General features: G+C 59.9%; 55 protein-coding genes (2 of these 55 running past the window's edge). 18 read left to right on the top strand and 37 right to left on the bottom strand.

The genetic code is table 11. The annotated features are described in order from the left end of the window. The 4 genes in view from nuoK to nuoN are tightly spaced (at most 40 nt apart) and all read left to right on the top strand, a layout consistent with a single transcriptional unit that may run on beyond the window. Positions 1 to 296, top strand: partial view of an NADH-quinone oxidoreductase subunit NuoK gene (gene nuoK / locus J7E41_RS21725; protein ID WP_003219560.1) — the 3' portion only. Its footprint begins 13 nt before the window's first position; only the last 296 of its 309 coding nucleotides appear in the window; its start codon lies beyond the left edge, outside the window; its stop codon occupies positions 294 to 296. Continuing rightward, positions 293 to 2,146, top strand: a complete 1,854-nt coding sequence (nuoL, locus tag J7E41_RS21730; RefSeq protein ID WP_214996099.1) for an NADH-quinone oxidoreductase subunit L — start codon at positions 293 to 295, stop codon at positions 2,144 to 2,146. The genes nuoK and nuoL overlap by 4 nt, the downstream gene beginning before the upstream one ends. Before the next feature lie 40 nt (positions 2,147 to 2,186). Then, positions 2,187 to 3,719 carry an NADH-quinone oxidoreductase subunit M gene (gene nuoM / locus J7E41_RS21735; protein ID WP_214996100.1) on the top strand — a complete coding sequence of 511 codons (1,533 nt, stop codon included), beginning with the start codon at positions 2,187 to 2,189 and terminating at the stop codon, positions 3,717 to 3,719. A 7-nt stretch (positions 3,720 to 3,726) separates the two neighbouring features. Then, positions 3,727 to 5,190, top strand: a complete 1,464-nt coding sequence (nuoN, locus tag J7E41_RS21740; RefSeq protein ID WP_214996101.1) for an NADH-quinone oxidoreductase subunit NuoN — start codon at positions 3,727 to 3,729, stop codon at positions 5,188 to 5,190. A gap of 364 nt (positions 5,191 to 5,554) precedes the next feature. On the opposite strand, the gene J7E41_RS21745 is transcribed toward nuoN, so the two are convergent. Genes J7E41_RS21745 through J7E41_RS21770 form a run of 6 tightly spaced genes read right to left on the bottom strand, consistent with a single transcriptional unit; the run spans position 5,555 to position 11,491 of the window. Continuing rightward, positions 5,555 to 7,297 (bottom strand): ABC transporter substrate-binding protein, encoded by a 1,743-nt coding sequence (locus J7E41_RS21745; RefSeq protein ID WP_214996102.1) that lies wholly within the window; start codon positions 7,295 to 7,297, stop codon positions 5,555 to 5,557. Positions 7,298 to 7,342: 45 nt separating this feature from the next. Further along, positions 7,343 to 7,615, bottom strand: a complete 273-nt coding sequence (locus tag J7E41_RS21750) for a DUF2160 domain-containing protein (protein WP_214996103.1) — start codon at positions 7,613 to 7,615, stop codon at positions 7,343 to 7,345. Between the two features lie 10 nt (positions 7,616 to 7,625). Further along, a complete protein-coding gene (locus J7E41_RS21755) occupies positions 7,626 to 8,426 on the bottom strand; it encodes a carbohydrate ABC transporter permease (RefSeq protein ID WP_169354111.1) in 801 nt (266 codons plus the stop codon). A 10-nt stretch (positions 8,427 to 8,436) separates the two neighbouring features. Further along, complete coding sequence (locus J7E41_RS21760; RefSeq protein WP_169354110.1) at positions 8,437 to 9,303, bottom strand: carbohydrate ABC transporter permease; 867 nt, start codon at positions 9,301 to 9,303, stop codon at positions 8,437 to 8,439. Continuing rightward, entirely contained in the window at positions 9,300 to 10,397 is a 1,098-nt protein-coding gene (locus tag J7E41_RS21765) for an ABC transporter ATP-binding protein (RefSeq protein WP_214996104.1), read from the bottom strand. The genes J7E41_RS21760 and J7E41_RS21765 overlap by 4 nt, the downstream gene beginning before the upstream one ends. Then, complete coding sequence (locus J7E41_RS21770; RefSeq protein WP_214996105.1) at positions 10,397 to 11,491, bottom strand: ABC transporter ATP-binding protein; 1,095 nt, start codon at positions 11,489 to 11,491, stop codon at positions 10,397 to 10,399. Before J7E41_RS21770 ends, J7E41_RS21765 begins: the two co-directional genes overlap by 1 nt. Before the next feature lie 393 nt (positions 11,492 to 11,884). Here J7E41_RS21770 and J7E41_RS21775 point away from each other — a divergent pair, with 393 nt between their 5' ends. Then, positions 11,885 to 13,717 (top strand): sigma-54-dependent Fis family transcriptional regulator, encoded by a 1,833-nt coding sequence (locus J7E41_RS21775; protein WP_214996107.1) that lies wholly within the window; start codon positions 11,885 to 11,887, stop codon positions 13,715 to 13,717. Here J7E41_RS21775 and J7E41_RS21780 read toward each other — a convergent pair. Next, positions 13,714 to 14,151, bottom strand: coding sequence for a DUF3995 domain-containing protein (locus J7E41_RS21780; RefSeq protein WP_214996114.1), 438 nt, complete (start codon positions 14,149 to 14,151; stop codon positions 13,714 to 13,716). The two genes, J7E41_RS21775 and J7E41_RS21780, sit on opposite strands and share 4 nt — an antisense overlap. A gap of 93 nt (positions 14,152 to 14,244) precedes the next feature. On the opposite strand from J7E41_RS21780, the gene J7E41_RS21785 reads away from it, so the two are divergent. Further along, positions 14,245 to 14,631 carry a DUF2946 domain-containing protein gene (locus tag J7E41_RS21785; protein ID WP_214996116.1) on the top strand — a complete coding sequence of 129 codons (387 nt, stop codon included), beginning with the start codon at positions 14,245 to 14,247 and terminating at the stop codon, positions 14,629 to 14,631. Between the two features lie 94 nt (positions 14,632 to 14,725). After that, a complete protein-coding gene (locus J7E41_RS21790; protein ID WP_214996117.1) occupies positions 14,726 to 16,852 on the top strand; it encodes a TonB-dependent receptor in 2,127 nt (708 codons plus the stop codon). Between the two features lie 189 nt (positions 16,853 to 17,041). On the opposite strand, the gene J7E41_RS21795 is transcribed toward J7E41_RS21790, so the two are convergent. From J7E41_RS21795 to J7E41_RS21805, 3 genes are all read right to left on the bottom strand, one after another. Continuing rightward, positions 17,042 to 18,058 carry an ABC transporter substrate-binding protein gene (locus tag J7E41_RS21795; protein WP_214996119.1) on the bottom strand — a complete coding sequence of 339 codons (1,017 nt, stop codon included), beginning with the start codon at positions 18,056 to 18,058 and terminating at the stop codon, positions 17,042 to 17,044. A 125-nt stretch (positions 18,059 to 18,183) separates the two neighbouring features. Beyond that, complete coding sequence (locus J7E41_RS21800) at positions 18,184 to 18,381, bottom strand: hypothetical protein (protein WP_214996121.1); 198 nt, start codon at positions 18,379 to 18,381, stop codon at positions 18,184 to 18,186. Continuing rightward, positions 18,381 to 18,830 carry a hypothetical protein gene (locus tag J7E41_RS21805; RefSeq protein WP_214996209.1) on the bottom strand — a complete coding sequence of 150 codons (450 nt, stop codon included), beginning with the start codon at positions 18,828 to 18,830 and terminating at the stop codon, positions 18,381 to 18,383. The genes J7E41_RS21800 and J7E41_RS21805 overlap by 1 nt, the downstream gene beginning before the upstream one ends. 417 nt (positions 18,831 to 19,247) lie before the next feature. Here J7E41_RS21805 and J7E41_RS21810 point away from each other — a divergent pair, with 417 nt between their 5' ends. Then, on the top strand, positions 19,248 to 19,532 hold the full coding sequence (locus tag J7E41_RS21810; RefSeq protein ID WP_251029616.1) for a hypothetical protein: 285 nt from the start codon (positions 19,248 to 19,250) through the stop codon (positions 19,530 to 19,532). 110 nt (positions 19,533 to 19,642) lie between these two features. Continuing rightward, a complete protein-coding gene (locus J7E41_RS21815) occupies positions 19,643 to 19,873 on the top strand; it encodes a hypothetical protein (RefSeq protein ID WP_178123635.1) in 231 nt (76 codons plus the stop codon). Between the two features lie 62 nt (positions 19,874 to 19,935). On the opposite strand, the gene J7E41_RS21820 is transcribed toward J7E41_RS21815, so the two are convergent. The 15 genes from J7E41_RS21820 to J7E41_RS21890 form a co-directional block, all read right to left on the bottom strand. After that, on the bottom strand, positions 19,936 to 20,139 hold the full coding sequence (locus J7E41_RS21820) for a hypothetical protein (protein WP_155586307.1): 204 nt from the start codon (positions 20,137 to 20,139) through the stop codon (positions 19,936 to 19,938). Between the two features lie 300 nt (positions 20,140 to 20,439). After that, complete coding sequence (locus J7E41_RS21825) at positions 20,440 to 20,844, bottom strand: TraR/DksA family transcriptional regulator (RefSeq protein ID WP_010173153.1); 405 nt, start codon at positions 20,842 to 20,844, stop codon at positions 20,440 to 20,442. 402 nt (positions 20,845 to 21,246) lie between these two features. Next, positions 21,247 to 22,299: an ABC transporter permease gene (locus J7E41_RS21830; protein ID WP_214996123.1), complete on the bottom strand. Its 1,053-nt coding sequence runs from the start codon at positions 22,297 to 22,299 to the stop codon at positions 21,247 to 21,249. A gap of 62 nt (positions 22,300 to 22,361) precedes the next feature. After that, complete coding sequence (locus J7E41_RS21835) at positions 22,362 to 23,915, bottom strand: sugar ABC transporter ATP-binding protein (RefSeq protein WP_214996125.1); 1,554 nt, start codon at positions 23,913 to 23,915, stop codon at positions 22,362 to 22,364. Between the two features lie 63 nt (positions 23,916 to 23,978). Further along, positions 23,979 to 24,908 carry a sugar ABC transporter substrate-binding protein gene (locus J7E41_RS21840; protein ID WP_214996127.1) on the bottom strand — a complete coding sequence of 310 codons (930 nt, stop codon included), beginning with the start codon at positions 24,906 to 24,908 and terminating at the stop codon, positions 23,979 to 23,981. Between the two features lie 49 nt (positions 24,909 to 24,957). After that, entirely contained in the window at positions 24,958 to 25,143 is a 186-nt protein-coding gene (locus J7E41_RS21845; protein WP_155586303.1) for a hypothetical protein, read from the bottom strand. Positions 25,144 to 25,282: 139 nt separating this feature from the next. After that, positions 25,283 to 26,335: a Gfo/Idh/MocA family protein gene (locus tag J7E41_RS21850; RefSeq protein ID WP_214996129.1), complete on the bottom strand. Its 1,053-nt coding sequence runs from the start codon at positions 26,333 to 26,335 to the stop codon at positions 25,283 to 25,285. Between the two features lie 167 nt (positions 26,336 to 26,502). After that, entirely contained in the window at positions 26,503 to 27,363 is an 861-nt protein-coding gene (locus J7E41_RS21855; protein ID WP_214996131.1) for a sugar phosphate isomerase/epimerase family protein, read from the bottom strand. A 160-nt stretch (positions 27,364 to 27,523) separates the two neighbouring features. Continuing rightward, on the bottom strand, positions 27,524 to 28,534 hold the full coding sequence (locus tag J7E41_RS21860) for a Gfo/Idh/MocA family protein (protein WP_214996133.1): 1,011 nt from the start codon (positions 28,532 to 28,534) through the stop codon (positions 27,524 to 27,526). A 19-nt stretch (positions 28,535 to 28,553) separates the two neighbouring features. Further along, positions 28,554 to 30,485 (bottom strand): 3D-(3,5/4)-trihydroxycyclohexane-1,2-dione acylhydrolase (decyclizing), encoded by a 1,932-nt coding sequence (gene iolD, locus J7E41_RS21865; RefSeq protein WP_214996135.1) that lies wholly within the window; start codon positions 30,483 to 30,485, stop codon positions 28,554 to 28,556. 10 nt (positions 30,486 to 30,495) lie between these two features. Then, positions 30,496 to 31,311 (bottom strand): TIM barrel protein, encoded by an 816-nt coding sequence (locus J7E41_RS21870; RefSeq protein ID WP_214996136.1) that lies wholly within the window; start codon positions 31,309 to 31,311, stop codon positions 30,496 to 30,498. A 27-nt stretch (positions 31,312 to 31,338) separates the two neighbouring features. Further along, complete coding sequence (locus tag J7E41_RS21875; RefSeq protein ID WP_214996138.1) at positions 31,339 to 32,841, bottom strand: CoA-acylating methylmalonate-semialdehyde dehydrogenase; 1,503 nt, start codon at positions 32,839 to 32,841, stop codon at positions 31,339 to 31,341. A gap of 24 nt (positions 32,842 to 32,865) precedes the next feature. Further along, positions 32,866 to 33,660, bottom strand: coding sequence for a 5-deoxy-glucuronate isomerase (gene iolB / locus J7E41_RS21880; protein ID WP_214996140.1), 795 nt, complete (start codon positions 33,658 to 33,660; stop codon positions 32,866 to 32,868). Continuing rightward, positions 33,657 to 34,550 carry a myo-inosose-2 dehydratase gene (gene iolE, locus J7E41_RS21885; RefSeq protein ID WP_214996142.1) on the bottom strand — a complete coding sequence of 298 codons (894 nt, stop codon included), beginning with the start codon at positions 34,548 to 34,550 and terminating at the stop codon, positions 33,657 to 33,659. Before iolE ends, iolB begins: the two co-directional genes overlap by 4 nt. A gap of 123 nt (positions 34,551 to 34,673) precedes the next feature. Beyond that, positions 34,674 to 36,611: a bifunctional 5-dehydro-2-deoxygluconokinase/5-dehydro-2-deoxyphosphogluconate aldolase gene (locus tag J7E41_RS21890; protein WP_214996145.1), complete on the bottom strand. Its 1,938-nt coding sequence runs from the start codon at positions 36,609 to 36,611 to the stop codon at positions 34,674 to 34,676. A gap of 303 nt (positions 36,612 to 36,914) precedes the next feature. Here J7E41_RS21890 and J7E41_RS21895 point away from each other — a divergent pair, with 303 nt between their 5' ends. From J7E41_RS21895 to J7E41_RS21905, 3 genes are all read left to right on the top strand, one after another. Then, positions 36,915 to 37,811 carry a MurR/RpiR family transcriptional regulator gene (locus tag J7E41_RS21895; protein ID WP_214996147.1) on the top strand — a complete coding sequence of 299 codons (897 nt, stop codon included), beginning with the start codon at positions 36,915 to 36,917 and terminating at the stop codon, positions 37,809 to 37,811. 178 nt (positions 37,812 to 37,989) lie between these two features. Beyond that, positions 37,990 to 38,673 carry a response regulator transcription factor gene (locus tag J7E41_RS21900; protein ID WP_010564812.1) on the top strand — a complete coding sequence of 228 codons (684 nt, stop codon included), beginning with the start codon at positions 37,990 to 37,992 and terminating at the stop codon, positions 38,671 to 38,673. Next, complete coding sequence (locus J7E41_RS21905) at positions 38,651 to 40,045, top strand: sensor histidine kinase (RefSeq protein ID WP_214996148.1); 1,395 nt, start codon at positions 38,651 to 38,653, stop codon at positions 40,043 to 40,045. Before J7E41_RS21900 ends, J7E41_RS21905 begins: the two co-directional genes overlap by 23 nt. A 133-nt stretch (positions 40,046 to 40,178) precedes the next feature. On the opposite strand, the gene J7E41_RS21910 is transcribed toward J7E41_RS21905, so the two are convergent. The 3 genes from J7E41_RS21910 to J7E41_RS21920 are packed head-to-tail and all read right to left on the bottom strand — an operon-like array spanning position 40,179 to position 42,434. Continuing rightward, on the bottom strand, positions 40,179 to 40,595 hold the full coding sequence (locus J7E41_RS21910) for an SRPBCC family protein (RefSeq protein ID WP_214996150.1): 417 nt from the start codon (positions 40,593 to 40,595) through the stop codon (positions 40,179 to 40,181). Between the two features lie 20 nt (positions 40,596 to 40,615). Next, positions 40,616 to 41,413, bottom strand: coding sequence for an SDR family NAD(P)-dependent oxidoreductase (locus J7E41_RS21915; RefSeq protein ID WP_214996152.1), 798 nt, complete (start codon positions 41,411 to 41,413; stop codon positions 40,616 to 40,618). A 16-nt stretch (positions 41,414 to 41,429) separates the two neighbouring features. Then, positions 41,430 to 42,434: an aldo/keto reductase gene (locus J7E41_RS21920; RefSeq protein WP_214996154.1), complete on the bottom strand. Its 1,005-nt coding sequence runs from the start codon at positions 42,432 to 42,434 to the stop codon at positions 41,430 to 41,432. Positions 42,435 to 42,562: 128 nt separating this feature from the next. On the opposite strand from J7E41_RS21920, the gene J7E41_RS21925 reads away from it, so the two are divergent. Then, positions 42,563 to 43,456 (top strand): LysR substrate-binding domain-containing protein, encoded by an 894-nt coding sequence (locus tag J7E41_RS21925; RefSeq protein WP_214996156.1) that lies wholly within the window; start codon positions 42,563 to 42,565, stop codon positions 43,454 to 43,456. 256 nt (positions 43,457 to 43,712) lie between these two features. Here J7E41_RS21925 and nadE read toward each other — a convergent pair whose 3' ends face one another. The 3 genes from nadE to J7E41_RS21940 are packed head-to-tail and all read right to left on the bottom strand — an operon-like array spanning position 43,713 to position 46,417. Next, positions 43,713 to 44,528: an ammonia-dependent NAD(+) synthetase gene (nadE, locus tag J7E41_RS21930; protein ID WP_214996164.1), complete on the bottom strand. Its 816-nt coding sequence runs from the start codon at positions 44,526 to 44,528 to the stop codon at positions 43,713 to 43,715. A gap of 1 nt (position 44,529) precedes the next feature. Next, positions 44,530 to 45,759 (bottom strand): nicotinate phosphoribosyltransferase, encoded by a 1,230-nt coding sequence (gene pncB / locus J7E41_RS21935; protein WP_214996166.1) that lies wholly within the window; start codon positions 45,757 to 45,759, stop codon positions 44,530 to 44,532. 10 nt (positions 45,760 to 45,769) lie between these two features. After that, entirely contained in the window at positions 45,770 to 46,417 is a 648-nt protein-coding gene (locus tag J7E41_RS21940) for a nicotinamidase (RefSeq protein WP_214996168.1), read from the bottom strand. Between the two features lie 147 nt (positions 46,418 to 46,564). Here J7E41_RS21940 and J7E41_RS21945 point away from each other — a divergent pair, with 147 nt between their 5' ends. Continuing rightward, on the top strand, positions 46,565 to 47,257 hold the full coding sequence (locus tag J7E41_RS21945; protein ID WP_214996170.1) for an NUDIX hydrolase: 693 nt from the start codon (positions 46,565 to 46,567) through the stop codon (positions 47,255 to 47,257). 12 nt (positions 47,258 to 47,269) lie between these two features. Here J7E41_RS21945 and J7E41_RS21950 read toward each other — a convergent pair whose 3' ends face one another. Together J7E41_RS21950 and J7E41_RS21955 are read right to left on the bottom strand one after the other, a co-directional pair. Further along, a complete protein-coding gene (locus tag J7E41_RS21950; protein ID WP_214996172.1) occupies positions 47,270 to 48,043 on the bottom strand; it encodes an L-iditol 2-dehydrogenase in 774 nt (257 codons plus the stop codon). A 26-nt stretch (positions 48,044 to 48,069) separates the two neighbouring features. Continuing rightward, on the bottom strand, positions 48,070 to 49,380 hold the full coding sequence (locus J7E41_RS21955) for an ABC transporter substrate-binding protein (protein ID WP_214996175.1): 1,311 nt from the start codon (positions 49,378 to 49,380) through the stop codon (positions 48,070 to 48,072). Here J7E41_RS21955 and J7E41_RS28365 point away from each other — a divergent pair. Beyond that, complete coding sequence (locus tag J7E41_RS28365; protein WP_285229517.1) at positions 49,379 to 49,504, top strand: hypothetical protein; 126 nt, start codon at positions 49,379 to 49,381, stop codon at positions 49,502 to 49,504. The two genes, J7E41_RS21955 and J7E41_RS28365, sit on opposite strands and share 2 nt — an antisense overlap. Before the next feature lie 112 nt (positions 49,505 to 49,616). Then, the gene (locus tag J7E41_RS21960; RefSeq protein ID WP_214996177.1) at positions 49,617 to 50,564 is read left to right on the top strand and encodes an AraC family transcriptional regulator; all 948 of its coding nucleotides are present in this window, start codon (positions 49,617 to 49,619) and stop codon (positions 50,562 to 50,564) included. On the opposite strand, the gene J7E41_RS21965 is transcribed toward J7E41_RS21960, so the two are convergent. Continuing rightward, positions 50,534 to 51,343 carry an aminoglycoside phosphotransferase family protein gene (locus J7E41_RS21965; RefSeq protein WP_214996179.1) on the bottom strand — a complete coding sequence of 270 codons (810 nt, stop codon included), beginning with the start codon at positions 51,341 to 51,343 and terminating at the stop codon, positions 50,534 to 50,536. The two genes, J7E41_RS21960 and J7E41_RS21965, sit on opposite strands and share 31 nt — an antisense overlap. A 224-nt stretch (positions 51,344 to 51,567) precedes the next feature. Between J7E41_RS21965 and J7E41_RS21970 the strand changes: the two genes are divergently transcribed. Both J7E41_RS21970 and J7E41_RS21975 read left to right on the top strand, forming a co-directional pair. Beyond that, a complete protein-coding gene (locus J7E41_RS21970; protein WP_214996182.1) occupies positions 51,568 to 52,524 on the top strand; it encodes a nucleoside-specific channel-forming protein Tsx in 957 nt (318 codons plus the stop codon). 30 nt (positions 52,525 to 52,554) lie between these two features. Further along, positions 52,555 to 53,592: a purine-nucleoside phosphorylase gene (locus tag J7E41_RS21975; protein WP_169354058.1), complete on the top strand. Its 1,038-nt coding sequence runs from the start codon at positions 52,555 to 52,557 to the stop codon at positions 53,590 to 53,592. A 150-nt stretch (positions 53,593 to 53,742) separates the two neighbouring features. Here J7E41_RS21975 and J7E41_RS21980 read toward each other — a convergent pair whose 3' ends face one another. The 3 genes from J7E41_RS21980 to J7E41_RS21990 form a co-directional block, all read right to left on the bottom strand. Further along, a complete protein-coding gene (locus J7E41_RS21980; RefSeq protein WP_214996184.1) occupies positions 53,743 to 54,699 on the bottom strand; it encodes a quinone oxidoreductase family protein in 957 nt (318 codons plus the stop codon). A gap of 30 nt (positions 54,700 to 54,729) precedes the next feature. Then, a complete protein-coding gene (locus tag J7E41_RS21985) occupies positions 54,730 to 54,903 on the bottom strand; it encodes a DUF1427 family protein (protein WP_214996186.1) in 174 nt (57 codons plus the stop codon). Positions 54,904 to 55,219: 316 nt separating this feature from the next. Then, positions 55,220 to 55,416, bottom strand: the 3' end of a protein-coding gene (locus tag J7E41_RS21990) for an AraC family transcriptional regulator (protein ID WP_214996211.1). 565 nt of this gene lie beyond the right edge of the window; the window shows 197 of its 762 coding nt (coding positions 566-762); its start codon lies beyond the right edge, outside the window — the gene reads right to left on this strand; it ends in the stop codon at positions 55,220 to 55,222.

Below are 55,416 nucleotides of genomic sequence, written 5' to 3' on the forward strand. Positions count from 1 at the left end.
CTTTGGAGCATGGTCTGGCGGTCGCCGGCATCCTGTTCTGCCTTGGCCTGGTCGGCCTGATGGTTCGCCGTAACATTCTGTTCGTGTTGATGAGCCTGGAAATCATGATGAACGCTGCTGCACTGGCGTTCATTGTGGCGGGTAGCCGTTGGGGCCAGCCGGATGGACAAGTCATGTTCATCCTGGTGATCAGCCTGGCAGCCGCCGAGGCCAGTATTGGCCTGGCGATCCTGCTGCAACTGTATCGTCGCTTCCACACGCTTGATATCGACGCTGCCAGTGAGATGCGCGGATGAACATGATCTTTCTGACTTTCGTATTTCCCCTGATCGGTTTCCTGTTGCTGTCGTTCTCCCGTGGACGCTGGTCGGAAAACCTCTCGGCCCTGGTCGGCGTCGGTTCCATCGGCTTGTCGGCGATTGTCGCGGCTTATGTGATCTGGCAATTCAACGTCGCACCGCCCGAAGGTGGTCACTACACCCTGGTGCTGTGGCAATGGATGTCGGTGGAGGGCTTCAAGCCCAACTTCGCCCTATACGTCGACGGCCTGTCGATCACCATGCTCGGCGTGGTCGTCGGCGTGGGCTTCCTGATCCACCTGTTCGCGTCCTGGTACATGCGCGGTGAAGCCGGTTACTCGCGCTTCTTCGCCTACACCAACCTGTTTATCGCCAGCATGCTGTTCCTGGTGCTGGGCGATAACCTGTTGTTCCTGTACTTCGGCTGGGAAGGCGTGGGCCTGTGCTCGTACCTGTTGATCGGTTTCTACTACAGCAACCGCAACAACGGTAACGCGGCACTCAAGGCCTTTATCGTCACCCGTATCGGCGACGTGTTCATGGCCATCGGTCTGTTCATCCTGTTCCAACAGGTGGGCACGCTGAACATCCAGGAACTGCTGGTGCTGGCACCGCAGAAATTCCAGGTCGGCGACTTCTGGATCACCCTGGCGACCCTAATGCTGCTGGGTGGCGCTGTCGGTAAATCCGCGCAACTGCCGCTGCAAACCTGGCTGGCAGATGCCATGGCCGGCCCTACCCCGGTTTCGGCACTGATCCACGCCGCAACCATGGTGACCGCTGGTGTCTACCTGATCGCCCGTACCCACGGCCTGTTCACCCTGGCACCGGAGATTCTGCATCTGGTTGGCCTGGTAGGTGGCGTGACCCTGGTACTGGCGGGCTTCGCGGCCCTGGTTCAGACCGACATCAAGCGCATCCTCGCCTACTCGACCATGAGCCAGATCGGCTACATGTTCCTGGCCCTGGGCGTTGGCGCCTGGGACGGCGCAATCTTCCACCTGATGACCCACGCCTTCTTCAAGGCCCTGTTGTTCCTTGCGTCCGGTGCGGTGATTGTTGCCTGCCACCACGAGCAGAACATCTTCAAGATGGGTGGCCTGTGGAAGAAACTGCCGTTGGCCTACGCCAGCTTCATCGTCGGCGGTGCGGCACTGTCTGCCTTGCCACTGGTGACCGCAGGTTTCTACTCCAAGGACGAGATCCTCTGGGAAGCCTTTGCCAGCGGCAACCAGGGTCTGCTGTACGCGGGTCTGGTAGGTGCATTCATGACCTCGCTGTACACCTTCCGCCTGATCTTCATCACGTTCCACGGTGAAGCCAAGACCGAAGCCCATGCAGGCCACGGCATTTCCCACTGGCTGCCACTGTCGGTGCTGATCATCCTGTCGACCTTTGTCGGCGCCCTGATCACCCCGCCACTGGCCGGTGTACTGCCACAAAGCGTCGGCCATGCCGGCGGCGACGCCAAGCACAGCCTGGAAATCGCCTCGGGCGCCATCGCCATCGCGGGCATCCTGCTGGCGGCCCTGCTGTTCCTCGGCAAGCGCCGCTTCGTCACCGCCATTGCCAACAGTGGCATTGGCCGCTTCCTTTCGGCCTGGTGGTTCGCTGCCTGGGGCTTCGACTGGATCTACGACAAACTGTTCGTCAAGCCTTACCTTGCGATCAGCCACGTTCTGCGCAAAGACCCGCTCGACCAGACCATCGGTTTGATCCCGCGTGCCGCCAAGGCCGGTCACACCGCCCTGAGCCGCAGCGAGACTGGCCAATTGCGTTGGTATGCGGCTTCCATGGCGGCCGGTGCCGTGCTGGTGATCGGCGCCATCGTCGTGGTAGCGGTCTGACTATGTACATTGCGAACTTGCGAAAGGAAACGAGCCCGTCATGATTCTGCCCTGGCTAATCCTGATCCCTTTTATCGGCGGCCTGCTCTGCTGGATGGGCGAGCGCTTCGGCGCTACCCTGCCCCGCTGGATTGCGTTGCTGACCATGTCCCTGGAACTCGCACTCGGCCTCTGGCTGTGGGCCCATGGCGACTATTCATTTGCTCCGGCACCGGGTGCCGATCCAACCTTCGCGCTTGAATTCAAGCACGTCTGGATCCAGCGCTTCGGCATCAACGTGCACCTGGCCCTCGACGGCCTGTCACTGTTGATGATCCTGCTGACCGGCTTGCTGGGTATCCTCTCGGTACTCTGCTCCTGGAAAGAGATTCAGCGTCACGTGGGCTTCTTCCACCTGAACCTGATGTGGATCCTGGGCGGTGTTGTCGGCGTGTTCCTTGCGCTGGACCTGTTCATGTTCTTCTTCTTCTGGGAAATGATGCTGGTGCCGATGTACTTCCTCATCGCGCTCTGGGGTCACAGTTCTTCGGACGGCAAGAAAACCCGGATCTACGCGGCGACCAAGTTCTTCATCTTCACCCAGGCTTCCGGCCTGATCATGTTGGTGGCGATCCTGGGTCTGGTACTGGTCAACTTCAACAGCACGGGCGTGATTACGTTCAACTACGCCGACCTGTTGAAAACCAAGATGTCCCTGACCACCGAGTACATCCTGATGCTGGGCTTCTTCATCGCGTTCGCGGTGAAGCTGCCGGTGGTGCCGTTTCACTCCTGGCTGCCTGATGCTCACGCCCAGGCGCCGACTGCGGGCTCCGTGGACCTGGCGGGTATCCTGCTGAAGACCGCTGCATATGGTCTGCTGCGTTTCGCCCTGCCGCTGTTCCCGAATGCCTCGGCCGAGTTTGCGCCGATCGCCATGACCCTCGGTCTGATCGGGATCTTCTACGGTGCGTTCCTGGCGTTCGCCCAGACCGACATCAAGCGTCTGATTGCCTTCTCGTCCGTTTCCCACATGGGCTTCGTACTGATCGGCATCTATTCCGGCAGCCAACTGGCGCTGCAAGGCGCAGTGATCCAGATGTTGGCTCACGGTGTTTCGGCAGCCGCACTGTTTATCCTCAGTGGTCAGTTGTACGAACGTCTGCACACCCGTGACATGCGTGAGATGGGTGGCGTGTGGTCGCGTATCGCTTACCTGCCGGCCATCAGCCTGTTCTTCGCCGCCGCATCCCTGGGCTTGCCGGGTACCGGTAACTTCATCGGCGAGTTCCTGATCCTGATGGGAGCCTTCGTACAGACGCCTTGGATCAGCGCAATTGCTACCTCTGGCCTGGTGTTCGGCTCGGTCTACTCGCTGATCATGATTCACCGTGCCTACTTCGGTCCGGCCAAGTCGGACACCGTGCTGCACGGCATGGATGCTCGCGAACTGATCATGGTGCTCGGCCTTGCGGTGTTGCTGATCTACATCGGCGTTTACCCGCAACCGTTCCTGGATACTTCTGCCGCAACGATGCATGGCGTGCAGCAATGGTTCAGCACCGCCTTCACTCAACTCGCTTCGGCCCGGTAAGAGCGCTATGGAATTCACGATCCAACACTTTATCGCGCTTGCGCCGCTGCTGATCTCCAGCCTCACCGTTGTGGTGGTGATGCTGGCGATCGCATGGCGCCGCAACCACTCACAGACCTTCCTGATTTCCGTGGCAGGCCTGAACCTGGCCTTGCTGTCGATTATCCCGGCACTCAAGGTCGCACCGCTGGCGGTCACTCCGCTGTTGATGGTCGATGATTTCGCGCTGCTGTATATCGCGCTGATCCTCGTCGCCACCCTCGCCTGTGTCACCCTCGCCCACGCCTACCTCGGCGAAGGCGGCACCGGTTACCCCGGCAACAAGGAAGAGCTGTACCTGTTGATCCTGCTGGCGGCTACCGGCGGTATCGTATTGGTCAGCGCGCAGCACCTGGCCGGCTTGTTCATCGGCCTGGAACTGCTGTCGATCCCGGTCTACGGCCTGGTGGCTTATGCCTTCTTCAACAAGCGCTCCCTGGAAGCCGGCATCAAGTACATGGTGCTGTCGGCGGCCGGTTCCGCGTTCCTGTTGTTCGGTATGGCCCTGCTGTACGCAGAAGCCGGCAGCCTTAGCTTCAGCGGTATCGGTCACGCCCTGACAGCTTCCGGCAGCCCTGCGCCACTCGCCCAACTGGGCCTGGCCATGATGCTGATCGGCCTGGCGTTCAAGCTGTCGCTGGTGCCGTTCCACCTGTGGACCCCGGACGTGTACGAAGGCGCCCCGGCGCCGGTGGCCGCGTTCCTGGCTACCGCTTCGAAAGTCGCCGTGTTTGCCGTCATGGTGCGTCTGTTCCAGATCTCCCCTGCGGCCAACACCGGTGTACTCAGCAACGTACTGACCATCATCGCCATCGCCTCGATCCTGTTCGGTAACCTGCTGGCGCTGACCCAGAACAACCTCAAGCGTCTGCTGGGTTATTCATCCATCGCCCACTTCGGTTACCTGTTGATCGCCCTGGTGGCGAGCAAAGGTCTGGCGATGGAAGCCATCGGCGTGTACTTGGTCACTTACGTGATCACCAGCCTTGGCGCGTTCGGCGTGATCACGCTGATGTCCTCGCCTTACAAAGGCCGTGACGCCGATGCCTTGTACGAATACCGCGGCCTGTTCTGGCGTCGTCCGTACCTGACCGCCGTGCTGACCGTGATGATGCTGTCCCTGGCCGGTATCCCGCTGACCGCCGGCTTCATCGGCAAGTTCTACATTGTGGCTACCGGCGTTGAAGCTCACGAATGGTGGCTCGTCGCGTCCCTGGTGTTGGGTAGCGCCATTGGCGTCTTCTACTACCTGCGCGTGATGGTGACCCTGTACCTGATCGAGCCAAACCTGCGCCGTGTGGACGCCGAGCTGCACTGGGAACAGAAAGCGGGCGGCGTGATGCTGCTGGCAATCGCCCTGCTGGCGTTCTTCCTGGGCGTCTACCCACAACCGTTGCTCACCCTGGTGCAGCATGCGGTGATGGCGGGTTGATCGCTTAGCAGCAAGCAGTAAATAAAACGGCACCTTCGGGTGCCGTTTTGTGTTTCTGGGGAAGAGATGTGTGGTGCCACTTCTACCGCCATCGCGGCATGGGTATCTACACATTTCTTGCTCCCCTGAAACCCTGTAGCCGCTGCCGAGGCACGAGGCTGCGATGCGGTCCGCAGGACCGCCCCGGGGGCCGCTTCGCTGCCCATCGCAGCCTCGTGCCTCGGCAGCGGCTACAGGTTTTTCGCAGGACTCAAAAGATGTGTAGATACCTATGACCATCGCGGGCTTTCCCGCGATGGCGATAATCTAAACACCACAAAAAACGGCACCTTCACGGAGCCGTTTTTTATCACGGCCCTACTCCTTACTTACGCGCCGCCTCCCACGACTTGAGCAAGTCGTTGTAGCTGACCGTTTCGCCCTTGGGCTTCTCGTTCGCCAACTTCGGCTTCGGTGCCCCTGGCTGATCAAACCAGTATTGTGCATCCCGCTCCGGATTCATCTTCGGACCGCAAACAGGCTGCACCTTGGAGCGCTCCAGGCGCGTCATGATGGCATCCTGATCCTTGGCCAAACCGTCCAGCGCCTGCTGCGGAGTCTTCTCGCCGCTGGCGGCTTCCGAGATGTGGCTCCACCACAGTTGCGCCAGGCGTGGATAGTCCGGCACGTTGGTCCCGGTCGGCGTCCATTGCACCCGCGCCGGGCTGCGATAGAACTCCACCAACCCGCCGAGTTTCGGTGCCAGGTCGGTCATGGCCTGGGAGTTGATGTCGGATTCGCGGATCGGTGTCAGGCCAACAATGGTTTTCTTCAGCGATACGGTTTTCGAGGTCACGAACTGCGCATAGAGCCAGGCCGCGAGTTTTTGCTTCTCCGGCGTGGATTTGAGGAACGTCCAGGAACCCACGTCCTGATACCCCAGTTTCATGCCCTCCTCCCAGTACGGCCCACGCGGCGACGGCGCCATGCGCCATTTCGGTGTGCCGTCGGCATTCATCACTGGCAGGCCGGGTTTGGTCATGTCAGCAGTAAAGGCGGTGTACCAGAAGATCTGCTGGGCGATATTGCCCTGGGACGGCACCGGGCCGGATTCGGAGAAGGTCATGCCCGCCGCTTCCGGTGGCGCATAGGCCCGCAGCCAGTCGACATACTTCTGCGTGGCAAACACTGCCGCCGGGCCGTTGGTGTCGCCACCACGGGTCACGCTGGAGCCCACCGGGTGGCAATCCTCGACGCGAATGCCCCACTCGTCCACCGGCAAGCCATTAGGTAGGCCCTTGTCGCCACCACCGGCCATGGAGAACCAGGCATCGGTGAAACGCCAACCCAGGGACGGGTCTTTCTTGCCGTAGTCCATGTGCCCGTAGACGCGCTTGCCGTCGATCTCCTTGACGTCTTCGCTGAAGAACTTGGCAATGTCTTCATAGGCCGACCAGTTCACCGGCACGCCCAGGTCGTAGCCGTACTTTTCCTTGAACTTGGCTTTCAGGTCCGGCCGTTCGAACCAGTCGGCGCGGAACCAGTACAGATTGGCGAACTGCTGGTCGGGCAATTGATAGATCTTGCCGTCTGGCGCTGTCGTGAACGAGATACCAATGAAATCCTTGATATCCAGAGTCGGCGACGTGAAGTCTTTACCTTCATTGGCCATCAGGTCGGTGATGGATGCGGTCTTGCCATAGCGAAAGTGCGTGCCGATCAGGTCCGAGTCGTTGACCCAGCCGTCATAGATATTCTTGTCGGATTGCATCTGGGTCTGCAGTTTTTCCACCACGTCGCCTTCCTGCAGCAGGTCGTGGGTCAGCTTGATCCCGGTGATTTCACTGAAGGCCTTGGCCAGCACCTTGGACTCGTACTCGTGGGTGGTGAGGGTTTCCGACACCACGTTGATCTTCATCCCACGAAACGGCTCGGACGCCTTGATAAACCACTTCAACTCGTCGAGTTGCTGGGCTTGGGTAAGGGTCGACGGCTTGAACTCGCTGCCGATCCATTTTTTCGCGGCGTCCTCGTAAGCATCGGCCCAGGCCGTGGCGCTCAGGCCGCTGAGGGCCAGTACGGCGGCCAATGAAATGCTATGTCGCAGCTTATTGTTTTTATCGAACATAGAGACCTCCTGGTTAAGTTCAGATGGGGATGCCAGACCCGGCCACTAGCCCCAACGCATCACAGACAACAGCCACACCACAGACAGCGCGGACGCCACCCAGATGCTCCAGCCAGTCACGCCAATCACCAGTAAATGCAGGTAGGCGCTTCCGAGAAGACCGATAAACAAGCGATCACCACGAGTGGTGCTGATCGGTAAAAAACCGCGCCGGGGAATACTCGGTGAACGCAGTTCCCAAGTGGTCATGCCCGTGAGCAACAGGGCAATGGCAACAAAAAACAGCGCAGTCGGGGTGGTCCAGGCCATCCATTCCATCATCGACTCCTCAGACCCGGCCCAGGGCAAAGCCCTTGGCCACGTGGTTGCGAACAAACCAGATCACCAGCATGCCCGGCAGGATAGTCAGCACCCCGGCGGCGGCCAGCACTCCCCAGTCAATCCCGGAGGCCGAGACCGTACGGGTCATCACTGCCGCGATGGGCTTGGCGTTCACCGAGGTCAGTGTTCGCGCCAGCAGCAGTTCGACCCAGGAAAACATGAAGCAGAAAAACGCCGTCACGCCGATCCCAGAGCCAATCAACGGGATGAAAATCTTCACGAAGAACTTGGGAAAGCTATAGCCATCAATGTAGGCGGTTTCGTCGATTTCCTTGGGCACCCCAGACATGAAGCCTTCGAGGATCCACACCGCCAGCGGCACGTTAAACAAGCAGTGGGCCAGGGCCACGGCAATGTGGGTGTCGAACAGTCCAATGGACGAATACAGCTGGAAGAATGGCAGCAGAAACACCGCAGGCGGCGCCATGCGGTTGGTCAGCAGCCAGAAAAACAGGTGCTTGTCTCCCAAAAAACGATAGCGGGAAAACGCGTAGGCCGCCGGCAGCGCCACACTCAGGGAAATCACCGTGTTCAGGCTGACGTAGTACAACGAGTTGAGATAACCGGTGTACCAACTGGGGTCGGTGAAAATCACCTTGTAGTTGGCGAACGTGAAGTCCTGGGGAAACAGTGTCAGCCCGCCGAGGATTTCGGTGTTGCTCTTGAAGGACATGTTCAGCAGCCAGTAGATCGGCACCAGCAGGAACAGGATGTAAATCAGCAGCGGCACCAGCTTGCGTTTAGTCATGATGGTGGCCTCAGCGGTTGGCGTCGGAATGGGTCATGGCGGTGTAGAACAGCCAGGACACCAACAGGATGATCAGGAAATACACCAGGGAAAACGCCGCCGCCGGGCCCAGATCGAATTGCCCTACGGCCATTTGGGTCAAGGTCTGACTCAGAAAGGTGGTGGCATTCCCCGGTCCGCCACCAGTCAGTACAAACGGTTCGGTGTAGATCATGAAGCTGTCCATGAACCGCAGCATCACCGCGATCAGCAGCACGCTCTTCAACTTCGGCAACTGGATATGTCGGAATACCGCCCAACTGGATGCCCGATCAATCCGTGCTGCCTGGTAGTACACATCCGGAATCGCCCGCAGCCCCGAGAAACACAGCAGCGCCACCAGCGACGTCCAGTGCCAGACATCCATCACCAGCACCGTGACCCAGGCATCCATAGTGTTGGCCGCGTAGTTGTAGCTGATGCCCATGGCGTTGAGTGTGGAACCGAGCAAGCCGATATCGGCCCGGCCGAAGATCTGCCAGATGGTGCCCACCACGTTCCACGGGATCAGTAGCGGAATCGCCATCACGATCAGCACCAGCGACGACCAGCGGCCCTTGGTGGGCATGGTCAGAGCGATGGCGATCCCCAGGGGAATCTCGATGATCAGCACACAGGCGGAGTAAATGAACTGGCGCAACAGCGAGTCATGCAGCCGCGGGTCCAGCAGCACCTGTTTGTACCAGTCGGCACCGACGAAATAGCGGCTGGACTGGTCGAAGATGTCCTGCACCGAATAGTTGACCACGGTCATCATCGGAATCACCGCGCTGAAGGCCACCAGCAGGAACACCGGCAGCACCAACCACCAGGCCTTGTTGTTCTGCACCTTGTTCATGGCAGGACCTCCAGCAGGTAGTCGTCGGCATACACCATCAACCATTGCGCCGGAAAGCTGATGGACGCCTGGATTTCGGGCACCGGCTTGTCTTCGGCCAGGCGCACTTTCAAGGGCGCACCGTCCAGGTCCAGGGTCATGATTTTGTAGGTGCCCAGGTCTTCGACATGTACCACCGCCGCTTGCAGCGCGTCGGCATAGGGCTCGTCCCACACATGGACGAACTCCGGACGGATGCCAACCTGCAGCTTCGTGTAGTCCGTTTCTGCGATCCGCTGCTGCAATGCCTCGGACAGTGCCAGATGAGTACCGGCAAACTTCACACCGCCGGCTTCTGCCTGCACTTCAATCAGATTCATCCCGGGGCTGCCGATGAAGTAACCGACAAAGGTATGACTCGGTCGCTCGAACAGCTCCCGGGGCGTGCCGAACTGCACGATCTGCCCGCCGTACATCACCGCGATCTTGTCGGCGAAGGTCGAAGCCTCCAACTGGTCGTGGGTGACGTAGACCATGGTGATGTTGAACTGCTCGTGGATCTGCTTGAGCTTGCGCCGCAGTTTCCACTTCAGATGCGGGTCGATCACCGTCAGCGGTTCGTCAAACAGGATCGCCGAGACGTCGTCGCGTACCAGCCCGCGGCCCATGGAGACTTTCTGCTTCTCGTCAGCGGTGAGGTTGCGGGCTTTTTTGCTCAACAGGCTTTGCAGGTCGAGGACTTCGGCGATTTCCTGCACCTTGCTGTGGACTTTCACCTCGGCCAGCCCCTGATTTCTCAAGGGAAATGCCAGGTTATCGAACACCGTCATCGTGTCGTACACCACCGGAAACTGGAACACCTGGGCAATATTGCGCTTCTCCGGGGTCAGGTCATTGACCACCTTGCTGTCGAACAGCACCTGGCCTTCGGATGGGCTGAGCAGGCCGGAGATGATATTGAGCAGGGTCGACTTGCCACAGCCTGAGGGGCCGAGCAAGGCGTAGGCGCCACCCTGCTCCCAGACGTGGTTCATTTCACGAATGGCGTAGTCCTCAGGACCTGCTGGCACAGGGTTGTAGCTATGGGCCAGGTTCTGCAAATGGATCTCGGCCATCAGGCAACCCTCGCGACACGTCGTCCGGGCGCCTGGACCAAACGCCCCAGCCCATCGAACACAAACAGTTTATGGGTGGGGATATAGATGCGGATCGGCGCATCGACATCGTACTCATGGACCCCAGACAAATGCAGCACCAGCAGGAAATGCTCGCTGCGCACATGCAGGAACGTTTCCGAACCACTGATTTCCGCAACCTCCACAGTCACCGCCAACTCCAGATCGTCATCGTTACTCGGCACCAGGCTGATATGGCTGGGGCGCACGCCAAAACGAAACTCGCCGTCACCGACGGGTCGCAGATCAACGTTCAGTGGGAAGTGCACAAAGTTGGCGAAGCTCACCTCGTTGCCACTGATTCTCCCCGGCATCAGGTTGATCGGCGGCTCGGAAAACAGCTCGGCGGCCAACACAGTTTGCGGCTGGTGATAGACCTCGGCGGCCTTGCCGCTCTGGATCACGCGGCCTTCGTGGAGAATCGTGGTGGTGCCCCCCAGGGCCAGGGCTTCGTTGGGCTCGGTGGTGGCGTAGATCGCGATGGTATGGCGCGCCTTGAACAGCTCGCGCATTTCCTGGCGCAGCTCTTCGCGCAGTTTGTAGTCCAGGTTCACCAGCGGCTCGTCAAACAGAATCAGCTCCGCGTCCTTGACCAGCGCCCGGGCCATGGCGGTGCGTTGCTGCTGGCCGCCGGACAACTCCAGGGGATGGCGCTGCAAAAACTTCTCGATACGCAGCATCTTTGCGGTTTCCAGCACCTTGCTCTGGATCTGCTCCGCCGAGACCCCGGCCTGGCGCAACGGCGAGGCGATGTTCTCGAACACGGTCATCGTCGGGTAGTTAATGAATTGCTGGTAGACCATCGACACATTGCGCAGACGCACCGGCTGCTGGGTGACGTCGACACCATTCATCAGGATGCGGCCGCTGTCGGGCTTGTCCAGGCCGGCCATCAGGCGCATCAAACTGGTCTTGCCAGAGAGAGTGCGGCCCAGCAAGACGTTGAAGGAACCGGCTTCGAAACGCAGATTGGCATCGTCGATCCAGGTCTGACCTTCGACGACGCGGGTGACATGTTCCAGGGTCAATGACATGACACGCCCTTTTTTATTATTGGAAGAGTGCTGGCGAAACGGCAGAGCGAGTTTCGTGCCAAAAGCTGAAAACCCAAGCGGATCAATGGATTGAGCAAAAAGCTGGATTCACTCCTGAACAGAAATGAACATACCGCGCTGAACAATTGAACAACTCCCGGGTTGACAATGAACAGTTCTGAACAACACTGAATAAACTTTTTTGGGTTCAACAGCCTGTACGCCGCCTTGGGGCTGCTGCGTCGCAATACTGCACAATCTCATAGCAGCCTCGTGCCTCGGCAGCGGCTACAACGGGCCAAATGTATGACCTGACAGGGCTCTTGCCTGATGACGCGCAAGACGGTATCTACAGCCTCATAACAACAAACAATAAAATCGAGGGTGACCGCCATGGCAGCACCTGCCCCACCGCTGGCTCACGACACCATCATCCAGGACTCCTGGCGCCGCTGCCGCGCCTTCGGCCTGGATCACCAGAGCCCACCGAGCTTCGATCAACTGCCTGCCGAAGGCATCAGCCAACTGCTGGAAAGCCAGCACTCCCTGGTACAGACCACCCATCAGGAAGTCCTGCCTTACTACGAAAATATCCTCAGCAACTCCAACTGCTTGATCATGCTGGCTGACAATCAAGGCCATGTCCTCACGTCCTGGGGCACCCAACGTTTTATCGAGCCAAAACTGGCCCGTGGTTTCAGCGCCGGCGCCAGTTGGCAGGAACGCGCAAGCGGCACCAATGCCATCGGCACCGCGCTGGCCTGTGCCCAGGCGGTGCATATCGAGCATGACGAGCACTTCCTCAAGGCCAACCGCTTTATGACGGGCTCGGCGGCGCCGATCTTCGACGCCCAGCGCGAGATCATTGCGGTGCTGGATGTGTCCAGCGACAGCTACCTGCCGCCGTCCCACACCCTGGGCATGGTCAAGATGATGAGCCAGACGGTAGAGAACCGGCTGATCCTCAATCTGTTTCGGGGCGAGCACTTCCAGCTGACCTTCAACACAGGTCTGAGCAACCTCGACAGCCAGTGGGCCGGCCTGCTGATTTTCGATGAGAGCGGCCAGGTGCTGTCAGCCAACCGCCGTGCCGACAACCTGCTGGGCATCAGCCTGTCGCGGGTGATGATCGACAGCCTGTTCAAGGTCTCGCTGCTGGAACTGCTCAATCAGCCTGAAGGTCTGCCTTTTTCGTTGCAAGCCGCCGGCCGCAACCGGTTCCAATGCCTGTTGAAGCGCCCCAAGCAGGCGGCGGTCCAGGCCCGGGTGTTTCTCGAACCGAAAAAAGTCGAACCAACGCCTGCGGCGATCAGCCTCAAAACCTTGCACTTCGGTGACAGCCGCGTGGAAAAAGCCGTACGCCAGGCCGAACGCCTGCTGGAGAAGGACATCCCGCTGCTGATCCATGGCGAAACCGGCGTCGGCAAAGAAGTGTTCGTCAAAGCTTTGCACCAGGCCAGTTCCCGCAGCCAACGAACGTTTATCGCCGTCAACTGCGCGGCGATTCCCGCTGAGCTGGTGGAGTCAGAGTTGTTTGGCTACGAAAAAGGCGCGTTCACCGGGGCCAACCAGAAAGGCAGCATCGGCCTGATCCGCAAGGCCGATAAAGGCACGTTGTTTCTCGACGAGATCGGCGACATGCCACTGCCCACTCAGGCTCGTTTGCTGCGAGTGCTCCAGGAACGCTGCGTACAACCGGTGGGCAGCAGCGAGGTATTCCCGGTGGACTTGCGGATCATCTCCGCCACCAACCGTTCTCTGCGTGAGCAGGTACAGATCGGCCGGTTTCGCGAAGACCTGTATTACCGCATCGGCGGCCTGACCCTGGAACTGCCGCCGCTACGCGAGCGCAGTGACAAACAGGCACTCTTCAAGCAGTTGTGGGCGCAACACCGCGAGCCGAGCCAGTGGGCCGGGCTCAGTCAGGAGGTGTTGGCGTTGTTCGAGCAGCATCCGTGGCCGGGAAACTTGCGCCAGGTCAGCAGCGTGATGCAGGTGGCACTGGCCATGGCCGAGGACCAGCCAGTGCGGCTGGAGCATTTACCCGATGATTTTTTTGTCGACCTCAACCTGTCCGCCCCATCGTCACCCAACGAGTTGCTGGATGACAGCCTGGATCTCAACCAGCGATTGAAAGCGGTGGGCGGCAACATCTCCCACCTCGCCCGGGAACTGGGTGTCAGCCGCAACACCCTGTACAAACGCCTGCGCCAGAACGATGCTTAACCCCAGGCCACCACCAACAACCCCGCGCCCAACACCAGACACAGCGGCGAGTAGAACAACGTATCCAGCCGCGCAAACCGCGACCCACCTACCTTCTTGAAAAACCCCACCAGCTCCGAATCGCCGATCGCCCTGGCAAACATCACCACGGCAACCGCACTGATTCCCCACTGCAACGCGCCGTTGGAAACCGGCTCGAAGTACAACCCCGCCCGCAAACATACCAACAGCGCAATCAGCACCAGCCCAACGGCAACCAGAAACGTGCCCAGCGTCGAGGGTTTGAATGCAGGGCGTGGCCCTCTGGCGAACTCGCCGGGCAGTTGCGGAATGGCCGCCGTGCTCCCCAGTTTGCCACCCGCCGCCCAGTACAAATGCACCATGCTGATGAAAGCAAACGCTACGACGATCCACCGCGCAATAACAAAGCTCATGGCTGGATATCCTTGAAAAAGTGGGAAAGAGGATAGTCCTCCTGAGATTTTTTGCAGGCCATTCGTCGGTGACTGATGGTAAAGTGCCGCCCCATGAAACTCGCCCGGACCGACCGCTCGCTCATTGCCTGGATGCTCTACTGCTGCGTCCTGTTCAATGTGTTCGCCTGCAGCATTGGTCACGGGCAAATGGTCGGGATGCAGCTCAATGGCATCGGCGGCCAGTTCTGTACGGTGGACCCGCGCACCCAGGCGCCGGCACCGACCAACTCCACCGATGAGTCCCTGCCGACACTGTCCAAGGCCTTCGGCTGCCCGCTGTGCTCCAGTGGCGGCATGGGCCCGGCGCTCAACTCCAGCCTCAACGTGGCGGTCTTGCCACAACCCCACGCGCCGCCGGCCATCGTTGCCAGTGCTGACATTCCTGCCCGCTTCACCTGGCCTGCGGCCAACCCGCGCGCGCCACCCGCCTACGCCTGATACCTGCGCTTTCTGATCTGCACGGAACACCGCCTCCTTCGGGAGTACGGCTGGCTGTGCGTTGCTTTCAAGCCACGTTTTTCAGGATGTACCGATGAAACATTTACCTTTGTTGGCGGGCCTCTTCGGCTGCCTGCCTGTCAGCGCCTGGGCCATTGAACTGGCACCCACCACCATTGATGGCGAGCAAGCCGCCGAGCCGGGCCTGGCACTGGACCAGTCCAGCGGCATGGCCTCTCGGTTGGGATTGAGCGTGCGGGAAACCCCGGCGTCCATCAGCATCGCCAACCGCAACGATATCGAACGCCATGGCGCCAGGACTTTCCGCGAAGCGGCCAACACGCTGCCCGGTGTCAACGCCAGTGCGCCGCCGGGGTTTGGCGGGTTTGTCTCCTATCGCGGCTTCACCAGCAGCCAGATCACCCAGATGTTCAACGGCGTCGCCGTATCCGGAGGTCTGGCACGACCGGTGGACTCCTGGATCTATGACCGGGTGGAACTGGTGGGCGGCCCCTCCTCCCTGATCAACGGCGCCGGTTCCGTCGGCGGCTCGTTGAACTATGTGACCAAACTGGCCACTCGAGAAGAACAAGCGGCCGAGGGCCAACTCACCTATGGCAGCTACGACACCGCCGGCATCGCCTTCGGCCTCAACCATGCCCTGACCGAGCCTGACGCCGAGGTCCAGCATTACGCGCGCCTGGATGTGAGCCGCAACACCAACCACACCTACATCGACCGCCAGCAACGCGATGCCTGGAGCGTGGCTTTTTCGCTGCTCAGCGATTTCACACCCGACCTGTCCCACACCCTGGCCCTGGAGTACCAGGACGAACACGAAGACAGCCCCTATTGGGGCACGCCAGTGCTCAATCCCAAGGCCGGCGAGTTGAAGATCGACAAACACAACCGCTTCAATAACTACAACGTCGCCGACGGTCGCTACGAACAGCGCACGATCTGGGTGCGGTCGATCATCGACTACCGGATCAACGACAACACCCGCCTGCGCAACACCCTCTATCACCTAGACAGCCAACGCGACTATCGCAACCTGGAGACGTATCAGTACAACGCCGACAACAGCGCAGTGAATCGCTCGACCGCGTATCAAGTCCGTCATCAAGGCCAGCAGAACGGCAACCAGTTCGAGCTGAGCCACGAAGACACGTTCTTCGGCCTGGCCACCACGTGGTCCGGAGGTTTCGAGTACAAGGTCAACAGCACCACCAACCACCCGCTGAACGTGCCGGGCAACAGCACCGTGAACCCGAACAGCTATGATCCGGGGCATTTCTATGACCTTCCCGGCACCACGCCCGGGTTTATCAAGGACAAGACCAACGAAGTGACCACTAAGGCGCTGTTCGTGGAAAACCGCCTGGGGTTGACCGACAAGCTCTCTTTGCTCACGGGCCTGCGCTACGACGCCATTGACCTGGACGTGACCAACCACCGCGAGGTGACAGCCAGCAACCCTCGGCACCTCAAGCGCAGTTGGGAACCCGTTACAGGGCGGATAGGCCTGACGTATCAATTCATTCCGTCAGCCAATGTCTACGTGCAATACAGCACCGCCGCCGAGCAGCCTTCGAGCACCACCCAGGTATTCGATGTGTCCACTGGCAAGCAGTGGGAAGTGGGCAGCAAGTTCGACTACCTGGACGGCAGAGGTTCGGCCACCGTCGCGGCCTACAAGATCGAACGCAAGGACTTCGCCGTGACCGACCCGTTGGATCCTACCCGTAGCATTCCGGTGGGCGCGCAAACGTCCAAGGGTATCGAGCTGGCCAGTTCGTTGCGGATCACACCCAGGCTGCTGGCCGAAGGCAACTTCGCCTGGGTCGATGCCGAGTACGATGACTTCAATGAGAAGATCGCCAGCGGCGCGGTGGTGTCGCGCAAGGGCAACACACCAACCAACGTGCCAAAACGGGTGGGCAATCTGTGGCTGACCTATGACTTCTCGCCGCACTGGCAAGGCGGTGTGGATGCGCGGTATGTGGCGGCGGTGTATGCCGACAATGCCAACACGATGACGGTGCCGGCCTATACCTTGTTTGGGACGTTTCTGACGTACAAGGTGGATCAGCACACCTCAGTGACCGGCCGCGTGCGCAACCTGACCAATGAGGTGTATGCCGAGTTTGCCCATGTGTCGCCGGCGTACTACCTCGGATCACCCAGGACCTTTGAGGTGGCGGTGCAGACCAAGTTCTAATGCTGGATGTGGGAGCGGCGGTGCGACTTGCTCGCGAAGGCGTTTGTAGCCGCTGCCGAGGCACGAGGCTGCGATGGGCTGCGTAGCGGCCCCTAGGGCGGTCCTGCGGACACGCATCGCAGCCTCGTGCCTCGGCAGCGGCTACAGGCTTTCCCACATTTGATCGGTATCCGACCCTAGGATCGGGTGTTATTTCAGGCTCGCTTCAACCTTCTGTGCCACATCGTCCGTCAGCCAGGCTTTCCAGACTTCAGGATGAGCCTTGAGAAACGCCTGCGCCACCTCGCGCGGCGCCGTGTGCTTTTCGCTCATATCAGCCAGGGCCTGGTTCAGGGGTTCGATCGGGAAATCAACCTTGGTAAAGAATGCGGTGATCTGTGGATGCTCTTTCTGGAACGGCGCTGACACCCCGATGCTCAACTTGGACGCCAGGGAACGGGTCGGTTTCGGGTTGGGGTTGTCGGCGTCGGTCAGGGTTTTCCAGGCTTCGGCGTCGAAGGCTGGCTCTTCCAGCTGGATCAGCTTGTAGCGCCCCATCAACGGCGTGGGTGACCAGTAGTAGAACAGGACCGGCTTGCCACGGCGGATCGACGAGGCAATCTCGGCATCCAGCGCGGCGCCCGAACCACTGCGAAAATTCACATAACTGTCGTCAAGCCCATAGGCCTTGAGTTTCTGTTTGTTGACGATTTCCGAGGTCCAGCCAATCGGGCTGTTGAGGAAGCGGCCCTTGCTTGGCGCTTCAGGGTCCTTGAACACGTCCTTGTAACGCGCAAGGTCCTTCACACTGTGCAGATCCGGAGCCAGGGGTTTGATGCCTTTGGCCGGATCGCCCTTGACGACATATTCCGGAACCCACCAGCCTTCGGTGGCGCCCTTGACGATATCCCCCAGGCCCAGCACTTTGCCTTCGGCCTCAGCCTTGACCCACACCGGGCTGCGACCTGCCCATTCTTCGCCAATCACCTGGATGTCATTCTTCGCCAAGGCGGTTTCCAGCGTGATGGTGGTACCGGGCAAGGTGTCGGTGGGCAAGTCATAGCCCTTTTCGACGATCAGGCGCAGGACCTCGGTGATCAGGCTGCCACTTTCCCAGTTCAGGTCAGCAAAATGAATCGGCGCCTGAGCCGCCGATGCCGGCAGTGAAGCCGCCGACAACCCCAGGGTCGTCAGTGACGCCGCCAACAACATTCGAAATCCCTTCATGCCTTACACCTCGTGTTTGACACAGCAATAGCGGACGGCTTTGCTGTCACACCGCAAAAGCCTCTGAATACTTAAGTCAACTCAACTGTAGTAGAGGTTCCGGTGAACACGATGTATTGCGGGTCTTACGGCAGGCTGTGTAAACGCTGCAACTCCCGGCGCACCATGCTGGCGTACTCGGCGGGACGAAGTTCATACAACTGACTGGCCACCCAACTTAACCATGCCCCTTGCAACTCGGGTTTGCGGGCAAGCAACTCGCTGGCCTTGGTCTGGGCATCCGCCAGGTGCTGCTGATGGAACCGGGCCCGGTCCAGGCTCATTACTCGCTGGCCTTGAAGGTCACGAGTTCACCCTTGCGCCATTTGGCGGCCTTGCCGGTCACGGCTTTCAGGGTTTTGGTCAGGCCTTCCTGTAGCTGCTCATTGGCCGCGAATACCAGCATGACGCTATGGCCTTCCTTGAACACGATGCCCTGACCTTCGGTCGAGGAAACAAAGGCATAGTCGCCCAAGCCATACACCGTCAACTTGATCTCACGGAACTTGAGCTCGAACTTCCCGCCTTCGCGACTGGGCAGTACCGCGGCGCGAAAATGATCGCCCACTTTGAGTTCCAGGTGCTGTTTGTCGTCGACGACCAGTGCCGTTTCGGTATCGAGTTCGGCGATGTAAATACCTTCAGGCGTCTGTTCAGTGATGTAGACGAAACGAGATTGAAACTGCTTGACCAACTTTGCGCGCAAATCACCCAGCACAAATAGCGCGTGCATATCCAGATTACTGACTGCCAAGGAAACGCCCCCACATCAAAAAAGGTGCTGCCCACCCAAGCGCGCAGCACGAAAAAGCGGCCGATTCGGCACGATCACACAACAAGAACACTGAAAAACTGAAGAAGATCCCTCACTGCTGCACCGCAAGCCTAATACAGGCACGCCCAACGCACCTTGTGCAAGGTCATCAGGCGTAGCAGGAAATCACAGGTTCGACCGCCAGAGAATACTGGAGGACCTGCTTCAGAGAATAACCCATTTAAAAAAGAAGAATTCCGACAGCCAACATAAAAGGACATCCATTGAATGGAACCAGACGCCGGATGCTGACGACAATACTAAAACAGCAACACGGGTCAAAACCACTCGAAATACTGCAAGCGGGTCAACACGACTGATCGACGGGAGCTGACGATGCCACTACTCCAACTTCAACGCGACGCTGCACTGTCCCCTATGGGCTCACCCAGCCTGAACCCGAAGCCATTCTACAACCTGTATGCCGATGGCGGGTGCCTGCATTCGGCGCTTTATCGAGTCATACCCGCCGGCAAGAACTTTTTCCATATCCTGGAAGTACCCAGTGGCCGAATCAAAGGATTTCGCAGTGACCATAACCAGGCCTGTGCGCTGGCCAAGGAACTGGAAGTTACCCTCTATGCGTTGAACGCCAACGTGGTCGTTTCGTCACATCGATGACTTTACTGCGCCACCCGAGCACAACAACTGCCATACTCATCCGTCCACTGAAGCAGGCCCCCCGTGGGGCAGGCTTCATCAGCGCAATTACCTCCAAGGGAAGGCTTTACGTGACGGAATTTGATATAGGCGAATTTTTCATCCATGGCGAAGCCAGGGAGGTAGACGGTGAGTTCCAGGCCGTGATTGTGATGCGGGCCAAGGCACCGCTGACTACCGTCACGACTCACCAGGTGGAAAAGGATCGCTGGTTCAAAACCGTAGACGCGGCCGATACCGCTGCCAAGGATGCTGCCAAAGCCCTCAAGACCGCAGTCGACTCCGGGGCGCTGACATCCTAGATACCGATTGTGTGATTGCCTTAGACAAACCGAACAACGCCTGCACCCACCCCCACCCGTTTTTAATGCAGGCTGTCTGACTGCTCCATTTGAAGCAGCGCCTGCCAGGCAGCCTTGCATTCTTCGGCCTCATCACGACTGGCGAAAGCCGTACCTCGCTGCTCGCCATTGAGCAGCACTACCCAACAGGCTTTCTGGCCCAGCGCACGCAGGGTAGCCGGTACACCACTGCCAATCATCACGGCCACATCGACTTTGCTTTGCATGGAGATTCTCCAGGGAGTTAGTTAGCTACCTAACAATATTCACCATGCTACTGGTTTCCTCCAACAGGAAAAAGCTATCCCCGGAAGAGCTTCATTGCATAACCCGTAACAATCTTCGCCAGCGGCTGACAGGACGTCATGAGAGAGGGTGCAGGACAGATCGCGAGTCGACTCGCCGAAGGGCTCGGCGGTGCGCTGACGGGGGGATTTTCAGACTAAGCAGCCTGAACTTCAGCCGAGCGAGACCTATTGCAGGAGCGAGCAAGCATCAGGCGCACGCCTCGCTCCTGCAACATCACATCAAGCTTGGCGCTGATGCTTGTCGATTTGCTCGTGGCGCTCTTGCGCTTCGATGCAGTACTTGGTGGTCGGGCTGATCAGCAGGCGCTTGAGGCCGATAGGCTCGCCGCTGTCATCGCACCAGCCGAAGGAATCTTCCTTGATGCGGCCCAAGGCTTGCTCAAGTTGCGGCAGCATACGCTGGTCGCGGTCGATGGCATTCACCAGCCAGGTGCGTTCTTCTTCAACAGAAGCGGCATCCGCCGGGTCAGCCGGGGTGTCCAGGCTTTCAATGGCGATACGGTTCTGTTCAATGCGCTCGTGGTGTTCCACTTTCATGTCTTGCAACAACTGCTCGAAAAAAGCGTGCTGCTCGGCATTCATGTAGTCATCCGCCGGCATGGCCAGCAACTTTTCCTTTGTCATTGATTTCTCTATAAAAAATACGTGCATTAAGGCGAATAAGGGAGCGTTCCGGCCGACCCTTGCAGGTCTCGGAAAGGCGCCGTCCATTCCAAGCGCCACCCGGCACTCAATTTACGAGGGGCGGCAGTCTAAGGCCGACTTGAGGGCTCAGCAACTGAAATGACAGGCAATTTTTCCAAGATAACCCCCAAAGGCACCAGGACGGGCTCGGCGAACGGTCATCGGAGTGCGTTTATAGCAAGAAATTCACTGTTGTGGAGCTATATAGAAGACAAACGGTTAAATGTGGGAGCGGGCTTGCTCGCGAAGGCGGTGGGTCAGCTGATGCATAGTTGACTGACCCACCGCCTTCGCGAGCAAGCCCGCTCCCACATTTGGTTCTGCGCTAGCCGTGAAATATGCTCAGCGCTTGAGCTTGCGCTTGTTGCGATACTGGTCGATCACCACCGCCACCACGATGATCAGCCCCTTGATGATGTCCTGGATATACGCATCCACACCCACAAAGGTAAACCCGCTGGCCATCACCCCGAGGATCAGCGCGCCAATCACCGTACCGGTAATGCGCCCTACCCCACCTGCCAGGCTGGTACCGCCGATCACTGCCGCGGCAATCGCATCGAGCTCATAAGACATGCCCATCCCTGCCTGCCCGGTCGCCGCCCGTGCCGACGCCACGACGCCCGCCAGCCCCGCCAGCAAGCCGGCGATGCTGTAGACGATGATCAGGTGGCGCTTGACGTTGATCCCCGAGGTCCGCGCCGCCTGCATGTTGCCACCGATGGCGTAGGTGTACTTGCCGTACTTGGTGTAGCGCAGGGCAATATGGAAGATCACCGCTACCACCAGGAAGATGATCACCGGCATCGCACCGTGACCGATGGCGGTATAGGAGTCCGACAGCATGCTCACCGGCTGGCCTTCGGTGTAATAGCGGGCCAGGCCACGGGCCGAGACCATCATGCCCAAGGTGGCAATAAACGGTGGAATCCCGGTAACCGCGATGATGCTGCCGTTGATCGCCCCCGCCAGCAGCCCCACACCCAACCCCATCGCCACCGGTATCCACACCGGCAAGTCGGTCAGGGACGGAAACACCGCCCGGGAAAAGTCGGACGTTTGCGCCAGGCTGGCGGCGATCATCGCCGACAGCGCCAGCACCGAGCCTGAAGACAGGTCAATACCGGTGGTAATGATCACCTGGGTCACGCCGATCGCCAGCAGGCCGATGATCGACACTTGCAGGATCATCAGCACCAGGCGCTGGGAGTTCATCAAAAAGCTCTGATCGCGCACGATCCAGCCGAACACTTCAAACACCAGGCCGATGCCGATCAGCACCAGGAAGATGCTCAACTCGGTCGGGAACCGTCGACGGCTCTTGACCGGTGCCGCGGCAGGTTTCTTCTCCTCGGACTTCTTTTCCTCGGGTTTGCTTTCCAGTATCGCGTTCATAACCACTCACCTTTTTTTATCGCGTGGCGCAGGCTCAGTCGCAGGCCCGTGCTTTCTATTCGTTAGTGGACCGCCGTCATACCGGAAGCCAGTTGCATGACTTTTTCCTGGGTCGCGTCGGCGCGGTCCAGGGTGCCCATCAGGTCGCCTTCGTGCATCACCATTACCCGGTCGCTCATGCCCAGGACTTCCGGCAGTTCCGAAGAAATCATGATCACGGCCATGCCTTCGCTGGCCAGGTAGGAAATCAACCGGTAGATCTCAGCCTTGGCGCCGACGTCGATGCCACGGGTCGGCTCATCCAGAATCAACAGGCGCGGGTTGGTCATCAACCAGCGGGCCAGCAAGGCCTTTTGCTGATTACCGCCAGACAACGTGTCGATGCACTGCTCAAGGGACGGGGTTTTCACCCGTAGCTTCTTACACATATCTTCACACAGGGCCCGCAGGGCTTTCTGCTGGATAAAACCGTTGCCTGAATAGTGCGGCAGAACGGCCATCTCCATGTTTTCCAGCACCGACAAGCAAGGGAACAGGCCACTGAGCTTGCGGTCCTCGGTCAACAGCGCGAAGCCTTTTTCGATGGCCATGTGTGGGTCGCTGATGCGCACCGTCTGGCCGTCGAGCTTGATCTCACCGCCACTGCTGGGAGTGATACCAAAGATGGTTTCCGCAACGTTGGTGCGGCCCGAGCCCATGAGCCCGGCAATACCGAGGATCTCCCCCGCGTGCAGATCAAAGGACACGCCCTGGAACACCCCATCGAGGCGCAAGTCGCGCACCGACAACAGCAAATCGCCGATGGGCTTTTCCCGCACAGGGAACAACTGGCTCAGTTCGCGGCCCACCATCATCGAGATCAGGCTGTCGCTGTTCATGCTGTCGGCCCGCTGCAAGCCGATATAGGCGCCGTCGCGAAACACCGCCACTTCATCGGCGATGGCGAACACTTCATTCATTTTGTGGGTGATATAGATAATGCCTTTGCCCTGGGATTTCAGGTCGGCAATGATCGAAAACAGGTGGGCCACTTCCTTGTCGGTAATCGCGGAAGTGGGTTCGTCCATGATCAGGATATCGGAGTCATAGGACACCGCCTTGGCGATCTCCACCATCTGCCGCTCGGCGATGCTCAGGTTGCCGACCTGCTCCTCGGGATCGAGGTTGATCCGCAGGCGCTCCAGCAGTTGCGCGGTGCAGCGATGCATTTCCCGGTGGTTGACCATGTGCAGGCCATTGAGCTGCTCGCGGCCGATCCAGATGTTCTCGGCGATGCTCATGTGCGGCATCAGGTTGAGTTCCTGGTGGATCATCGCGATCCCAGCCTTCTGCGCCGCCAGCGGCGTTTCAAACACAATCGGCTTGCCACGCAGGCGGATTTCCCCGGTGTCAGGCTGGTAGATGCCGGCGATGATCTTCATCAGCGTCGACTTGCCCGCACCGTTCTCACCCATCAGCGCCAGCACGGAACCGGGGCGCACCCGCAGTTGCACATCGGCCAGGGCCACGACGCCGGGAAAGCCTTTGCTGATGTTGACGATTTCCAGCAGGTAGGGTTCTTCCAGCAGCGCGGGCTGGACGCCGGGAGGCTGCGAGAGAGTGGCTTGAGCGAGCATATCGAGTACTCCATCAGCAGGGCGACCGTGGCCACCCTGCCCGCTTATTGTTGTTATGAAGGGCTACTTGAAATCTTTGACGTTGTCCGGGGTGATCAGCTGGAACGGGATCACCACGTTCTGCTCGATGGGTTCGTTCTTGGCCATCTTGCGCGCCGTCTCCACCGACTTGTTCGCCTGGCCCTTGGCATCCTGGAAGGCCGACACGGTCATGTCACCCTTGGTGATCGCGTTCAAGCCGTCCGGCGTGCCATCGACACCCGCAATTAATACGCCTTTCTTGCCCGCTGATTTCAGCGCCATGGAGGCGCCAATCGCCATCTCATCGTTGTTCGACAACACTGCCTGGAAGTCGCGGCCCTGGGTCAACCAATCGTTGACCAGGGTCATGCCCTTGTCACGCAACCAGATACCGGTCTGCTCTTGCTCGACCTTGATGCCCGGGTACTGGGCCAGGACTTCCTTCACACCCTTGGTGCGGTTGGTGGTGGAGTTGTTCGCCAGGTCACCCAGCAGGATCACTATGTTGCCCTTGCCGCCGAGCTTTTCGGCGATGTACTGCATTTGCAGTTTGCCGGCTTCGACGTCATTGGAAACCACCGCCGCGACGCCCGCAGGCAGTGTCGGGCTATCAGGACGACGGTTGACGAACACCAGCGGGATTTTCGCGGCGGTGGCGGCCTTGATGATGTTAGCCGTCGAAGCGGTGTCCACCGGGTTGACGATGATGGCGTCGACATTCTGGCTGATGAAGTTCTCGACCTGGCTCAGTTGCTTGACCACGTCGGCGCGGGCGTCTTCAAACTGCAGCTGCATGCCATCGCCCTTGGGATAGGACTTGGCTTGCTTGTCCATGTCTTCGCGCAGGTAGGTCAGGAAGGTGTCATCGAAGGCGGACATGCTCACGCCCACTTTGATATCGGCGGCCGCAGCGAAACCGCTGGCCAGCATCATGGACAGGGCCAGCGCGGTAAAACGGATCGGGGTCTTCATGAACGGTCTGTCTCCACATTCTTGTTGGTTTTGTTGGACGTTACGTTGGTCAGAGCGGGCCTTGCGACGTCGGCAGTCGAACAATCGGTGCGCCTGGAATGCAGCAGACCAGCGCGCCTTTGTTTTCGACGCACAGCACATTGAGGAAGGAGAAGTAAAACGGCCGGGCGCGGGGCAGACCGCGTGGCGTATGGGCAGGGCGTAAAATTCGCAGTACAGCGTTGAAGATTTTCATCTGACGGTACCTGGTTGTTTTTGATCTTGTTTTTGTTGAGCCGCCAGAATCGCCTTGATGGCAGGTCGGGACAGCACTTTTGGCAACCTGGAAATGACTTTATTGGAAAATAATTTCCATATCAACCTATTTTAGAATTTTATTCTATTTTCGTTCCATGGACCTCAATCGCAGCCATTTCCACCACTTGTTGACGCTTGGAACTCAGCCGCGCCGCGTCCAGTACCCGGGTAGTTGCCAGGGCATCACGGGCGTTTACCGGCAACGGCCCTTCCCCGTGAACAGCACGTTGCAACTGTTGGTAGAACTGATTCCAGCGGCCTTTTTCCGACGGCACCCGCTCACGCTCCGGGCCTTGCTCGAACCAGCCCCAGCGCCGGTGCTCTTCCGCGCCCCAGTGCTCACCTTCGGTTTTCGGGGTCAGGCCAGCCATCAGCGCCTCTTCCTGGCCGTCCAGGCCGTCGACGGTGTAACACCCCTGGCTGCCATTGACCCGAAACCGCGGGGCCTGGCTATTTTGCAGGGCACTGCCCCATAGATGGGAGATCACGCCGTTGGTGTGGGTCAGGGAGGCAAAAAAGCCATGGTCGACGTCCGGGTGTTCGGCGGTGTAATGCACTTGTGCAAAGACCCGATCCACCGGGCCGAACAGTTGCAGCGCCTGGTCCACCAGATGGCTGCCAAGGTCCCGCAGAAACCCGCCACCGCTGGCATTGCCCACGGATTTCGGGCTGTAGCGCTCCACCCGGGATTCAAAGCGAGTGATGGTGCCCAGGGCACCGCTGTCGATCAGCTTGCGCAGGGTCAGGAAGTCCGAGTCCCAGCGCCGGTTCTGATAGACGCTGAGCAACACGCCCTGGCGCTCGGCGGCGGCAATCAACTCGAACGCTTCGGCGGCATCGCTGGCGAAGGGTTTATCGCTGACCACCGCCACACCGTGTTCAATCGCTTCCAGCACCAATGCCGGACGCCCTTCCAGCGTGGTGGAAATCACCAGGGCATCAATGCCGGCCTCCACAATCTGGCCGATGTTATCGAACGCCTTGACCCCAGGGTGTTCGGTGGCCAGCAACTGGCGTCGCTCCGGTGAGCGAGTGACCACCCCGACAAAGGTTGCCCCCGGAAGACTGGCAATCAGCGGCGCATGAAAAAAACGGCCACCGTGGCCGTATCCAACCAGTCCGATTCGCATACAGGTACTCCATGATTGAGTGTGGCGAGGGAGCTTGCTCCCGTTGGGGTGCGAAGCGCCCCCAAAACCAGAACTCGCGGTATATCAGTCAGGCCTCTGTCGTGCTTGATGCGACTGCTGCGCAGTCGAACGGGAGCAAGCTCCCTCGCCACAATGGTGGGAACGATCTACTGGCAGAGTTCACGGGTCACCCGCTCCAGCATCATCCGGTTGGACTCATCCGGCCGGTCTTCCCAGGCAAACACCGAGACCGTGGCGATGCCGTCGAATTTGATCTCTCGCAAGGTGCTGAAAAACGCCTCCCAGTCCACTTCGCCCTGGCCGATGTCCAAGTGCTGGTGCACGGTGGCGGTAACGCCCGGCGGGTTGACGATGTAGCGCAGCCCGGAAGAGGCCTTGTGGTTGTAGGTGTCGGCGATGATCAGGTGGCTCAGCTTACTGCCGGCGTACTTGAGCATCGAGGCGATGTCGCCCTTGCCGTCGTCATAGAAGAAGGTATGGGGTGCGGCGTAGAGGTAGTTGATCCAGTCACGATCCAGACCGCGAATGATGTCCACCGATTCGTTGTTGCGCTCGCAGAAGTCATAGGGGTGCGCCTGGATATCCAGCCTGATGCCTTCACGTTCGAACTCCGGCATCAACTCATCCATGGAGCGCATGAACTGGTTTTCGCAGACCAGCGGGTTATCCGATTGGCCGGTGAACTCGGTGTTGACCAGCTCGCAGTCCATTTCCACAGCGATCTGGATCGCGCGTTTCCAGTTGCGCACGGCGGCAACCCGCAGGCCTTCGTCGGCGGCAGCCCAGTGGTACATGGGCAGCAAGGAGGAAAGTTGCACCCCGGTGTCGCTCAAGGCTTTGCGAAACTCCTTGATGCGCGCCCGGTCGACGCGTGGTGCCTTGTAGAACGGCAGGAAGTCTTCCCGGGGGGACAGTTCGATGTGCTGGTAGCCGAGCTCGGCAACCTTGTCGACCATCTGGCCCAGGGGCAGGTGGCGGTACATGTAGGGGTCTAGGGCGATGCGCATGGTTGAGATCTCCCGAATCTGATGTTGGAACGCGGTTAAATGTGGGAGCGGGCTTGCTCGCGAATGCGGCGGGTCAGTCGATGCAGATGTTGACTGATAGACCGCTTTCGCGAGCAAGCCCGCTCCCACACTGACCGGGCGCCTCCAAGGAAATAGGTGGTTAACCGTAGAACCGCGGGCGATCCGGCAGGCCGACGTTGACAATCTGCCCACTGTTTTGCGCCTCGATACACGCGTCCGCCGCCACCGCCGCCGCAAACCCGTCCCACGCCGAAGGTCCGCCCACCTGCCCGGCGCGCACGCCGTCGATGAACGCCTGCAACTCAACGTCATAGGCCGCGATAAAGCGGTCCTTCCAATCCATCAGAATCGCGTTGGACAGCTTGGCGCCGCTGCGCATCTGTACCTGGGACGGTTCCGGCAACTTGGCAATACCGGTCTCCCCCACCACTTCGCACTGGATGTCGTAGCCGTATTGGCAGTTCACGAACACTTCCACATTGATACGTGTGCCCTTGGCGGTTTCCAGCAGCACGATCTGCGGGTCCCGCAAATGACCGTGGGCTTTACTGGTCTTGCGCGGGAACACCACTTGCACCGACACATAGTCATCGGCCAGCAGCCAGCGCAACACGTCCAGCTCGTGGATCAGGGTGTCGGTGATTGCCATGTCGGTCTTGTAGTTCTCACCCACAGTCGGGTTGCGGTGGGCGCAATGCAGCATCAGTGGCTCACCGATCTGGCCGCTGTCGATCACCGCTTTCAGGGCGCGATAGCCTTCGTCATAAGGACGCATGAAACCCACCTGCACCAGGCGCTTGCCGTGGGCCACTTCGGCCTCGACGATTTTTCGGCAACCTTCGGCGGTCACTGCCAGGGGTTTTTCGCAGAACACCGGCTTGCCGGCGGCGATGGCGGCCAGCACGAACTCTTCATGGCTCGGACCCCAGGAGGTGACCAGGACCGCCTCCACTTGAGGCGATGCAATCAGCGCATGGCCGTCGGGATAAACTTCGGCAGCGAGCTTCAAATCAGCGACAACCCTGGCGGCTTGCTCAAGGTTGATGTCGGTAACGGCCACCACCTGGCTGTTGAGCAGCGTCTGGCTGCAACGACGAATGTGATCCTGGCCGATGGCGCCAGTACCGATAACACCAAGCTTCAAAGACATAAAAACACTCCTCTTGTTATTAGTACTGCCGGGCCTTGGCCAGGCGTTCATTGAGTTGTTTGGCTACCGCATCGGTGCGCTCGCTGGTGGACACCTGCGCCACGCCGACCCGCCACCAGGACAGGTACTTGTGAATCATGGTCTTGGGCAGCACCTTGATATCGATCAGCGTCGACACCGTTTGCGTGCGCGCATCCGCCAGCGCCGCACGTAGCTGCTCCACCGTGTTGACCTTGTAGGTCTTGCAGCCATACGCCGCCGCACTCATGGCGAAATCCACCGGCACGAAACCACCGTCGAGCTTGCCGCTTTCAGGATTACGGAAACGGAACTCGGTGCCGAAGCTGTCCATGCCGTGTTCCATCTGCAGGTTGTTGATGCAGCCGAAGGTCATGTTGTCCAGCAGCACCACGTTGATCTTGCGGCGCTCCTGGATCGAGGTGGCCAGTTCCGAGTGCAGCATCATGTAGGAGCCGTCGCCCACCAATGCGTAGACCTCACGCTCAGGCTCGGCCAGCTTCACGCCCAGGGCAGCGTTCACCTCATAGCCCATGCACGAGTAACCGTACTCGACGTGGTAGGTGTTGACCCCCTTGCTGCGCCAACTGCGCTGCAAGTCACCGGGCAGGCTGCCGGCGGCAGCGACGATGATTGCGTCGTCAGCCAGGGTTTCGTTGAGCACCCCCAGCACCCGGCTTTGGGTCAGGCAGGAGCCGGTCAGCTCAATAAATTCGCGCAGCACGGCCGGGTCCATGTGGTCGTTGATTTCCGGGACGAAATGTTCAGTCTGGTATTCGGCCTGGTAGATGCGGTCGACTTCGGTATCCAACTGCGCCTTGGCATCCCGTGGCTGGTCGCCCCAGCTTGAGCGGTAGTCGCCCAAGGCATCGTACAAAGCCTCCAGGCCCACCTTGGCATCCGCCAGCAACTGCACGCCATCGAGTTTCAGTGCATCGCACGGGCTGATATTGAGGTTGAGAAACTGCACCTCGGGATGCTTGAACAATGACTTCGATGAGGTGGTGAAGTCGGTGTAGCGGGTACCAATACCGATAATAAGGTCGGCCTCCGGGGCCAACAGATTGGCCGCCAGGCAACCGGTTTCACCGATACCGCCAAGGTTCAGCGGATGGCTGGACACCACCGCGCTCTTGCCCGCCTGGGTTTCGGCGAAGGGAATATCAAAGCGTTCGGCAAACGCTTGCAGCGCGGCATTGGCGCCGGAGTACTTGACCCCGCCACCGCAGACAATCAGCGGTTTGCGCTTGCCCTTGAAGGCGGCCACGGCATCATCCAGCATGGCTTCGGTGGCCGGACGGCGGTCGATACGGTGTACGCGTTTTTGCAAGAAATAGTCCGGATAGTCCCAGGCCTCACCCTGCACATCCTGCGGCAAGGCCAGGGTCACGGCGCCGGTTTCCGCGGGGTCGGTAAGCACGCGCATGGCGTGGATTGCCGCACTCATCAACTGCTCGGGGCGGTTGATGCGGTCCCAGTATTTGCTGACCGCACGAAAGGCATCGTTGGTACTGATGCTCAGGTCGTGGAACTGCTCGATCTGTTGCAGCACCGGGTCGGGCTGGCGGCTAGCGTACACATCGCCAGGCAGCAGCAGCAACGGAATACGGTTGGCCGTCGCGGTGGCAGCAGCCGTCAGCATATTGGCCGCGCCCGGCCCCACCGAAGAGCTACAGGCGTAAATCTTGCGGCGCAGGTGCTGCTTGGCAAACCCGATGGCGGCATGGGCCATGCCCTGCTCGTTGCGGCCCTGATGCACCACCAGGTCGCCGCTGTCCTGCTCCAGGGCCTGGCCCAGGCCCAGCACATTACCGTGACCGAAAATCGTGAAGATCCCGGCGACGAACTTGCTCTGCACACCATCGACTTCGATGTACTGGTTATCGAGAAACTTCACCAGGGCCTGGGCCATGGTCAACCTTGTTGTGGTCATGTTTCGCACCTTATTTTTTTTGTAGGTGGGCCATGCTCGCCCCCAGCGCCTGCTTGATATCCGCCAGACCATGCACGCTTTCGGCAAAGGGCTCAAATGACAAATAGCCGCTGTAGCCGGTGCTGAGCAAGGTGTCGATCTGCACGGCATTGCCGAGGATGTCACCCTCGCCCACCAGCACCCGATGGCCGTCACGAATGCTCGCCAGCGGCGCTTGCGCGTCTTCAACGCCAGAGATATGCACCAGGCCAGTCAGCTCTGGGAAGAACTCATGCTCGCTGGCCAAGTGGTGGTGAAACGTGTCATGCACCAGGCGGAACACATCCAGGCCGCCGATGGACTTGATCGCATCCACCGCCGTGCGCTTGCGGCGCAGCGAGCATTCTTCGAAGCCCAGGGGTTCGATAAAACCCACAATCCCGTATTCGCGCAGAATCGGCGCCAACTCGCTCAACGCAGTGCGCAACCCGGCAGCGCGCTGGGCTTCATTGCGCGAATCGGCACGGTCGTTCAGCGGGCACATCACCAGGCCCAGGGCGCCGCATTCACGGGCATAGGTCGCGAGTTCCACGGCCTGGGCACGGCGCTCGTCATTCCACACATCGAACGGATACAGCGCGTTGATCGACAGCACCTTGATGCCCTGCACGGCGCATAACTCGCGCACGCGACTGGCCGGCGTGCCGTCTTCAATCTCGATGCCTTTGAGATCATTGCGGATCTCGATGGCGTCGCATTTCAAGGTCACCGCCAACTCGATAAAGTCCGGCAGGGACAGGCTTGGAGCAACCATGCGGTTCAGCGCAAAACGTAGAGGCGACTTCATTATTGTTGTGCTCCACACTCGAAAAAATTACTTGGCGGTTGGCATGCTGAATTCAGGGCCCTTGGCGATGCTGTCGGGCCAGCGCTGCATGACACTTTTGTAGCGGCTGTAGAAACGAATCCCTTCTTCGCCATAGGCGTGGTGGTCACCAAACAACGAACGCTTCCAGCCACCAAACGAATGCCAGGCCATCGGCACCGGAATCGGCACGTTGATGCCGACCATGCCGACCTTGATGGTGCGGGCAAAGGCGCGGGCGATGCCGCCATCACGGGTGAAGCAGGACACGCCGTTACCGAACTCATGGGCGTTGATCAAGGCCACCGCGCTGGCGAAATCCGCCACCCGCACAATGCCCAGCACCGGGCCGAAAATTTCTTGCTGGTAGATGCTCATCTCGGTCGTGACGTTATCGAACAAGGTCGCGCCAACAAAGAACCCACCTTCGGCACCTGGCACCTTGAAGCCACGCCCGTCGACAATCAGCTTCGCGCCCTGAGCCACGCCCTGGCCGATAAACCCTTCGACCTTGGCCTTGTGTTCAGCGGTGACCAACGGCCCCATTTCGCTGTCCTTCTGCAGGCCGTTGCCGACCTTCAATTGGTCGATACGCGGCAGCAACTTGTCGATCAGCTTGTCACCAACATCGCCCACCACCACGGCAATCGAGATCGCCATGCAGCGCTCGCCGGCCGAGCCGTACGCCGCGCCGATCAAGGCGTCCGCCGCCTGGTCCAGATCAGCGTCAGGCATTACGATCATATGGTTCTTGGCCCCACCCAACGCCTGCACGCGCTTGCCGCGCTGTGTGGCCTGCTGGTGGATGTACTCGGCAATTGGCGTGGAGCCGACAAACGAAATCGCTTCGATGTCCGGGTGTTGCAGCAGGCCGTCCACGGCGCTCTTGTCGCCCTGGACCACGTTGAACACGCCATCCGGTAACCCGGCCTGGGTCAACAGCCGGGCCATCAGCAAACTGGCGGACGGATCACGCTCGGACGGTTTGAGGATGAAGCAGTTACCGGTGGCCAGGGCCAGCGGGATCATCCACAACGGTACCATCACCGGAAAGTTGAACGGGGTGATCCCGGCGCACACGCCCAGGGGCTGGCGCAGGTTCCAGTTGTCGATGCCCCCACCAATGTTGTCGCTGAAATCGGTTTTCAACAGGTTGGGGGCACCGCAGGCGTATTCGACGATCTCGATACCGCGGGTGACTTCGCCCTTGGCGTCGGAGAACACCTTGCCGTGTTCGCGGCTGATGATTTCGGCCAACTCGTCATGGTGCTGGTCCAGCAGTTCCTTGAACTTGAACAGCACCCGCGAGCGACGCAGGGACGACTGCTCGGACCACGCAGGGAAGGCCTTCAAGGCCGACGCCACGGCTTCATCGACGGTCTTCTGACTGGCCAGGCCGACACGCGCCTGCACCTCGCCGGTGGCTGGATTGAATACATTGCTGAAGCGTTCGCTACCGCTGTCTTGCACCTGACCGTTGATGTAATGGCCGATTACCGGGGCGTTGCTCATGGTGCGTGTTCTCCGTCGAAGTCGTTAAAGGTCCAGCAGCCAGCTGTGCTGTGGGTCGTTATGGAAGTGCCAGGCGCGTTTGGGGCCGGCCATCACGTTCAGGTAGTACGACTCGTAGCCGTAGGGCACGCTGACCGGGTGATAACCCTTGGGCACCACCACCAGGTCGCTGTTTTCCACGGCCATGGCCTGGTCGATGCTGCGGTCATCGGTGTAGACCCGCTGGAACACGAAGCCCTGAGGCGGGTTGACCTGGTGGTAATAGGTTTCTTCGAGAAAGCTCTGGTGCGGCAGGTCATCGGTGTCGTGCTTGTGGGGCGGGTAGCTCGACGAGTGACCGGACGGCGTGCGCACTTCCACCACCAGCAGCGAATGGGCGGGCTCGCTGTCAGGCAGGATGTCGCACACGTAGCGGGTATTGGCACCCTTGCCACGCACGCTGCGCTTGCATTGTTCGGGGCGAATCAGCCGTGGGGCTAGGCCTGCAGCGGTGGAGCCGGGGGCGGCACAGACGGCGATCTGTACGTCGCTCAAGGCCACCACCTGAGCGTGGGTGCCCGGTGGCAGGTAGGCGGCAAACGGCGATTTGTCTTCGAAGACCGACTGGCGATCACCGAGGTTTTCCCAGTTGAAGCCCTCGCCTTTGATCGTGACGCGACCGCTGAGCAGCACCAGGCACAGCTCTTTATCGCCCGCGCTGACCGGCAGGGTTTCCCCCAGGCTCAGGCGGTAGGCGGCAAAACCCACGTACTCCAGGCGCCCTGCTTCCAGCGCCACCATGGTCTGCCCGCGTTTGCTGCTTTTGACCAATAGGCTCATTGTCCCGTCCTCTCATTCAGCAGTGCCCGCAGCGTGTCGTAACCCTTTTTCGCGTAGATATAGCTGGGAGCCACGGCGGGGTCCTGCTCGGCTTCCACCACCAGCCAGCCGTGGTAATTGGCGGCCAGCAGCACATCGAGCAACGCGGCGAAGTCGATATCGCCGTCGCCGGGTACGGTAAACGTGCCGTTGATGATGCAGTCCGGGAAGCTCCACAGGTTGTTGCGGGCCAATTGCACCACCGGTTTGCGCACGTCTTTGAAATGGACGTGGCAGATGCGGTCGATGTGCTTGCGCAGCACCTCGATGGGTTCACCGCCGCCCATGTAGCAGTGGCCTGAATCAAATAGCAGGCCGACTTCTGCGCCGGTGAGGCTCATGAGCTTGTCGATGTCTTCCGGGGATTCGACGTAGGCGCCCATATGATGGTGGTAGGCCAGGCGCACGCCTTGGGACAGGGTGAAACGTGCCAGTTCAGTGAGCTTGTCGGCGTAGTCCTGCCAGGCTTGTTCGCTGTGGAAACGCGGGCGTTCGACCAAGCGAATGGGGGATCCCTGGATCGAGTCGGCGACTTCGCCGTAGACCAGCACCGTGGCGCCGTTTTCCCGCAGCAGTTCGACGTGGCTACCGATGGCCTCAATTTCCTCCGCCACCGAACGTCGGGCCAGGCGGCTGGAGTACCAGCCGGAGACCAGCGCCAGGTCATAAGGGCACAACACATCGCCGACGCCCTTGGCATCCTTGGGGAATTTGCCGTTGAGCTCAAAGCCTTCGTAACCGATCGCCTTACCTTCGCTCAGGGCGGTGCTCAGGGGCGTTTCACCGCCCAGGGCCGGCAGGTCGTCGTTGCTCCATGAAATCGGGTTGATGCCAATACGGATAGCGGGCATGGCTGCACCTTTTATTGTTTTCAAATTTATCTGTGACAATGCGGTTCTTGTGGCAAGTGAGCTTCTGTGGCGAGGGGGCTTGTCCCCTCGCCACAACACGCCCGCGCCCACATTCCACAGCGTTTAGCTGCGTGAACTGCGCCAGGCGTTGATCAACTGCTCAAAGGTGCCCTGGACTTGCTGGATCAGGGTTTCGTCATCAATCTCCCCCGCCATCCACGCTCGGCTTGGCTCCTGGAAGATCGTGCGACCCACGGCAAACCCTCGACAGGTCTGGCTCTGGGCGGCCTGCTGGAATCCATCCGCCAGATATTCGGCAGACGCATTCAAGCCCAACAACACCACGCCACGGCAGTACGGATCGCGCTCTTGGATCAATTCATCGAGCTTTTTCCAGTCCTCTGCCGACTGCGCCTCGATCTTCCACCACGCCGGGTAAATGCCCAGGTTGTACAGGCGCTTGAGGCTGCGGTAGAGCACATCGGGATAGGTGGACGGGTGATCCTTGGGCGGGATGACTTCCAGCAGCAATTCATGCCCGCTGATTTGCGATGCCTGATACAGGCCCTTGAGTTGCGCTTCCTGTTCCAGGCGCAGCAGCGGCTCGTCGTCGGGGTGAAATTGCACCAGGCACTTGATGATCTGCTCCTGGGGCCAGGCAATCAGGTTGCTGCCGATGGAGCGGCCATGTTCAAAAGCCAGCGGGCGCGAGCCCTGGACTTCCACCGGGCGAGCGATCCACCAGCCGCGACCGCTGGCGGCGTTGAGGGCGTCCTGGCCGAAGCGCTGGTCGGCCAAAAGGCCGACATCGGCCTCGACGCCCTGCTCCCGCAGTTTGCGCTCGACCCGCTCCACGGCCTGGATAAATAACTGCTTTATGGCGCTGATACGCGCCGGGTCCTGGCCACCTTTCTGCGCCAGTTCCACCAGTTGCCCGCGATGGTCGAAGGCAAAGACGAACAGTTGCTTCCAGCTTTTACGCGGCACGCTGACCTGATGCAGGCGTTGCAGCACGGGGTCCTGGTCCGGCCGGGTGATGGGCACCGGGCTGTTGAACAGGTAATCCAGTTCGGCACGGGTCGGCATCGCCGGTGCACAAGCGTGGCGCGAAACCACCAGACCACCGCAGGCATTGGCCAGTTGGCAGCAACGCTCGTCACTGGCATCTTCCAGCCAGCCACTGAGGAAGCCCGACATGAAGGCATCACCGGCCCCCAACACGTTGAGCACTTCCACTCGTACGCCGGGATAAATCGCGCCGTCTTCGAGACGCGCCGGGATGTCGCCGTGAATCACCGTGCAGCCTTGTGGGCCGAGCTTGACCACCAGGGTCGCGGCCGTCAGGCCTCGCACCGTGCGCAAGGCGGTGAGCAAATCTTCGCTGCCGCCGGCGATGAGGAATTCTTCTTCGGTGCCGACGATCAGGTCGAACCGTGGGAGGATTTTCTGCACATGCTGGCTGACATTCTGGTCGGCGACAAAACGGGTTTCACCGTCGGCCTTGCCGGCCAGGCCCCATAGGACCGGACGGTAGTCGATGTCCAGCACACGCTTGACGTGGTGTTTTTCGGCGTAGTCCAGCGCCTGGATGCTCGCCTTGTACACACCGTCGGTAGAGAAATGAGTGCCGGTGATCAGCAGGGCTTTGCTGGAGGCAATAAAGGCTTCATTGATATCCGCGGCCTGCAAGGCCATGTCGGCGCAGTTTTCGCGGTAGAACACCAGCGGGAAGGTTTCGCGGTCCTTGAGGCCCAGCAACACCATGGCGGTCAACCGCTCCGGGTCGACCTTGATGCCGCTGACATCACAGCCTTCGCGGGTCAGGGATTCCACCAGGAAACGACCCATGTGGTCGTCCCCCACCCGGGTCAGCATGGCCGACTTGAGCCCCAGCCGCGCGGTGCCGAAAGCGATGTTTGCGGAGGAACCGCCCAGGTATTTGGCGAAGCTTGAAACGTCCTCCAACCGTGCACCTACCTGCTGTGCATAGAGGTCGACGCCCAGGCGCCCGAGGCAAATCAGATCCAATTGACGCCCACTGGCAAAACGAGTCTGGCCCATGCTGGCTCCTGTTATTTTTATCAGCCTGCGTCTGCCGTCGTGGAGGCGGCAACCGCTCTTGGTAGATGCAGACTAAAACGTCCGACGGCGCCAATCAATATTTATTCTATAAATATTTTTAGTGGAATAATTTTTCCATTAACCTTGAGCAGGATTGTTCCAGCCACGGTGCATCGTTTCAGCCAACGCCCGGCCCATGAAGCCAAGGTATTTTTTTACGCCTACCCTGTAGACTTGCGCACATCGACCTATTGTCAGGGGCAGATCGAACTGTCCTATAAGAACAAGCCAGAAGGATTTCCTATGTCCCAGAGCGCCCCGGAAGACGCACTCGCCAGCCTCCCGATCAATGCCGAGCGTCTGTTGCAACTGATCACCGACGAATACGAAAGCCTGCCGCGCCAGCTCAAACGCATCGCCAGCTACATGAGCCAGCAGAGCGACCGGATCATGGTCGACCGCATCAGCGACATCGCCCGGGAATGCGAAGTGCATCCTTCGGCCATCGTGCGTTTTTCCCAGCGCTTCGGCTTCAGTGGTTTCAGTGAGATGCAGGCGCTGTTTCGCGAGGCGTACACCCACAAGACCACACCGGTGCAGAACTACCAGCAGCGCATCCGCAGCATGATCGCCAACAAGTCGCAGAAAGCCAGCGGCGGCGACCTGGCACGCGAATGCGTCAACGCTACCCTGTCGGGCATCGAACGCCTGGGGCTGGAGTTGGATGACGCGGCCTTCGACAAGGCCGTGGATCTGGTGGTGAATGCCGACAACATCTACGTGGTGGGCGTGCGTCGCTCCTTCGCCGTGGCCGATTATCTGGTCTATAACCTGCAGCACACCAACAAGCGCATCCACCTGGTGTCCGGGTTGGGCGGCAGTTACCGCGAGCAGATGCGCAGCGTGCGGGCCAATGACCTGGTGATTGCGATCAGCTTTACGCCGTATGGCAAGGAAACCCAACATTGCCTGCGCATTGCCCAGCTTCATCAGGCCAAGACCCTGATCATCACCGACAGTAACCTTTCGCCGCTGGCAAAGCGGGCGAATGCGGTGTTGTTGGTGAATGAAGGGTCGTCGTTTGCCTTCAGGTCGTTGAGTGCGACCCTTTGCTTGTGTCAGGCGTTGTTTATTGCGGTGGCGTATCGGTTGGAGTTGAAGGTGGATGAGATTCATGAGCAGGTGGGGTTTGATGATTGACCGCTGTGCTCCTGTTCTCCTGGGTGTTGGGGGCCTATCCGTTGCTGCGGTAACGGCCTCCTGAGGTCCCGCCCTTGCGGCATGCAAATGCCTACATGAATATTTTTTTAGGAAGCTGGCTACCGTTTCTTGGCAAAATGCATCTACTTCAGTGTGAATTGCTCACCAGGTACTCCTTATGACCCGCATTTTGACCATCGAAGACGACGCCGTAACGGCCCGCGAGATCGTCGCTGAACTGAGTAGTCATGGACTGGACGTCGATTGGGTGGACAACGGCCGCGAAGGCCTGGTCCGCGCGGTCAGTGGCGATTACGATCTGATCACCCTCGATCGCATGCTCCCCGAACTGGATGGCCTGGCCATCGTCACCACCCTGCGCACCATCGGTGTCTCGACGCCGATCCTGATGATCAGTGCTCTCTCCGACGTCGACGAACGGGTACGCGGCCTGCGGGCCGGTGGCGATGATTACCTGACCAAACCTTTCGCCTCCGATGAAATGGCGGCGCGGGTCGAGGTGCTGCTGCGACGCAAAAGCACGGTCAAGGAATTCGAAACCGCGTTGCGGGTGGCCGATCTGGAGCTCAACCTGATCAGCCGCGAAGCCAGCCGCGCCGACCAACCCCTGAGCCTGTTGCCCACCGAATACAAACTGCTGGAATTTTTGATGCGCAACACCGGGCAGATCCTGTCGCGGATGATGATCTTCGAGGAAGTCTGGGGTTATCACTTCGACCCAGGCACCAACCTGATCGACGTCCACATCGGTCGTCTGCGCAAGAAAATCGATCCACCGGGCCTCACGCCGCTGATCCGCACGGTACGAGGCTCGGGTTATGTCATTGCTGAACCCCTCTAAGGGCTGGCGCTCTTCCAGCAGCCGCTTGCTGGCGTTGTACAGTTCATTGTTCGTAGCCTGGAGCTGCATCCTCATGGGGGTGCTGTATTACGAGGTATCGGGTTACCTGGGGGATCTGTCGCGCCACTCCCTGATGCAGCGTCAACACCTGTTCCAACGCTTCGAGGGCGAAGAGCTGGTGGAAGCGTTGAGCACCAGCATGACCTTCGACATGAAAGGCGTAGATGCCTACGGCCTGTTCGACGAGCAGTTCAACCCACTGAGCGGCCCCATCCGTGCCGTTCCTGCGGACCTGCCACTGGACGGACACATCCACGCCCTCGCCAATTGCATCGACTCCGATGACCCGAAACTGCCCCGCGACAGCTGCGACGCCGTGGCCACCCATACCAACGACGACCGCTGGCTGATCCTGGTGCGGGAAAACGGTTCGCTGTTCGGCGTGACCCGGATCATCCTGCATGCCCTGCTCTGGGGGATTTCCCTGACCATTATCCCCGGTGCCGCCGGTTGGCATCTGTTGCGTCGGCGACCGCTGCGCCGGATTCGCGGGATTCAGGCCAGCGCCGAGGCTATCGTCGCCGGCGACCTGACCCATCGCCTGCCGCTGTCCAATCGGCGTGACGAGCTGGACATGCTGGCGGCGATCGTCAACGCCATGCTCGATCGCATCGAGAAACTGATGAACGAGGTCAAGGGCGTGTGCGACAACATTGCCCACGACCTACGCACACCGCTGACCCGTCTGCGGGCGCAGTTGTACCGGATCAAGCAGCAGGCCGACGAAAACTCGCCCCATGCCCTGCAACTGGATGAAGTGATCAGTGAGACCGACACGCTGATGGCGCGTTTTCGCGGGTTGCTGCGGATTTCCGAGCTGGAAGACCACCAACGTCGCTCCGGCTTCCTGGTGCTCGATCCCCTGCCCTTGCTGCGCGAACTTCATGACTTCTACCTGCCCCTGGCGGAAGAAGGTGAGATGCAGCTGCTGCTGGAAACCCCGGAATCGCTACCGTGGATTACCGGTGACCGGGCCTTGCTGTTCGAAGCCCTGGCCAACCTGCTGAGCAACTCGATCAAATTCACGCCACCGGGAGGCTCGGTGATTCTGCGGGCCGTCAACGATGCCGGCTGCACGCGAATTGAAGTCCTGGATTCGGGGCCTGGTATTCCCGAGGCGGAACGCAACTCCGTATTCCAGCGTTTCTATCGAGTGGAAGAAGGCAATCAACACGGCGGGTTTGGATTGGGATTGTCGATTGTTGCGGCGATCATCAACTTGCACGGTTTCAAGCTGGAAGTGGGCACCAGCGAGCTGGGCGGTGCGCGGCTGGTGCTGGAGTGTCGGCAGCAGTTGATGCCGGAAGCTTGAATACACCGCCGATCAAAAATGTAGGAGCGGGCTTGCTCGCGAATGCGGGCCAGCCAATACATCTGTCGACTGACACACCGCTTTCGCGAGCAAGCCCGCTCCCACATTAGATTCGTGTTGATTTTTAGATTGATCAGGCCGGGAAATTGCCGCGCAACGCCTCAAGCCCACCGCTGTACACGCCAGTGAACAACTCCTCCACCGCCGCGTCCGTCACACCGGCCACCGGCGTGAACACTCCGGACCAGGTCACTTTCGCCGTGCTGTCGGTCAACGCCTCAACCTTCAGGGTCGCTAAATACTCGCTCACCGGAAACGGCGACTCACTGATGGAGTAGCTGTAGGTGCGCGCCGCGTCATCAAAGGTCTGCAGACGCTCAACCACCACGCCACCGTCAGCGGTTTGCAGGTGACGCACACGGCCGCCGTCGCTGGGCTCGCTCTTGGCGATAAAGGGCAGCCAGTCCGGCAGCGAATTAAAGCCACCGACCAATTGCCAGACCTGTTCGGCCGACGCCGGGATTTCAATAACAGCAGATGCTTTTGCCACAATAAGACTCCAAAAAATAGTTAGATCGCCATGCTGTCGACGACGCCGCCGTCAACCCGCAAAGCGGCGCCGGTAGTGGCCGAAGACAGCGGTGAAGCAATGTACGCCACCAGATTCGCCACTTCATCCACATTCGCCGCACGTTGAATGATCGAGGTCGGCCGGGCTTCCCGCACAAACACATCGGCCTCCTCCCGCGCACTGCGCCCGGATTTCGCCGTGGCGTCCTTGAGCATCTCTTCCAGGCCGTCGGTAAAGGTCGGCCCCGGCAGGATCGCATTCACCGTCACACCCGTACCCGCCAGGCGCTTGGCCAAACCGTGGGACACCGCCAGGTTGGCGCTTTTGGTGACGCCGTAGTTGATCATGTCCGCCGGCGTCGCCACACCCGATTCCGAGGACAGGAAAATCACCCGGCCCCAGCCCTGCTTGACCATGTCCGGCACATAATGCCGCGCCAGGCGCACGCCGGAGATCACGTTGACCTCATAGAAGCGCGTCCACTCGCTGTCCGGGGCTTCGAAGAAGTCCACGTCGTTGAAGATTCCCAAGTTGTTCACCAGGATGTCCGCTCGCGGTTCGGCGGCGAACAGCGTTGCTGCGCCTTCGGCGGTGCCCAGGTCAGCGACCACTCCGCGCAGTTGGGCGCCGGGAACGGCCAGGCGAATACTCGCCAGGGCCGCGTCCACTTTGCTCGATTCACGTCCGACCACCACCACCGTGGCACCGGCATCAGCCAGAGCCTGGCTGATGCCCAGGCCGATCCCGGCGGTGCTGCCACTGACGATTGCCAACTTGCCGCTTACATCGATTTTCATGTTTGAACTCCTGTGATTAGAGGGGCAATGGCGCACGGGCCGAAATCAATCGGGCGTCACGCAGGGCCTGCCAAAAGGCGGCTGGAATCTTTACTGACAACGCTGCGACGTCTTCGGCAATGCGTCCCGGACGACTGGCACCGGGAATCACTGCGGCCACGGCCGGATGGGCCAGGGAGAATTGCAGCGCAGCGGCTTTCACATCGACGCCGTGGGCCTGGGCGATGGCCTTGATCTGCTCGACTTTGTTGATGATCGCCGGGCTGGCTTTCTGGTATTCGAAGTGTTCGCCGCCGGCCAGGATCCCCGAACTGTACGGGCCACCGACCACGATCTCGACGTTCTGGGCCAGCGCCGCATCCATCAGGCGTTGCAGGGCGCGCTCGTGGTCCAGCAACGTGTAGCGGCCGGCCAGCAGGAAGCCGTCGGGCTGGGCTTCGGTCAGGTCCAGAGTCAGTTCGCAGGGCTCAACCCGGTTAACCCCAAGGCCCCAAGCCTTGATGACACCTTCTTCACGCAGCCGGGTCAGCACTTTGAACGCACCGGTGCGGGCCTGGTTGAAGTACTCCAGCCATTGATCACCGTAGAAGTCCTGAGCGATGTCGTGGATCCAGACGATGTCCAGGCGATCGGTTTGCAGGCGCTTTAGGCTGTCTTCGATGGAGCGCAAGGTAGCGTCGGCGCTGTAATCATTGAGCATTTTGTTGGGGCGACCGTGTTCGAATACGCCGCTTTTCTCACCCAGGTCCCGGGCGCTTTCTTCCACTTCGTCGAGAATCAGCCGACCGACCTTGGTGCTGAGCACGTAGTCATCGCGGTTGTACTTCGACAGGGCCTGGCCCAGACGCAATTCCGACAGGCCGGAGCCGTAGAACGGTGCAGTATCGAAGTACCGCACGCCCTGATTCCACGCAGCCTCGACGGTGGCCTGGGCTTCTTCTTCGGGAATGGCGCGGAACATGTTGCCCAACGGCGCGGTGCCAAAACCCAGCACGCCGGGCAGTTTGTCTTTCAAGCTCATGGTTGGATCCTCAAAGGGTTCAAGGTCGTGGTGTGACCGTTGAGCAGATCCTAGATTGCTTCGATCAGACCGCCCAAGACATACTGCGACCTACTTGAGTCCTTTTACGTCTAAAGCATGGGCCTTACATGATCGATTTCCGCCAACTGCGCTACTTCGTTGTAGTCGCCGAAGAAGAACACGTGGGGCGCGCCGCTGAACGGTTGCACATCTCCCAGTCGCCTTTGAGTCGGCAGATTGCCCAACTGGAAGAGCGTCTGGGCCTGACCCTGTTCGAGCGTAGCCAACAGCGCATTCGTCTGACGCGGGATGGCCAGACCTTTCTGGCAGAAACCAAGGCACTGCTGACCCACGCCAACCGACTGGAGTCCCTGGGTCGTCGTTTGGGTCGAGGTGAAGAAGGCGGCTTGTGCATCGGCTACATCGAAAACGCCATGCATGCCGGTGTGCTACCCAATGCCCTGAAAGTACTGCGTGAAACACGTCCCAATGTGCATATCGCGCTGTACAACCTGCCGTCCGGCGAGCAATTGGAAGGCTTGCGGCAACGCAGCCTGGATATCGCGCTGGTCGGTGAGCCGCCAGCGGCCGACGATCCGGACCTGTTGTCCTTCCAGGTGCTCGACGACCCGATGCTGCTGGCCTTGCCGGAGCAGCATCCACTGGCCAGCCAGGCCACGTTGCTGCCGGAACATCTGGCCGACCAGCAATGGATCGGCGTACAGCGCAAACCCGGTACCGCTGACGATTTCGTCGCTGCCTGCATCCGCGCCGGCTTCACGCCGCAGATGCCGATGGAGGCCAGTGAGCCGTTTACCGCGTTGGGCTTGGTGGCGTCGGGGCTTGGGGTGGCGATGGTGCAGAAGGGTTTGAGCCGGAACGCACCGCCGGGGGTAGTCTTGCGGGAACTGCCTTGGCTGACGTACACCACACCGTTGTGGGCGGCGTGGCATCGGATCAATTTGAGGCCGTTGGTGGAGACGTTCAGGCAGGTATTGACGGGGCCTGCGCACGATCTATAAGCCAATATCAATCCAATGTGGAAGCTGGCTTGCCTGCGATGGCGATTGTAGCCGCTGCCGAGGTACGAGGCTGCGATGGGTTTGGTGCGGCATTCCGACGTAGCGACCCCCTAAGCGGTCCTGCGGCCCGCATCGCAGCCTCGTGCCTCGGCAGCGGCTACAGAAAATCAGGCACCTGCGCAATTGTGTAGATACCTATGGTTATCGCAGGCAAGTCAGCTCCCACATTTGACTTCATTGTCAGGTCTGTATCATTTCAAGTCGGTGTGATGGGCAACGCTCGCTTGTGAGCCGTCTTCAGGTAGGCACTTTCAACAATCGCCCTCACCCGCTCACTCACCACCTCGCCCGTCAGGTACGCGTCAATCTCGTCATAACTGCACCCATACGCCAGCTCGTCCAGCTTGCCTGGCGCCAGTTCCTCAAGATCAGCCGTCGGCGGTTTGGCCACCAACTGCACCGGCCCACCGAGCGCTGTCGCCAGCAACCGAACCTGAGTTTTCGTCAACCCCGACAACGGCGCCAGATCACACGCACCGTCACCAAACTTGGTGAAAAAACCCATCAGCGCTTCAGCAGCATGATCAGTGCCCACCACCAGCCCGTTGTGCAAATTGGCCACCGCATACTGCGCCATCATCCGCGCCCTGGCTTTGACGTTGCCCTTGATAAAATCACGGTGCTCGACGCTGGCATTCGCAGCAGCCAGGTTGCCCATCAATCCGTCGACACAAGCGGCGATATTCAAGGTTTCGATCAAGTCCGGCGCGATAAAGTCCAGAGACGCCTGCGCATCGTGCTCATCGGCCTGGGTCTTGTAAGGCAAGCGCATGGCGATAAACCGGGCCTGGTAGTCTTCACTGCGCAACTGCTCCACCGCCAGTTGGCACAGGCGCCCGGCCGTCAGTGAATCAACGCCGCCGCTGATCCCCAGCACCAGGGCCTTGCAGCCTGACTGGCGCAAGGTGCTCTTGATGAAGTCGATGCGCCGTTGCAGCGCTTGAGCCTCCTCCCCCTTGACCAGCATCCGGTTGATATTCAGTTCCCGGGCAATACGCGCCTGAGTTTCCATGTCACACCCCCCGTTTCGGATTGACGTTGCCGACGTTGAACACCTGCGCCGCGTACTGCAAAAACGAGGCGTCTTCGCAAACATTCTTGATCGGGTCATCGGAGAATTTCACCACCGGTTCGCCGTGCACCCGCACCAGCTTCATGACGATGCTCAACGGCTCCACACCGTCGACATCACACGCCAGGCTGGTGCCCATGCCGAACCCGAACTTGGCCTTGCCACGGACGTGCCGCAGGATCGGCAGGCATTTCTCGAAGTTCAGGCCGTCGGAGAACATCAGGTCCTTGGTCATCGGATCAATGCCCAGCTCCTGGTAGCGGGCCAGGACCTTGTCGGCCCAGACGATAGGGTCACCGGAATCCTGACGCAGACCGTCATACAGCTTGGCGAAGTACAGGTCGAAATCCTTGAGGAAAAAGTCGGTGCTGATGCAATCGGTCAAGGCGATCCCCAGGCGCCCACGGTACTCGCGCACCCAGTTTTCCAGCGCCGCGTTTTGGCTCTCGCGCAACCGCCCCAGTTGCTGGTGCACCATCAGCCATTGGTGAGCCATGGTACCGATCAGCGGCAGATCGAATTCATAGGCCAGGTGGGCATTGCTGGTGCCGATAAACTTGCCGGGGAAGTCACGAGCCATGATGTTGACCACTTCGCGCTGGGCCTTGAACGACAGCCGGCGCCGGGTGGAGAAGTCCGAGACCCGCAGGTCGGCCAACTCCTCCTGACTGAGGTTTTTCTCCAGCCAGTCAAACTTCTGATAGAGCTTGCGAGTCACGTCTTCCAGGGTCACGTCCGGGTACTTGTCGCGGTTGCGCAACTCACTGACCAGGGCCAATACCGGCTGTTCGAACATGATGCAGTGCAGCATCGGGCCGATCACGCGGATGCTCAGTTGGCCGTCGACTTCGCTGACGTGGATATAGCGCAGGTTGAAACGAAACAGTCCGAGGAACTGTTCAAAGTCCGGAGTCAGGTATTCGCGAAAGCGCTTGTTGAACAGAAAGCGCAATTCACCTTCGCGCATGTGCAGGCCGGCGAGTTTCTCAAGCTCCAGGCGCAGTTCGGGGATCAGGTGCCCGAGTTTCTCCTTGGAGCGCACGATGAACTGGTATTCCACATCCACATTAGGGTGCTGGTGCAACACAGCCTGCATCATGGTGAAGGTGTAGTAGTCGGTGTCCAGCAGGCCCTGAATCACACCGCTTTCATAGTCGAACGCACTTTCCATGGGCTTCTCCTTAACGCGTGGCCAATGCGGCCAGTTCTTCCCGGCTGCGGCTGATGGCGGCGCCGGCTTGCAGCAGATCGTTGACAGCCTGCACCCCGCCCTCTTCGCTGATGCCGCGGCAGGCGGGCAAGTGGAGGATCACTTCTAAGCCGGCCTTGAGCAGTTGCAGCGCAGTGGTCTTGACGCAGTAGTCCAGCGCCAGGCCGCCGACCAGTACACGGGTGATGCCCTGGGCGTTCAGGTACTCGATGACGCCGGTGGACAGCTTGTCGTGCAGGTCGTGGTAGCAAGCACCGTAGGGATGCAGGTCGGGCTCGACGCCTTTCCAGATGAAGTAGTCGTAGTCATAGGGCGCGGGCAATTCGTCCAGCAGGGTGAAGCCTTCGGTGCCCGGGACGCAGTGGCTGACCCAGGTGAGGTCGGCGTGCGCCAGGCCGGTAGGTTGCAGCATCTCGCTGTGTTGCTTGACCACCCAGGGCGCTTGCGGGGTGTGGGCATCCTTGCTGCCGACCCGGCGGCTGGCAAGGCTGGCCATGTAGTTGAGCTCGGCGCCGATCTGGTCACCGCCCGCCACCGGTAGCTCATCGGGGCACAGCGGCGTGAAGCTCTTTTGTGGGTCGACGTCGAATGAGGCGATGGTGTTTTTCGAGATGGTCATTTTCGATTTCTCCTCTGGCATGGAAATAAAAGTACACGTCATGTACTTTCATTGCAAGAAACATTTAGTTATCTATGCTGAGTCAAGTACATGACATAGCCGCCTGATCCGTTAGACTGTGCCCTACCCCGTTTACAAGGACCTCACATGCCCCTTAGTGCCTACCTTCACACCGTCGACCTGTGCGTACTGTTTTATTGCCGTGTCTCGGGGGAATTGAAGCTGCTGCTGAATCAGCGTGAAGCCGATCCCTTCGTCGGACATTGGGCGCTGCCGGGTGTAGTCGTGAACGGCGGCGTGCAAGATCTGAGCCTCAAGGATGCAGTGGAGCGCTTGCGCGCCAGCGACAAGGTCGGCCTGCCCCTGGCCCGGAGTGAGCAAGTGGGCACCGTCGGCGATGCCTTCCGCGACCCACGCTGCTGGTCGTCATCCACCTACTACCTGGCGATCGTTGATCAAGAAGGGCCGTTGGGCGCACATCAGGCCTGGTTCTCCCTCAAGGCCGTGGCTGATGGCAGCATCAAGCTGCCCTTCGATCACAACGTCATCGTCGCCGCAGTGCTGGAGCGGCTGTTTTCCAAGTCGCTGTACAGCAACTTGCCGCTGCTGTTTTTGGGGAGTGAATTCAGTGCGCCGGAAGCCACCACGATTTTCTCGTTGGTGCTGGCAAGGCCAGTGCTCAAGACCAGCATTCGCCAGCGCTTGCTGAAGCTGACTGAGGCGGGGTATTTGCGGGAAACAGGGCGCAAGAAGCATGGCGATGGCGGCAGGCCCCAGGCGACGGTGGAGAACCTGAAGCCTGGGGAGATTTATTTCTTTGATCGCAGCTTTTCTGAATAAGTGGGCACCGGCTCAGTTCATCCAGTTCCCACCATCCACGTTATACGTCTGCGCCACCACGTAATCGGCATCCTTGGAGGCGAGGAAAATCGCCATGCCGGTGAGGTCTTCCGCCGTGCCCATCCGCCCAAACGGCACCTCGGCCCCTACGCGTTTTTTCTTCTCGCCCAACGGTAGACCTTCGTGCCTGGCGAACAACGCATCCACCCCGTCCCAATGCTCGCCATCCACTACGCCTGGGGCGATGGCATTCACATTGATCCCCTGCTTGATCAGGTTCAACCCGGCGGATTGGGTCAGGCTGATCACCGCCGCCTTGCTCGCGCAGTACACCGCCACCAATGCCTCACCCCGGCGCCCGGCCTGGCTGGCCATGTTGATGATCTTGCCGCCGTGGCCCTGCAGGATCATCTGCCGAGCGGCGGACTGCAGGGTGAACAGCGTGCCGGCGACATTGATGGAGAACAGGCGGTCGAAGCTGTCACGGGTGATGTCGACAATAGGTGCCAGGTCGAACAGCGCGGCGTTGTTGATCAAAATGTCGAGCTTGCCGGTCTGGGCCACGACCGCAGCAATGGCGGCGTCGATAGAGGCCTGATGGGTTACATCCATCTCTACCGCGTAAGCCTTCGGGCCCAGTTCCGTCGCCGTGGCCTGGGCACGCTCCAGATTGATATCGGCGATGGCCACGGTCGCACCCTCGGCAATATAGGCCTGGGCAAAGGTCCGGCCGATGCCACGAGCGGAACCAGTGATCAGTGCGCTTTTACCTTCCAGTCGTTTCATTGAGTGTTCATCCGTCTTGAAAGTGATTACTTCGGATAACCAGCGCGTTTCATCTCGCGCTCGGTGGTGGACTGCGCCTGGGCCAGTGCCTGGTCGACGGTCATCCCGCCGGTGAGCGCCGCCGAAAACAGCTTGCCCACGGAGGTACCGATGGCCTGGAACTCGGGGATGGTCACGTACTGGATGCCCACGTACGGCACCGGCTGCGCCGAGGGATGCGCCGGGTCGGCGTGCTGCATCATCTGCAAGGTGACGTTGGCAAACGGTGCGGCCTTCAAGTACGCCGCGTTGTAAGTGGACTGGCGGGTGCCCGGCGGTACGTTGGTGATGCCTTCCTTGTCCGCCACCAACTGGATGTAATCCTTGGACGTGGCCCAGGTGATAAAGGCCTTCGCCGCGTCTTTATGCTTGGAGGTAGCCGGTATCGCCAAGGACCATGCGTACAGCCAGGACGAGCCCTTGTCAGTCACCTCGGTGGGCGCCGCTACAAAGCCTACGCTATCGGCCACCTTGCTTTGGGTGGTGTCGGTGGTGAAGGAGCCCGCGACGCTGGCATCGACCCAGATCGCACACTTACCACTGTTGAACAGCGCCAGGGTTTCGTTGAAACCGTTGCTCGATACACCGGGCGGGCCGTACTTCTTGAGGGTGTCGACGTAGAAGTTCGCCGCTGCCGTCCACTCGGGACTGGTGAGCTGAGGCGTCCATTGCTCGTCGAACCAGCGTGCGCCAAAGGCATTGGCCATGGTGCTCAACAATGCGGTGTTCTCGCCCCACCCGGCCTTGCCCCGCAGGCACATGCCGTACTGGTCTTTTGCGGGAGCGTGCAGTTTGGCGGCGAACTCGCCGAGCTGGGTCCAGGTGGGATGTTCCGGCATGTTCAGGCCGGCTTGCTGGAACAGGTCAGTGCGGTAATACGTCACGGTGCTTTCGCCGTAGAACGGCAAGGCGTAGAGGGTGTTATTGACCGACAAGCCCTGGCGCACCGACGGGAAGATATCGTCAACGTCGTACTCGGAAGGCAGTTGGGTCAGCGGTTCCAGCCAGTGCTTGGCGGCCCATAACGGGGTTTCATAGGTGCCGATGGTCAGCACATCGAACTGACCACCCTGGGTGGCGATGTCAGTGGTCAGGCGTTGGCGCAGGACGTTCTCTTCCAGCACCACCCAGTTGAGTTTCACCTCGGGGTGCTGTTGTTCGAACACCTTGGAGAGCCGCTGCATGCGGATCATGTCGCTGTTATTGACCGTGGCGATGGTGACGGTGTCTGCCGCCTGGCTGGCCATGGCCACTGACAGGCCCGTGCTCAGCAAAAGTGCCTTCTGGATCGTGTTCATGCTGCTCTCCAACCCCGTGCCGTGGGCGACGGGAGCTATTGTTTTTATTTTTGACGGCTCGATTACAGCAGCTTGGAAAGGCCCGGACAAACGCGTGGCGGATGCTGTTCCGGTACTTTTTTAACCGAACGAACAGAATCAAAAAAGTATCAGTGACGGGTAAAACCTGGAGTAGCCACCGCTTGCCCAAAGGGCGTATTTTGGTGCAATTCCAAGACCCCATAAGGGCCATGTCCATGCCTGACAGCCGCGCCGCCCTGTTCGAGCAACGTCCCGCCGAGCTGGAAGTCATTCTTCCTGAACCCGAACATGGCTTTCGCTGGTACGAACACGACTATCCCTACGACCTCGCCCGCTGGAATCACCACCCTGAATTCGAGATCCACCTGATCCGCCAAGGTAGCGGCAAGTTGGTGGCGGGTGACTATATTGGTGCGTTTGGCGCCGGCCATGTGGCGCTGATCGGTCCCGACCTGCCCCATGACTGGATTGGCGATCTGGCACCCGACGAATACCTGACGGGGCGCGATGTGGTGCTGCAATTCGATGGCGCGGCGTTGCTGGCGTTACGTGGCACGCTGCCGGAGTTGGCGGATCTGCAAGGGCTGTTTGAACGAGCCCGGCGTGGCCTGGAATTTACCGGTGAGACGGCTATTCACGCGGCACAACTGCTTGAGGCCATCGGGCCGGCGCAAGGGCTCAGCCGTCTGATTCTGTTTATGCAGTTGCTGCAAAACCTGGCCCAGGCGCCGTCACAGGAGTCTCATGCACTGGCCAGCGCTTGCTACACGCCGACCCTGGACGCCCGCAGTTCCGAGCGCATCCATAAAGCCTTCGACTACCTGATGACAGAGCTGACCGGCGACGTGCGCCTGTCGGTGATCGCCCAGCGCTTGAAGATGAGCGAGCCTGGCTTCTCACGCTTCTTCAAGCGGGTCACCGGCCACGGTTTTATTGATCTGATACGCAAGTTCAGGGTGCAGCGCGCCTGCCGGCTGTTATTGCAGACCGAAATGTCGGTGGCCGATATCTGCTTTGAGGTGGGCTACGCCAACCTCTCCAACTTCAATCGGCACTTTCGTATCGAAATGCACCAGACGCCCAGCGAATATCGACGGGAAACCGCGCTGTACCTGTTTCATCGCAATGGCGATCAGGCGTTGCCGTTTACCAAGGCGCATTGAGCCAGGCGCGCTACGTCCAGGTCGACATCTGCCCGCTCCCGTTCGCCATCTTCCAGAAACCAGGCGACTGACAACCCGGCATGGGCCAATACCCATTGCAGCAAGCGCTGGCGTGTCAGTCCCGCGGCCTGGGCGATGACCTCGACCTGCCGGTTGAAGCGCGCCGGGTCGGCACAGGTCGGCAAATCCGGGTTGCAGATCAAATTGGCGTAGTCATAGCCCCGCTCGCCCGTCACTCGCTTCGGGTCGATGGCCAGCCAGCCCCGTGGGCCGAAGTCGAGGATGTTGTCGTGGTGCACATCGCCGTGCAGCACCACGATGTCTTGCTGTGAAGCCAATAGCGTGCGCGCCGTCGTTGCACAGTCGAGCAACAGCCCACCTTCGTGCTCGGCAGCAGTCCATAGCGACTCAAACCACCGCTCCAGGGAAAACAACCCTGGCGGCGGTGACGGCCTCGGCGCGTGCAACCGGGCGACAGTGGCACAGGCGATGCGGCTGGCTTCGTCGTCCTGGCCATTGAGTGCCATCTGCATCAACGAACCAGGACCGGTGGCGCGTTCCATCACCAGTGCATTGCCATCATGGGCAAAGACTCGCGCCGCGCCCTCACCCGCCCACCAGCTCATCAGCAGGCCGCCGAGTTTTTCTTCAGGTGTATGGGCGATTTTCAGCATCGCAGGCAGACCTTGCCAGCGCACTGGCAGCAGGTGACTGCCAGGAGTGATGATGGCATCGCCGTCCGTCGTCAGATTCCAGCGTTGTAAATAGTGCTCAAACATCCGAGGGCTCTCTGTTCATTGCCCGACAGGGTGCCATAAGCGAGCACTCATGTTTCTGACCAAAAGGTCGGCTAATTCGACATTTTTCTATCCGCTTCAAGCAATTGACTAAAGTTGGTACAGCCTGTGCAAACGTTTGCGAATCGAACTTGGCCGCCAACTGACGACATGTTCACTCACACCCGGTGAATCGGGCCCCAACCGCGTACGAACAGGGATTTTCAATGCAATCAACCTCCAGACGCTCCGCGTCGGCCACCACTTTGGGTGTTTCCTTGCTACTGGCGGCCGTTACGGGAGTACTCAGCGCGCCCACTTTTGGGCAACAAGCGCCCGCTGATGACTCAGCGCAGGGCGAAACCCTGGCCCCGGAAGCCAGCCCATCGAAAAAAGGCGTGTACCTGTCGGACTGGTTCAACCAGGACCTGACGGTCATTGGCAGCAAAGACATCAGCTTCGGCCCAAAACCCACTGACGATATTTATCTGGAGTACGAATACTTCGGCCGCAAAGGGCCCTTCGAGCTCTATGGCTACATCGACATACCGAAGATCTTCGGCATCGGTAACGCCAATGACAAAGGCGCCTGGGACCACGGTTCACCGGTGTTCATGGAGCACGAGCCACGTATCTCCATCGACTACCTGGCGGGTCGCAGCCTGGCCATCGGGCCGTTCAAGGAATGGTACGTCGCCTTCGACTGGATCTACGACCACGGCAGCAACAAGGCCAACCGCGCCAACACCCTCTACAGCGGCCTGGGCACCGACATCGAAACTCACTCGCGGGTCAACCTGTCGGCCAACTTCTACGGGCGTTACCAGTGGGAAAACTACGGCGCCAGCAACGAATATTCCTGGGACGGCTACCGCGCCCAAATGAAGTACATCGTGCCCATCAGCAGTTTCGATAACGGCGCATCGCTCACCTATATCGGTTTTACCAACTACGATTTCGGTTCGGATTTGCACAAGGACAACCCGGCGCGTACCGCCAACTCCCTGGTTGCAACCAACGTGCTGTTGTATTCCTTCACTCACCTGCGCTTCATCCTGGTGGGTCGTTACTTTCACAACGGCGGCAACTGGGAAGACGGCAGTGAGCTGAATTTCGGCGACGGTAATTTCCGTGCCCGGTCCAATGGCTGGGGTTACTACGCCGGTGTGGGCTATCAATTCTGAGTGTGCGTTTATTTGATAAAGGAGAAATGGATGACTACGTTTGCCCGCCTTTCAATCGCCATCGGCCTGGCCGTGGGTTCGCTGTTGCCCCAGGCAGTGCTGGCTAATACCCCGGCACCGATCAAACCCAAAGTGGTGCTGATCACCATGTTCGCCCCCGAGGCGCAAAACTGGATTGACCGCCTGGAACTCAAGCAGGAAGTCCGCGTGCCGGGCTTGTCCGCTGAATACCCTGTGATCCGTTGCAACACCCAGGACGTGTGCCTGCTGGTGACCGGCATGGGCCAGACCAACGCCGCCGCTTCCACCCTGGCCCTGGCGCTGTCGCCCAAGTTCGACCTGCGCCAGAGCTACTTCCTGATTGCCGGGATCGCCGGGATCAGCCCGAAACACGGCACCATCGGCACTGCGGCGTGGGCCCATTACCTGGTGGAGTTCGGCACACAATGGGAACTGGACTCCCGGGACGCACCCAAGGATTGGCCGACCGGTTATATCGGCATCAACACCAAGGGCCCGAATGAAAAACCGCCTCTGGACTACAAGACCGAAGTCTTCGAGCTGAACCCGAAACTGCAGGCCAAGGCCTTTGCCCTGTCGCACAAGGTCGAACTCAGTGAGAGCAAGGAGTCGACGGCGTGGCGCAAGCATTACCCGAATGCGCCGGCCAACCAGCCACCACAGGTCACCCAGTGCGACACCGTGGCGGGCAACACGTGGTTCTCCGGGACGCGCCTGAGCGAGCGCGCTGAAGTCTGGACCAAGCTGTTGACGGACAATAAAGGCGAATACTGCACCACCCAGCAGGAAGACAACTCCACCTATGAAGCGCTGCTGCGGGCCAGCCGTGAAGGTCTGGTGGATATGCAGCGCCTGGCCGTGGTGCGTGCCGGGTCTGATTTCGACCGGCCGTACCCGGGTTACAGTGAAGTGGACAACCTGCTGAAATATGCGGACCAGGGCGGTTTTGTGCCGGCGCTGGAGAACCTGTACCGCACGGGTAACCCATTGGTACAGGCGATTCTGAAGAACTGGTCGGCGTGGGAGAAAGGGGTTCCTGAGGCCTAAGAAAGCGGTTGTAGCCGCTGCCGAGGTGCGAGGCTGCGATGCGGGCCGCAGGACCGCCTTTAGGGGTCGCTACGCACCCCATCGCAGCCTCGCAGCGGCTACAAACCCTATTCGCGAGCTCGTCGCACCGCCACTCCCACACTGGCCGTATCAGGGCACAAAGATAATCTTGTGCGCACTGCCCCGATTCACTTCCTCGTAGCACTTCACCCCTTGCGCCAGCGGCACCTCCCGCAAGCCCGTCGGCAATGGCAACAACCCCTCATCAAAATACCGCCCGAACTGCTCCAGCATCAGCGCACAAGCCTCGCTGTTGTAGAGCAACGAATTGATCCCCACCACCGAGCCACCCTTGCGGTACAACGCCAGGGCGGGCAGTTGCACATGGCCATCCACCGGAGCGGCGATGATCGCGATGCGACCAAAGGGTGCCAGGACCGAAACTGCCGCCGGCAGCCAGAAACCGGTGGTATCGAAGATCACATCAGCGCCCCCAAATACCGCGTTCACCTGCGCCGCCAAATCTTCAGGCTTGCCCAAGGCAATCGTGTCAAAACCCTGAGCCGTCAACGCCTCGACCTGCTCTGGCCGACGCACCGCCGCCAACACCTGCGCCCCACGAATTTTCGCCAGGGCCAGTGCCGCGCTGCCCACTGCACCATTGGCACCTATCACCAGTAATCGCGTGCCCTTGCCTACCCCGCTACGCTCCAGGGCATCCCAGGCCGTGGTGTATGGCACGCCGAGGCTGGCCGCCTGGGCAAAGCTCAGATGGCTGGGTTTGTGGGCCACGCCCTTGGCTGACACCGTGAGGTACTGGCTGTGTGAGCCGTCGGCGAAGAAACCCAGGTCACGACCGGTGCCCCAGACTTCCTGTCCCAACAGTTCTTTTGGCCCTTGCACCACAACCCCGGCAAAGTCACGACCGGGAATACGCGGCAGCGTGGTGTAGGGAAAACGCCCTAGCACGTTCTTGACATCGCTGGGGTTCAACCCGGCCGCGTTGACCTGCACCAGAACCTCACCGGCAGCCGGTACCGGCGTGGGCACCTCGACATAGTCCAGGGCGGCGAGATCGCCGGTGGCGGAGAATTGCAGTGCTTTCATGTGGCAAACATCCCTTGATGGTCAGAAGATTCAGGACAACCAGCCGCTGACCAATTGCCGGCCCATGGGCCAGAGTTTTTCCCCCATGAGCATGCCCATCAGCCCTACCAGGGCGATGGCAGGGGGCGCAGGCGAGCGAAAGTCCAAGGCACCGTAAAGCACGCCGACAAACAGGCCGATGGCCAGGGAAATCAGGTAACTCATAGGGCACTCCGCAGCGGTGGTCGATGCGGCCAGTGTAAGGAGCATGGGCTGGCGCAATCGGCCAAGCGCTTCAGGTTTTCGGCCAACCCTCCAAAAACACCGTCTTGAACCTCATCGACCAAGCACACCACCCGTAGATACCGTCTTGAAGCACACCACCCCGTAGCAGCTGTCGAGCGCCAGCGAGGCTGCGTAAGGAGCGACTCGATGCCAGTGACTGTCGATAGCCGTGGTATGGCCTACGCAGCCTCGCTGGCGCTCGACAGCTGCTACGGGGTGGCGTGGCTCAAGGCTCTGCCTACGGGAAGCCGAGGTGTCAGGTGCGGTATTGCGACGGCGCCACGCCCAATTCACGACGAAACATGTCGCTGAAACTGCTGGGTGAATAGCCCAGGGAACGGGCGATACCGCTGACCGACTGGCCCTGGATCAACTCGGCCACGGCGGTGGCCAGTTGCACCTGTCGGCGCCACTCAGCAAAGCCCATGCCCAGGCTGCTCTGAAACAGACGCG

The organism is Pseudomonas fluorescens, from assembly GCF_018614655.1.
Lineage (GTDB): Bacteria > Pseudomonadota > Gammaproteobacteria > Pseudomonadales > Pseudomonadaceae > Aquipseudomonas > Aquipseudomonas fluorescens_BX.

Excerpts from the sequence above, each read along its gene's own strand:
- nuoM (WP_214996100.1), top strand. The coding sequence starts at position 2,187 with ATGATTCTGCCCTGGCTAATCCTGATCCCTTTTATCGGCGGCCTGCTC.
- J7E41_RS21785 (WP_214996116.1), top strand. The coding sequence starts at position 14,245 with ATGAAACTCGCCCGGACCGACCGCTCGCTCATTGCCTGGATGCTCTAC.
- iolE (WP_214996142.1), bottom strand. The coding sequence starts at position 34,550 with ATGCCCGCTATCCGTATTGGCATCAACCCGATTTCATGGAGCAACGAC.
- J7E41_RS21850 (WP_214996129.1), bottom strand. The coding sequence starts at position 26,335 with ATGCGAATCGGACTGGTTGGATACGGCCACGGTGGCCGTTTTTTTCAT.
- J7E41_RS21955 (WP_214996175.1), bottom strand. The coding sequence starts at position 49,380 with ATGAACACGATCCAGAAGGCACTTTTGCTGAGCACGGGCCTGTCAGTG.
- J7E41_RS21920 (WP_214996154.1), bottom strand. The coding sequence starts at position 42,434 with ATGAGCTTGAAAGACAAACTGCCCGGCGTGCTGGGTTTTGGCACCGCG.
- J7E41_RS21895 (WP_214996147.1), top strand. The coding sequence starts at position 36,915 with ATGTCCCAGAGCGCCCCGGAAGACGCACTCGCCAGCCTCCCGATCAAT.
- J7E41_RS21950 (WP_214996172.1), bottom strand. The coding sequence starts at position 48,043 with ATGAAACGACTGGAAGGTAAAAGCGCACTGATCACTGGTTCCGCTCGT.
- J7E41_RS21860 (WP_214996133.1), bottom strand. The coding sequence starts at position 28,534 with ATGTCTTTGAAGCTTGGTGTTATCGGTACTGGCGCCATCGGCCAGGAT.
- J7E41_RS21975 (WP_169354058.1), top strand. The coding sequence starts at position 52,555 with ATGACTACGTTTGCCCGCCTTTCAATCGCCATCGGCCTGGCCGTGGGT.
- J7E41_RS21965 (WP_214996179.1), bottom strand. The coding sequence starts at position 51,343 with ATGTTTGAGCACTATTTACAACGCTGGAATCTGACGACGGACGGCGAT.
- J7E41_RS21985 (WP_214996186.1), bottom strand. The coding sequence starts at position 54,903 with ATGAGTTACCTGATTTCCCTGGCCATCGGCCTGTTTGTCGGCGTGCTT.
- J7E41_RS21790 (WP_214996117.1), top strand. The coding sequence starts at position 14,726 with ATGAAACATTTACCTTTGTTGGCGGGCCTCTTCGGCTGCCTGCCTGTC.
- J7E41_RS21795 (WP_214996119.1), bottom strand. The coding sequence starts at position 18,058 with ATGAAGGGATTTCGAATGTTGTTGGCGGCGTCACTGACGACCCTGGGG.
- J7E41_RS21970 (WP_214996182.1), top strand. The coding sequence starts at position 51,568 with ATGCAATCAACCTCCAGACGCTCCGCGTCGGCCACCACTTTGGGTGTT.
- J7E41_RS21750 (WP_214996103.1), bottom strand. The coding sequence starts at position 7,615 with ATGGAATGGATGGCCTGGACCACCCCGACTGCGCTGTTTTTTGTTGCC.
- J7E41_RS21845 (WP_155586303.1), bottom strand. The coding sequence starts at position 25,143 with ATGAAAATCTTCAACGCTGTACTGCGAATTTTACGCCCTGCCCATACG.
- J7E41_RS21900 (WP_010564812.1), top strand. The coding sequence starts at position 37,990 with ATGACCCGCATTTTGACCATCGAAGACGACGCCGTAACGGCCCGCGAG.
- J7E41_RS21835 (WP_214996125.1), bottom strand. The coding sequence starts at position 23,915 with ATGCTCGCTCAAGCCACTCTCTCGCAGCCTCCCGGCGTCCAGCCCGCG.
- J7E41_RS21805 (WP_214996209.1), bottom strand. The coding sequence starts at position 18,830 with ATGCACGCGCTATTTGTGCTGGGTGATTTGCGCGCAAAGTTGGTCAAG.
- J7E41_RS21820 (WP_155586307.1), bottom strand. The coding sequence starts at position 20,139 with ATGCAAAGCAAAGTCGATGTGGCCGTGATGATTGGCAGTGGTGTACCG.
- iolB (WP_214996140.1), bottom strand. The coding sequence starts at position 33,660 with ATGAGCCTATTGGTCAAAAGCAGCAAACGCGGGCAGACCATGGTGGCG.
- iolD (WP_214996135.1), bottom strand. The coding sequence starts at position 30,485 with ATGACCACAACAAGGTTGACCATGGCCCAGGCCCTGGTGAAGTTTCTC.
- J7E41_RS21940 (WP_214996168.1), bottom strand. The coding sequence starts at position 46,417 with ATGACCATCTCGAAAAACACCATCGCCTCATTCGACGTCGACCCACAA.
- J7E41_RS21960 (WP_214996177.1), top strand. The coding sequence starts at position 49,617 with ATGCCTGACAGCCGCGCCGCCCTGTTCGAGCAACGTCCCGCCGAGCTG.
- J7E41_RS21755 (WP_169354111.1), bottom strand. The coding sequence starts at position 8,426 with ATGACTAAACGCAAGCTGGTGCCGCTGCTGATTTACATCCTGTTCCTG.
- J7E41_RS21890 (WP_214996145.1), bottom strand. The coding sequence starts at position 36,611 with ATGGGCCAGACTCGTTTTGCCAGTGGGCGTCAATTGGATCTGATTTGC.
- pncB (WP_214996166.1), bottom strand. The coding sequence starts at position 45,759 with ATGGAAAGTGCGTTCGACTATGAAAGCGGTGTGATTCAGGGCCTGCTG.
- J7E41_RS21760 (WP_169354110.1), bottom strand. The coding sequence starts at position 9,303 with ATGAACAAGGTGCAGAACAACAAGGCCTGGTGGTTGGTGCTGCCGGTG.
- J7E41_RS21875 (WP_214996138.1), bottom strand. The coding sequence starts at position 32,841 with ATGAGCAACGCCCCGGTAATCGGCCATTACATCAACGGTCAGGTGCAA.
- J7E41_RS28365 (WP_285229517.1), top strand. The coding sequence starts at position 49,379 with ATGCTGCTCTCCAACCCCGTGCCGTGGGCGACGGGAGCTATTGTTTTT.
- J7E41_RS21765 (WP_214996104.1), bottom strand. The coding sequence starts at position 10,397 with ATGGCCGAGATCCATTTGCAGAACCTGGCCCATAGCTACAACCCTGTG.
- nadE (WP_214996164.1), bottom strand. The coding sequence starts at position 44,528 with ATGGAAACTCAGGCGCGTATTGCCCGGGAACTGAATATCAACCGGATG.
- nuoL (WP_214996099.1), top strand. The coding sequence starts at position 293 with ATGAACATGATCTTTCTGACTTTCGTATTTCCCCTGATCGGTTTCCTG.
- J7E41_RS21825 (WP_010173153.1), bottom strand. The coding sequence starts at position 20,844 with ATGACAAAGGAAAAGTTGCTGGCCATGCCGGCGGATGACTACATGAAT.
- J7E41_RS21745 (WP_214996102.1), bottom strand. The coding sequence starts at position 7,297 with ATGTTCGATAAAAACAATAAGCTGCGACATAGCATTTCATTGGCCGCC.
- J7E41_RS21830 (WP_214996123.1), bottom strand. The coding sequence starts at position 22,299 with ATGAACGCGATACTGGAAAGCAAACCCGAGGAAAAGAAGTCCGAGGAG.
- J7E41_RS21855 (WP_214996131.1), bottom strand. The coding sequence starts at position 27,363 with ATGCGCATCGCCCTAGACCCCTACATGTACCGCCACCTGCCCCTGGGC.
- J7E41_RS21810 (WP_251029616.1), top strand. The coding sequence starts at position 19,248 with ATGCCACTACTCCAACTTCAACGCGACGCTGCACTGTCCCCTATGGGC.
- J7E41_RS21915 (WP_214996152.1), bottom strand. The coding sequence starts at position 41,413 with ATGAAAATCGATGTAAGCGGCAAGTTGGCAATCGTCAGTGGCAGCACC.
- J7E41_RS21770 (WP_214996105.1), bottom strand. The coding sequence starts at position 11,491 with ATGTCATTGACCCTGGAACATGTCACCCGCGTCGTCGAAGGTCAGACC.
- J7E41_RS21925 (WP_214996156.1), top strand. The coding sequence starts at position 42,563 with ATGATCGATTTCCGCCAACTGCGCTACTTCGTTGTAGTCGCCGAAGAA.
- J7E41_RS21870 (WP_214996136.1), bottom strand. The coding sequence starts at position 31,311 with ATGAAGTCGCCTCTACGTTTTGCGCTGAACCGCATGGTTGCTCCAAGC.
- J7E41_RS21945 (WP_214996170.1), top strand. The coding sequence starts at position 46,565 with ATGCCCCTTAGTGCCTACCTTCACACCGTCGACCTGTGCGTACTGTTT.
- J7E41_RS21780 (WP_214996114.1), bottom strand. The coding sequence starts at position 14,151 with ATGAGCTTTGTTATTGCGCGGTGGATCGTCGTAGCGTTTGCTTTCATC.
- nuoN (WP_214996101.1), top strand. The coding sequence starts at position 3,727 with ATGGAATTCACGATCCAACACTTTATCGCGCTTGCGCCGCTGCTGATC.
- J7E41_RS21840 (WP_214996127.1), bottom strand. The coding sequence starts at position 24,908 with ATGAAGACCCCGATCCGTTTTACCGCGCTGGCCCTGTCCATGATGCTG.
- J7E41_RS21800 (WP_214996121.1), bottom strand. The coding sequence starts at position 18,381 with ATGAGCCTGGACCGGGCCCGGTTCCATCAGCAGCACCTGGCGGATGCC.
- J7E41_RS21775 (WP_214996107.1), top strand. The coding sequence starts at position 11,885 with ATGGCAGCACCTGCCCCACCGCTGGCTCACGACACCATCATCCAGGAC.
- J7E41_RS21905 (WP_214996148.1), top strand. The coding sequence starts at position 38,651 with ATGTCATTGCTGAACCCCTCTAAGGGCTGGCGCTCTTCCAGCAGCCGC.
- J7E41_RS21980 (WP_214996184.1), bottom strand. The coding sequence starts at position 54,699 with ATGAAAGCACTGCAATTCTCCGCCACCGGCGATCTCGCCGCCCTGGAC.